The organism is Vibrio sp. J2-3(2022), assembly GCF_021725735.1.
In the GTDB taxonomy this organism is placed as follows: Bacteria; Pseudomonadota; Gammaproteobacteria; order Enterobacterales; family Vibrionaceae; genus Vibrio; species Vibrio diabolicus.
Map to the genome: position 1 here is coordinate 383645 of NZ_JAKKCK010000003.1, position 57240 is coordinate 440884.

Here is a 57240-nt window from a genome sequence, read left to right on the forward strand (position 1 = left end):
CAGTGTTAAAGCATCTAGACCGTTCGCAACGCCTATACAGTGTTTAACACCACAGTAGTCAGCAAATGCTTGTTCAAACTTTTCAGTTTCCTTGCCAAGAATATACCAGCCAGATTCAATCACGCGTGCACAGGCTTGTTTCAATTCGTCTTCGTACTCGGAATTTAAGCGCTTTAGCTCTAAAAAATTAACCATTATTTTTCTCTACATAACGTACTATCTTGGCTGGGCTTCCAACCACAACCGCATAGTCTGGCACTGAACGGGTGACCACACTGCCTGCACCAACCATCGCATTTTTTCCGATGGTTATGCCGGGCAAAATTGTGGCATTGGCGCCAATGGAGGCGCCTGACAGGATTTTTGTTTTTGGAAATGCCTCTGGCCATACTTTTGAACGTGGGAACTTGTCGTTCGTGAAAGCCGCTGCTGGACCAATGAACACATCATCTTCAATTTCAATGCCATCCCAGAGGTAAACGCCACACTTTACGGTGACTCTATCTCCTAGGACCACATCATTCTCGATGAAGGTATGCGCACAGATATTACAGTCACGACCAATTTTAGCCCCAGCAAGGACCACGGCAAATTGCCAAATAGATGTCCCCTCGCCAATCGCCGATGAAGCAACATCACTGAGTGCATGAATTCGCATGGGCTACCTCTTTAAGAAATGTGTCATAGTCACGGATATAGTCGGCTTCATCGTATAACTCACTGGCTACGACCATCAGTACACAATCTTCAGAAAAGTCGTGCATCTCACGCCATTTTAACCCTTTGATATGCAGTCCTACATCGGGAGAGGAAAGCGTCACTGTCTCTTTCGTGGTGCCATCATCAATGACGAAAGTCACGCTACCTTTCATACAGATAGCGACTTGCTCTAAGTCGTAGTGCGCATGAAAGCCTCTTGCTAAACCGCTTTGTGTATCAAAGATGTAGTAAATGCGTTTGATATCAAAAGGAATGTTTTTATGTTGCTCTAACGAGATTAATGAGCCTCGCTCATCACCCATTTTCTGAAAAGATATTAGCGGTATATTCGACATTTATTCTTCCAATAACTCTAGAAGATAGCGGCCATAATCGTTTTTAGATAAGGCTTTTCCTGCAGCTTGAATGTGCTCTCGTGTTAACCATCCTCGGCGATACGCAATCTCTTCTAAGCAAGCAACTTTGTAGCCCTGACGCTTCTCGATCGTTTCGACAAAATGCGCCGCTTCAAGCAAGCTGCCGTGTGTCCCCGTGTCTAACCACGCAAAGCCGCGCCCTAGTACGTCAACCGTCAACTTCCCTTGCTCTAGGTAAGCTTGGTTAATACTCGTAATTTCTAGCTCGCCACGATGGGACGGTTGGATGGTTTTGGCAATTTCCACGACGCGATTATCGTAAAAATACAGCCCTGTCACGGCGTAATTGGATTTTGGCTCGACTGGCTTCTCTTCAATCGATAGCGCTCTCATCTCTTCGTCAAATTCCACAACACCAAAGCGCTCTGGGTCTTTCACTTTATAACCAAAGACTGTCGCACCTTCCGTTAAGGCAGCAGCTTGCTGCAACTTCGGCGTGAACCCCTGCCCATAAAAGATGTTGTCACCCAGCACTAAACATACTGAATCATCGCCAATGAATTCTTCACCAATGATGAAGGCTTGAGCTAAGCCGTCTGGACTTGGTTGAATCGCGTATTGCAACTCAATGCCAAACTCTGAGCCATCACCTAATAGGCGCTGAAAACCCTCCAGGTCTTCTGGCGTGGTGATGATCAAGATTTCACGAATGCCAGCAAGCATGAGTACCGACAACGGGTAGTAAATCATTGGTTTGTCATAAACCGGCAGTAACTGCTTAGAGACACCGCGTGTAATAGGGTAAAGGCGAGTGCCCGAGCCGCCTGCTAAAATAATACCTTTCATTATTCGCCCGCTCCTAGTCGCTCAAGACTGTATGAGCCATCAAGCACACGCTGCCACCATTGCGGATTATTGAGGTACCATTCCACGGTTTTGCGAATACCGCTTTCAAACGTTTCTTCTGGCGTCCAGCCAAGCTCTTGAGCGATCTTGGTGGCATCAATTGCGTAACGCACATCATGACCAGGTCGATCTTTGACATAAGTGATCAAAGATTCATAAGACTCGACCCCGGCCGGCTTGTCTGGTCGCAACTCTTCAAGCAAAGCACAAATGGTTTTCACCACTTCGATGTTTGCTTTTTCGTTATGGCCACCAATGTTGTAGGTTTCACCGACTTCACCTTCGTTGACCACTTTGTACAGCGCGCGTGCATGATCTTCCACAAACAGCCAATCTCGGATTTGCATACCATCGCCATACACAGGCAACGGCTTGCCGTCGAGGGCATTTAAAATCATCAGAGGGATCAACTTCTCTGGGAAGTGGTACGGGCCATAGTTGTTTGAGCAATTGGTGACAAGTGTCGGTAAGCCATAAGTACGTTGCCAAGCGCGAACCAGATGATCGCTCGAGGCTTTTGACGCTGAATATGGGCTACTCGGCGCGTATGAAGTGGTTTCGGTGAACAAATCATCCGTCCCCTCTAAATCGCCGTACACTTCGTCCGTAGAAATATGATGAAAACGGAATGCCGATTGGCGCGCTTCATCTAGGCTCGACCAATATTGACGGGCCGCTTCGAGCAGATGGTAAGTGCCCATCACGTTGGTCTCAATAAAAGCAGCAGGACCATCAATAGAACGATCGACATGAGATTCGGCGGCCAAATGCATCACCCTATCGGGTTGATGCTCTGAAAAAACGCGGTCTAGTTCAGCTCGGTCACAGATATCCACTTGCTCGAAGTAGTAACGTTCACTATCTGAGAAATCAACCAGTGACTCTAGATTCCCTGCGTAGGTCAGTTTATCTAAATTGATAACGGTATCTTGGGTGTCACGAATGATATGTCGGACAACAGCTGACCCAATGAAGCCTGCTCCACCGGTTACTAATATTTTCATTACAAATGTTACCTACGTTAATTTGTGTGCCATCAGATACACATGAATACTTTATGATTATTGTAGTTTATAGACTCACTCGAGCATCGTTAGACTCAAGAGGGCTTACTTAGAGCAATTAATGCAAAATAATAAAAAACTCAATTAAGATTGAGAAGCATAACCGTCCTGCAAATGCTCAAAATCGGATTCTTGCCAAATAATCTGTCGCTTTAAACGCTCTTTATTAAATGAACGCAGGAGTCTACTTAGATTTTGATCTTTCCAATCACCAGAAGTTTCAAAACGACACTTATCAAAATCGATAATCCATACCTTATCTTTGTCGTCGATCAAGATATTATGGATATTCAAATCGGTATGGTTAACGCCAACCTGATGCATCTTGGCAATTTCTTGCCCTATTTTTTGATACATGTCTGCCGATAAAGACTGTTCTTGCAAGATACTAACCAGATCTCTGGCGTTTGGGATTCGCTCACTTAATAAATCAGCTTGATAGAAGAACCCTGACTTTACGGCTCTTGCTGCAATTGGACGAGGAACGTGCACCCCAGCCTCGATTAGCGCCAATAAAAGCTGAAACTCTTGCGCACTACGGGTGTTATCCCAGCCAGAGAACCAATAATGATCGTTAACCAACTTCCCAAACAAACCGCCACGACGGTAATGACGCAGTGCTGCTTGCATGTTCTCTAGTTGGATAAACCATGTCGTGCCTCGCCCCGTCGCACTGCCAACCACCTTGTCTAAGGACTGCCAGTATTCCGCATCAAATATCGGTTGGCTAGGGTCTGTAAGGATCTCGTCATCAAACCAGATCATTTGGTTGTTGTTTTGATACTGTTGAGTCACGCGCTTACCCCCTAGCCTAAATATCGGCTGGTTAATATATACAACCAAGTAAATCCGGCGAACGCCAATGCAACCATAACGGCAGCAGAGCCTATGTCTTTAGCTCGACCACTGAGTTCATGCCGCTCAATACCGATACGATCAACCACAGCCTCAATAGCTGAATTCACAAGCTCTACAATCAAGACTAACACCACGACCCCGATCATTAAGATACGCTCAACCATGCCGACATCCACTAGCCAAGCCAAAATCACAGCGAAACTCAACAGAGCCAACTCTTGTCGAATGGCGGCTTCATGCTTAAAAGCCGCTTTTAATCCTTGGATCGAATAACCCGTCGCTTTAACGATGCGCTTTAGCCCGGTATTACCCGGCTTGCCAGATTCTTGCGATTGATGCGGTGTTATCTTTGACATTGCAGAACACTTATCAGTACTTAGCTATATTCGAGCCGTGTATTTTACATTTATTGGGGATGTCTGCATAATTTACCTGCTTCTATTCATCGAATCAGACAATAATTATGTTCACTTCTGCCCCATCGTCATTATGCATCTTGCGTTTGTCCGCTATTGGAGACGTTTGCAATACCATCGCCACCGTTCAAGCTATTCAGAAACACTGGCCTTCGACCCAGATTACTTGGATAACGGGTAAACTTGAAGCCCAGTTATTAGCCGCCATTGATGGCGTAGAAGTGATTGTTTTTGATAAAAAAGCAGGACTCGATGGCTACAAATCGCTTTGGCGACAGCTGAAAGGCAGAGAGTTTGATGCGCTATTGCATATGCAGTACGCGATTCGAGCGAGTGTCGCGACGTTGGGCATTAAAGCAAAATACAAACTTGGTTTCTCTTCTGATAGAAGCCAAGATTTTCAGACGCTATTTACCAATGTCAAAGTGCCTTCCCCGCAATCTCTGCATGTCGCAGATGGCTTAATGGCCTTTGCCCATCAAATTGGGGTACCAAAGGCAGAACTGGACTGGGTACTTTCTTATACAGACCACGACCAAGCTTGGGCAGAGTCTCATATTTCTCGTAGTAAACCTAACCTGCTGATTGTGCCTGGTGCGAGCAAAGCTTATAAAAACTGGAACGCGGAAGGTTATGTGGATGTGATTCATCACGCCAGAGCAAAAGGCTGGAACGTGATTCTGGCAGGCAGCCCTGCTCAGGTAGAATTGGACCTGGCAGAGACCATTCAATCTCGCTTGGAAGAACCGTGTCTAAATTTAGTTGGACAAAGTTCAATTCTGCAAATGCTTGCGTTAATAGATAAGGTTGAAATGGTCATCGCCCCCGATACCGGACCAGCACACATGGCGAATGCAATGAAAACGCCAATCATCGGGCTCTATGCACACCATAATCCGCTGCGAGTAGGACCTTACCGTTATCTAAAATACGTTGTCTCAGTGTATGAAGAAACGATCTTTGCGGAAACAGGCAAAAACAGTCACGAGTTAAGCTGGCGAACTCGCGCTAAAGATGAAACGGCAATGAACCGCATTACTAACACTCAAGTAATGAGCATGTTCGATCAAGTCTTAGAAGATTTGTATCCTCAATACCAGTAAACTTACTGTCTTGATTTGTTAAGAAGGAAATGACCTTGTCCAAACCAACCTTAGCCGTTGCCTTAATTGTAAAAAATGAAGAGAAGCACTTACAAGCTTGTCTAGACACAGTAAAAGATTGGGTCGATGAGATTGTCCTTCTAGATTCGGGCAGCACTGATCGTACCGAAGAAATCGCCCGACAATACACAGATAAGTTTTACACCAACCTAGATTGGCCAGGATTCGGTAAACAGCGCCAACTTGCGCAGCAATACGTTACGGCAGACTACGTTTTATGGCTTGATGCAGACGAACAAGTCACTCCAGAGCTAAAAGAAAGTATCTTACACGCGGTATCAGCCAATAAGCCGAACGTTTTATACAAGCTTAACCGACTAAGCTCAGCGTTTGGTAAGTTCATCTACCATTCTGGTTGGTCTCCAGACTGGATTGTGCGCTTATATCGCACCGAATATACGCAATATAATGATTCGCTCGTTCATGAAAAAGTTGATGAGAAAAACTATCAAACTGAAAAACTGGATGGTCGACTGCATCACTACACTTACGAGCACCTTCATCATTACATCAATAAAACCACTGGCTACCTCAAGGCCTGGACGGATGAACGTGAAGGTAAAAAGAAATCCGGCTTAACCACTGCAATTGTTCACGCTCTTGCTAGCTTTTTGAAGATGTATGTTCTCAAACGAGGCTTCCTTGATGGCAAACATGGTTTCATTCTAGCTTGGCTAAGCATGCACTCTACTTTTGTAAAATATATCGATCTCTACTTACGTGAACAGGCAAAAAAATCATGAAAACGACTTTAATTATCACCACTTACAACTGGAAAGAAGCATTAAAAGCGGTGTTAGAAAGCGTGAAACGTCAAACCGTTTTGCCTGATGAAGTCATTGTTGCAGATGACGGTTCTCGAGACGATACCAAAGCAATGATCGACCAACTTCGTGACGGCTTTCCCGTGCCACTTATCCATAGCTGGCACGAAGATAATGGCTTTCAACTTTCGATGAGCCGCAACCGTGCTATCGCAAAAGCATCAGGTGACTACCTCATCATGATTGATGGCGACATGGTATTGTCTCAAACGTTTATTGAATCACATAAGCAAGTCGCAAAGCCAAATTGGTTTGTACAGGGTGGACGTGTGTTAACGGATGAAAACTGCAGCAAGGCCATCATGGAAAACGGCTTAGTACCTTCTATCTTCAGCAAAGGCATTCGCAATCGTAAAAACTGCATCACCAACGCTTTGCTATCGAAATGGTTCTCTTACGAGCGCAATAACGATAAAGCCACTCGCGGTTGCAACATGGCGTTTTGGCGACAAGATGTCATCGAGGTGAATGGCTTCAACCAAGATTTTGTTGGATGGGGACGCGAAGACAGCGAGTTTGTTCATCGCATGTTGAATGCGGGTAAGTCACGTCTTTACCTAAAATTCGCAGGTGTAGGCTACCACTTGTACCACGTAGAAAACTCTCGTGCGTCACTCGGACAAAATGACGAGATTTTAGAGAACACCATTAAAAACAAGCTTAAACGCTGTGAGAATGGTGTTGAACAATTTCTAGAAGCTTAAGATTATAAAAAAGGGGCGAAACGCCCCTTTTTTATTGTTGCTGAGATAAAGCGAAGTACTTATCGGCAACCATCAATGAGATCAAACGCTCTTTACGTTTATCTTTGAACTGCTCAACCCACTGGTGCGCATTTTCAATGATCGCTAATGCTTCTTGCTCATTCGCTAGATAATAGTCCATCTTTTCGGGCAAATCCGAATAGTCATCCTTCACTTCAACATAGTGGACACCAGCCTCTAACTTACCTTCCATAAACCAAGTCTCATATTTTGGCTTTGACATAATAACCAAGGAGTTAGACGACATAGCCCACTTAAGGTTGGTGGCCACATCATTGCCTTCTATACACAACAAGAACTTGTATTGAAGTTGCTCCTCAATGCTCATAAAGCCTTTTTCCCAAGGCTGCCCTTCTACCGGGCGGGTCTGGCCAATGTTGCATTGCGGATGGTTGTAGAACGCATGAATCACCTTTTGACGATGATGCTGAAAACCCACACCACGCCAAGCGACCATGTCCTTTTTATCTTGATAGCGAATAGGATCATCAACAAATTTAAAATGACGAACTTGGTTGAGTTTCAATACCACTGAATTTTGGTTGCTACCAAAAATAGGGCGGCTTTTTATAAAGCTCGGTACATTGGGAATGTGTGTAACATCACCGTTGATGTAGTTAAACGCAAAACTGGAAGGGAAATAGCGTACAACTTGGCGAAGATCGAAAAAATACGTCCAACCTTTCGTTTTTTTGAATGTATCGACAGTCGCGTAACTTTGTTCTCGGCTATCGACTGAAAACGGCGTTTCACACTTGTTGTAATAGTTCATCCGCTCAAGGCAGAGTTGCTTCTCGGCTTCAGTTAAATTCGAAAGTAAACGCTTTGCTTGTGCTCGATATACAAAACGAGGGATAAGTATCGAGAGAGCGTTTGAGAAATAATAAGGGAATTTACTGTCTTTCATTCAGTTTTTCCCCAATCGCGATGGCTACTGGCTTGGGAACGAACTGATCGATACTTCCGCCATGAATGGCCACTTCTCTCACGATAGTCGACGATAGAAATGCAAACTCTTCTTCAGGTGTCAAAAATACACTTTCGATACCTGGTAATAGCTTTCGGTACATGTTGGTCAGTCCAAACTCGTATTCAAAGTCTACCGTTGTTCGCAAACCACGAATAAGAACCTTAGCTTGCTCATCTCTCGCGAAATCCACTAATAACCCAGAGAACCCCTTTACCGTCACACCAGGTAAATGCGCTACAACGTCCTGCATCAGTGCAACGCGCTCTTCCAATGAAAACATGGTGTTCTTCGATGGGCTTGCGGCTACGCCAATCACAACCTCATCAAACATTTCGTGAGTACGTTCTATTAGATTGAGGTGACCATTAGTCACTGGATCAAAAGTGCCCGGATAAATGACTTTCATATAATTTACTAAGTTATTCGAAACTGATTGAATTATTGAGGCTCTAGCGCAAGATTACAACAACTTAAGCTCGATATTAGCTCGTCTTACTTCTGACACTCACCACAAAAGAAGGTATTACGCTGCCCTATTTTTAGCTCTTGAAGTCGTTCGCCGCATTCTGGGCATGGCTCTCCGGCTTTTCCGTAAACTAATAACTCTTGTGCAAAGTAACCCGGCTTTCCATCGGCTTGCGCAAAGTCTTTCAGCGTAGTCCCACCTTGCGTAATGGCAATCTCAAGTGTCATTTTGATATTTTCAACAAGTAACCCCCACTCTTGAGAAGTTAGCTTACCTGCAGGCCTTGAAGGGTGAATTAGAGATTTAAACAACGACTCATTCGCGTAGATGTTCCCGACACCAACCACGACTTTGTTGTCCATGATGAACTGCTTGACGGCGACACGCTTATTTTTAGCTTTCTCCGCTACATATTCCGCATTGAACTCTTCAGTTAAAGGCTCAGGCCCCATGTTTGCTAGTACAGCATGTGACTCGCCAGGAGCACACCACAGCCATGCCCCAAAACGACGCGGATCGTTATAACGCAGTATTTTTCCACTGCTTAGTTTGAGATCCACATGATCGTGCTTTGCTGGCGGAAAGTCGGCATCTAGGACACGTAAAGACCCAGACATGCCCAAGTGAACAATGGCTGTACCTGTGTTTGTCTCGATCAGTAAGTATTTCGCACGACGGCTAATCGCACGGATCACCTGCCCTTCCAATTTTTTAAGCTCTATAGGAATATCCCAGCGCAATTTAGGCGTTCGAAAAGTAAACGACTGGATCGTTTGTCCAACCATGTGGGGGCTAATTCCCATACGACTGACTTCAACTTCTGGCAACTCAGGCATTAGATTCTCCAATTCACCGGCTAATAGTTCTCGCTGCTAGCATACTCGAAAAGAAAAACGATAAATAGAGAAGCTTATTAGGGGTATAGACGCAAAAAGGCTTTACTCTGGCATAAGGTAGTTTTCATCGACGGAGATAGCGACCCATTTGTCTTGCCAAGTTTTAAATAGCCAAAAATCAGGTAAACGAAAGAAAGTCACCCGCTGCGGCTCTTCGAGATCCTGATACCAGACTTCTACCGTTTCAGGTATCGTCAGGTTAGGTTTTAAATGATCGAACTGTTCCGAGGTAAGCTCGGTCCCTTCCAATGATTGCCAGCGTGATACAAGTTCACTGATCGGTGCATCGACTTTGATGTTGGATTGCCATCGTCCATCATGCAGTTCGAATTCCCAGCCACTATAGTACAAAGACTCCACTGTATAGTCGGAGCGAAGTACATTTGGGTAAGGGTCTGCTTGATCTGTTAATAGGTAAGTTTTGATCCACATCGGCGCATTTAAGATCACTATAAACGCGATAATGCCCAGAATAAGAATATTGTTCCATCGGCGGCGACGAGCCGGACTCACACGCATAACCATCTCTACTCTCTTATAGTTATGAGTAAACTACCAAAGACTATTGATCTTGACTAGAACAACGGTGTGCAAGTGTGTAGAGAAGTGGTGACTAGGCGACAGAGAGCGAACAATCAAAAATTCAAGTATAGAGTCGGACCAGTAAAATGACTTCAGCAGTGCTTTATAATCCGATGACGTACTGAACACTTTTCTTCAGCACTTTTCTTTAGGTAATAAAAAACCCAACTCGAAAGCTGGGTTTTTCAATTCGTAAAAGAGTCAGAAACCAATTATTTGATTTTTGCTTCTTTGTACATAACGTGCTGGCGTACAACTGGATCAAATTTCTTGATCTCAAATTTGCCTGGCATGTTACGCTTGTTCTTATCAGTTGTGTAGAAGTGGCCAGTACCTGCAGAAGATACTAGACGGATTTTCTCACGAACGCCTTTCTTTGCCATTGCTTATTTCCTCTTAAACGTTTTCGCCACGTGCACGCATGTCTGCAAGAACAGTATCGATACCTTTCTTGTCGATGATGCGCATACCTTTAGCAGATAGACGTAGTTTAACAAAACGTTTTTCGCTCTCTACCCAGAAACGATGAGTTTGTAGGTTCGGCAGAAAACGACGCTTAGTAGCATTTCGTGCGTGTGAACGGTTGTTACCCGTTACTGGACGCTTACCAGTTACTTGGCATACTCGTGACATGAATGTCTTCTCCAAAATCGTTTCAGCTCGATATCAACCTTGGTGGCCGAACCTCTCTATCTCGCGAAAAGAAGTTAGAGGTTAAGAACCGCTATGGAAAATCCATACAAGGCTATCAAAGGTCGCGCATTATACTAACTTGATATGCATTGCTCAAGACCCGAACAGATCCTTTTTACAGGTTTTCGTGATCTTTTTTTAGACAGCAGGTTTTTTCTAGCAGTCCAAGCTGAATTCAGTTTAAAATTTAGTGGCGAGGATAATAGCAGATTTTTTGCAACTAACAACCTAAAAAACGCACAGTTATATCCACCCTCTTTCAGCAAAAGAAACACTTTCTCCATCGCCGATGACGAAATGGTCCAAAATACGAATATCCACCAACGCGAGCGCGTCGATTAAACGGCGAGTAATTCTTCTATCAGCCTGGCTCGGTTCAGCTACGCCGGAGGGATGATTGTGGGCTAATATCAAAGCGGCGGCGTTGTGATGTAGGGCTCGCTTCACCACTTCTCGCGGATAAACGGAGGCCGCATCCAGTGTCCCTTCAAATAAAACTTCATCTTTTATTACCCGATGCTGGTTATCGAGAAAAAGGATGTAAAAAGCTTCCCTTTGCCGATCTCTTAAAATAGAAGAAAGATACAGTTTGGTTAGCTCAGGGCTGGTTAAAGCATCACCCCGCTTTAACGTTTCAGCCAAATAACGTTGCGTCATTTCAAGTACCGCTTGCAACTGAACATACTTGGCTTGCCCCAATCCTTTGTGACGACAAAACTCTTGCTCTGATGCTGAAAATAGTTGTCTGAGCGAACCAAAGTCTTGAATAAGGAAGTCTGCAAGCTCAATCACGTTCATTCCGCGGGTGCCTGTGCGCAAGAAGATGGCCAGTAGCTCAGCATCGGTCAATGCTTGCGGTCCTCGTTGCAACAACTTCTCTCTGGGCATGGACTCAGTTGGCATAGCTTTCAGTATCATCTGATGTCTCTTTATATGGAAAGTGCCCCTATTCCACAAAATAAAAAGCGAAAGTCGAGTATGACTTTCGCTTTCTTCGTACCATCAGTGCTTTCAATGCAACTTAACAGTTCATCAGAGTTTAAAGTTGCCAACCAAGCCGTGAATTTCTGTTCCAGATTGTGATAGCTGCGTGCTGATTGACTCGGCATGCTGCAACGTCTCATTAATGTTGTTCACAATCTGTTGAATAGCCACTAAGTTTTGGTTGATGTCTTCTGCAACCGCACTTTGCTCTTCGGCAGCAGACGCGGTTTGAATACCCATATCTCGAATTGTTCCGATAGAATGATGAACACTAGAAAGAGATTGCTGAATGAGCGCCGATTCTTCCGCCGTTTTTACACCTCGTTTTTGGCTCACCGACATCGTACTGACCGCTCTTGATACACCATTTTGTAGCTGCTTAAGCATGTCACCAATTTCATGAGTACTATTTTGCGTACGACTGGCTAGCGAGCGAACTTCATCCGCAACGACGGCAAACCCTCGGCCTTGCTCACCGGCTCTAGCCGCTTCAATCGCCGCATTTAGGGCCAACAAATTCGTTTGCTCGGCTATCTCGCCAATCACATCCAGCACTTTGGTTATTTTTTCGGTTTGTAAACTCAACTCAGAAATTGCATCTGACGTACTGTCTATCTCCCTCACTAGCTCGGTAATGCCTTCAATTGCTTGTTCCACTTCACGCTGAGCTTCGGTAACTTGACTGTTGGCATCCTCAATCGCCTGCGCGGTCGCATTGGTATTGCTGGCTACTTCTTTGGCTGTCATACTCATTTGTGTCACTGCCGTCACGACTTTGTCCGTCTCTAAACAGTGATCCTGCATTTGACCGCTCGCTTGGCTGGTCTGAGTGTTCAGGCTTTGAGAAACGGTCTGTACTGTCGTCGCAGAGCGGTGGATATCCTGCATCAGTGGGTGCAGCTTATCCATAAACTCATTAAACGCGGCCGCCACTTCACCGACTTCATCCTGACTTTCGACTTTTAAACGAGCCGTTAAGTCACCGCCGCCTGCGGCTACATCTTTCAATGACGCCGCGACATGTTGTAATGGCTGAATGCCTTTCGACACCACGATACTGGTGAGAATACTGGTGATGATCAACCCAACAACGGAAATCAACACGGCAGATAACGTATGCTCTTTTAGCTCTTGAGTCTTTAACTCTCTGTGCATCGCAACTTGCTGGTCGATGTCATCAATATAAACACCAGTGCCTAAAACCCAGTCCCATTTCGATAAATATTCTGCATAGCCTAGCTTAGGCGCTTGTGCGTCAATGGTCGGTTTGTGCCACGAGAAATAGAGGAACCCATCCCCTTTTTGAGAAGCATCAATCAAGCCCGCGATAACTGCGACCCCATTTTCATCTTTTAAGTCGTAAAGGTTTTTACCCTCTAAAGAAGGTTTGATGGCATGTAACGTATTCACACCTTGAGAGTCGTAGGCAAAAAAGTAACCATCGCTTTCAAAGCGCATGGCTTTCAGAATTTCTTTTGCTGCCTCTTTATTACTTCCATTTACATCCGTGTCGTATAACGGTTTTATCGCCGTCACACCCATCATCATGTAGGCTTGTAACTCTTTCTTTTTCGTTTCGATGAGCTCTTGCCTGTCTCTTGCCAGCTCCGCTTCCAAACTTTTACTGCTGTTGATGTAATACACCACTGAGATCAACGTAGTGATCAACAACAACGGAATTAGGGTTATCAGCAGCAATTTGTTTCGACTTTTCAACACCATGGTTTCCAGTACCTCTTTTTCTTTTCAGACTTGCAAACTCCGCGCAACTTGTCTGTGAGGTAGGCGAGAATTTTCCCTTCCTCGGTCAGATTAATACTCTGGAGTTTGATGTGAATTATCTTCTCGTTATATATGCTCGGGCGGTCAGACTTTGAATTGTGTTAAAATCCGGTCATCAAATTGGAGATCTCACATGCAAACACTAGCAGGAAAGAAAATTCTACTCGGCATCAGTGGCGGTATTGCCGCGTATAAATGTGCGGAGCTAACCCGTCGCCTCATAGAGAGAGGAGCGCAAGTTCAAGTGGTAATGACGAAAGCAGCAAAAGAGTTCATTACCCCTTTAACCATGCAAGCCGTTTCGGGCCGTCCTGTCTCAGACAGTTTATTAGACCCAGCAGCGGAAGCCTCTATGGGCCATATTGAATTGGCCAAGTGGGCAGATTTAGTGCTATTAGCGCCAGCGACTGCGGACTTAATCGCGCGCATGTCTGCAGGTATGGGGAACGATTTGCTTACCACGCTCGTGCTCGCGACGGATTCCCCTGTTGCTGTTTCTCCTGCGATGAATCAACAGATGTATCGCAATATCGCAACCCAAGAGAACATCGCAACATTAGCGCGTCGCGGTATGCACATCTGGGGCCCAGCTGCAGGAGAGCAAGCCTGTGGCGATGTGGGCCCAGGTCGAATGCTGGAACCAATGCAGCTAGTACATCTATGTGAACAGTTCTTTCAGCCAAAATTGCTAGAAGGTAAGTCGATACTCATTACCGCCGGGCCAACTCGCGAAGCGATTGATCCAGTGCGTTACATTACGAACCATAGCTCCGGGAAAATGGGCTATGCATTGGCGAGCGCCGCAGCGCAGATGGGAGCAAAAGTCACCCTCGTGAGCGGTCCTGTCAGTTTAAATACGCCCGTAGGTGTTGAGCGCATTAATGTTTCCAGTGCACAAGAGATGCACGAAGCCGTTATGACACACGCAAACAAGCATGATGCGTTTATTAGCTGCGCTGCTGTTGCCGACTACCGCCCACAAACGATCGCGTCTCAAAAGTTGAAAAAGACGGAAGACAATGACGAAATGGTCATTAATATGGTCAAAAATCCTGATATTGTTGCTTCTGTAGCAGCAATGACGGAGAAGCGTCCGTTTACCGTCGGTTTTGCGGCTGAAACCAATGATGTAGAGACCTATGCTCGAGGCAAGTTAACAAAGAAAAACCTCGATATGATCTGTGCGAATGACGTTTCGGTTGCAGGGCAAGGATTTAACAGCAACGACAACGCGATTACCCTGTACTGGCCTGAGGGTGAACTTGCGCTCGCTTTAGAATCAAAAGAAGCATTGAGCTTTAAAATTCTCGAAAAAATGCATCACTTGATGTAACTAACGTTTGAAAACCCTGCCAACTTTTCACAAAAGCTGGCATAAATTTGGTACAAACATGACAACTAAGGGTGTTAAATCTCCCATTCCACCCTTAGTGGTCTAGTTTGAGGCGAAATAGCGTCTTATAATCCCCTCCGCTCAACTTTGTATTTTGAAAGGAAGTAACTAATGGCCGGCAGTAAAAAATCCAACCGTCGTGAAGAGATCTTACAAGCATTGGCAGAAATGCTTGAATCAACAGAAGGCGCTTCACGCATTACTACGGCAAAACTGGCCAAGCAAGTCGGCGTTTCAGAAGCCGCGCTGTATCGTCACTTCCCAAGTAAAGCGCGCATGTTCGAAGGGTTGATTGAGTTCATTGAAGAAGCCTTGATGACACGTATCAACCGTATTCTAGACGACGAAAAAGATACTCTAGAGCGTATTCGTATGGTGATGCACCTGATTTTGGCGTTCTCTGAACGTAACCCTGGTCTGACACGCATTTTGTCGGGCCATGCTCTAATGTTTGAAAATGAACGCCTACGTGAACGCATCAATCAACTCTTTGAGCGCATAGAAACACAATTGCGCCAGATCCTGCGTGAACGTAAGATTCGTGAAGGGAAGTCTTTCCCTGTCGAAGAGCGCATTCTAGCCGCGCAAATTCTGGGACAAGTTGAGGGTAGCCTAAACCGCTTTGTGCGTAGCGACTTTAAATACCAGCCGACTGCAAACTTTGACGAGTACTGGGCGCTTTTGAGTGCACAAATAAAGTAAAAGACTATGAGTAAAGACAAATACACGCAGCCCGAGTTTTCTCTTTCACTTCTTCACCCTCGTAACTGGGGCGTATGGCTTGGTTTTGGTCTGTTGGCCATCCTCGTCAATATTCTTCCTTATCGGCTGCTGCTTTCATTAGGTCGTTCACTCGGTAAACTTGGCATGCGCTACGGTAAAAAGCGTGTCCACGTTGCTCAACGTAACTTAGAATTGGCCTTTCCAGACAAAACACCTGAAGAGATTCAACATATTGTTGAAGAGAACTTCAAAAATACCGGTATGGCACTCATAGAAACCGGGATCACTTGGTTCTGGCCGACTTGGCGCTTTAAAAACCTGATCGTCGAGAAAGATCTCGGCGCACTGCGTGAAAAAGCCAAAGAAGGTAAAGGCGTCCTACTTTGTTGTGTTCATGCGCTTAATCTAGAGATCACTGCACGTGCTTTCGCCGTGCTCGGCGTGGCCGGGTACGGTGCGTTTCGTCCGCATAATAATCCTGCTTATAACTTTATCCAGTATTGGGGACGGACACATAACGGCAATAAATTGATTGATCGTAAAGATGTGAAAAAGATGATTCGTGTATTACGCAGTGGTGAGCGTCTGTTCTATCTGCCGGATCACGATTACGGTCGAAAAAAATCTGTATTTGTGCCCTTCTTTGCCGTAGACGATGCGTGTACGACAACTGGTACAAGCATTCTGGCGTATACCTCAAAATGTGCGATCATCCCAGGCTCAGGGTTTCGCAATGGTGAAGGGAAATACGACATCATCGCCGATAAGTGCATTGAAGCCGACTATCCACAAAAAGACGAAGTCGCCGCCGCCGCTTATATGAACAAGTATGTGGAAGAGGTCATTCTACGCGCTCCAGAGCAATGGATGTGGCTCCATAAACGCTATAAAACCATGCAAGATGAGCATGTCGAGAAAAGCATTCGCTATAAGTAAGTGGTCAAGGCGATGAATCCAAAAACAAAAAAGGGCAGATGGATATCCATCTGCCCTTTTTACTTTTTCAGAAAAAGTAACCAATTAAATGCCGTATTCTGCGCGGTACGCTTTGACTGCTTCTAGATGCTCTTTGTCTGTGCCTTTCTCTTCAAGGAAAGTCACAAGGTCAGTCAGGCTAACGATTGAGATGATTGCACAACCAAAGTCACGCTCTACTTCTTGGATCGCAGACAACTCACCTTTGCCTTTTTCTTGGCGGTCAATCGCAACCAACACACCAGCAAGGTCTGCACCATTTGCTTGAATGATTTCCATCGATTCACGGATTGCCGTACCCGCCGTAATCACGTCGTCCACCAGCATGATGCGACCTTCTAACGCAGAGCCTACAAGGTTACCGCCTTCGCCGTGATCTTTCGCTTCTTTACGGTTGAAGCAGTAAGGCGTGTCGATATCGTGGTGATCCGCCAGCGCGACTGCCGTTGTCGTTGCAATAGGAATACCTTTGTACGCAGGGCCAAACAGTACATCGAATTCAATGCCAGAATCAGCGAGCGCGGCTGCGTAAAAACGGCCTAGACGTGCGAGATCACGACCAGTATTGAAAAGACCAGCGTTAAAGAAGTACGGGCTTTTACGGCCAGATTTCAAAGTAAACTCACCAAACTTAAGAACTTCTTTCTCAAGTGCAAACTCAATAAACTCACGCTGGTATGCTTTCATTATTTTCTCTCTATGTCCTTGGTTTCTTGTGTCTCTTCTCGACAATCATTCATTTCTCTATTGTCGAGATAAAAAAATAGCCCCCATAATGGGAGCTATCTAAATCAATTGGCTAACGCCGCCTTCTGCGCTGCGACAATTTCCGTAATGCCGATTTTCGCCGACTCGAGCAATGCCATCAGCTGTTCGTGACTGAACGGTTCACCTTCTGCGGTGCCCTGAATTTCAATCATCTTACCTTCTTCGGTCATTACCACGTTCATGTCTGTGTCTGCCGCTGAATCTTCAACGTATTCAAGATCACACAATACTTCATCGCCTAGCAAACCAACTGAAACTGCCGCTACGTGGCCTTTCATTGGATTCGCTTTTAGCTTACCGCTATCCACTAGGTGTTGGAACGCATCGGCCATTGCAACACTTGCGCCGCTGATCGATGCAGTACGCGTACCACCGTCAGCTTGGATAACGTCACAGTCAACGGTGATCATGAACTCACCCATGGCTTTTAGATCGACAACGGCACGTAGGCTTCGCGCGATAAGACGCTGAATTTCCATCGTACGGCCGCCTTGTTTGCCACTTGCCGCTTCACGACGAGTACGAGAATGTGTTGCTCGAGGTAGCATGCCGTATTCAGCTGTAACCCAGCCTTTACCTTGGCCTTTTAGCCAACGTGGCACAGATTCTTCTACGGTCGCATTACACAACACTTTGGTGTTACCGAACTCAACTAGCACTGACCCTTCAGCGTAAGCTGTGTAGTTACGAGTAATTTTGATAGGGCGAACTTGATCCGCCTTGCGATCGTTTGGACGCATGGGCATCTACCTTAAATATGAGGAGAAGACGATTTGGTTGGGCGAAGATTATAACGGAATCGATTCCGGATTCATAGGTTACGCCGCTGGCACAACATAAACAATCCATACATCCCGCGCACCTATCGACGCAGCGTGATACACTCTTGAAGTAATTTTCAAAAAATGAAGACAGGAAAATTCGATGATTTACAGTATGACAGCGTATGCACGCAAAGAAGTAAAAGGCGACTGGGGTTCTGCGGTATGGGAAATCCGCAGCGTGAACCAGCGTTATTTAGAAACATACTTCCGCATGCCAGAACAATTTCGCGGATTAGAGCCCGTTTTACGCGAGCGTTTTCGTAAGCGCTTAGCGCGAGGCAAAGTGGAATGTAATCTGCGCTTTGAAGCAAACCCTGCCGCAAAAGGTGAGCTTAGCATCAACGAAGCGCTTGCTAGCCAGGTAATTAAGGCCGCTGAACAAGTCATGCACATGACTGGTGAACTGAGCCGAATCAATCCATTTCAAGTCATGCAATGGCCGGGGGTAATGGAAACTCCAGAGCAAGACATGGATGCGGTAAATAAAGTGCTACTAGAAGCGTTTGATGGCGCAATGGATGAGTTTATTGAAGCGCGCGCTCGTGAAGGCGAGAACATGAAAGCGCTGATTGAACAGCGTTTAGACGCCATCTCTGCAGAAGTCATAAAAGTGCGTGCCCGCATGCCAGAAATTTTAGAATGGCAACGTGAGCGACTATTCTCGAAGTTCGAAGACGCTAAAGTGGAACTGGATCCGTCTCGTATCGAGCAAGAGTTGATTTTGCTAGCGCAAAAATCGGATGTTGCTGAAGAGCTCGATCGCTTGGACTCTCACGTAAAAGAAACCACAAACATTCTGAAAAAAGGTGGCGCAGTGGGTCGTCGTCTGGACTTCATGATGCAAGAGTTCAACCGTGAATCGAACACGCTAGCATCGAAATCGATCAGCACCGACATCACCGCATCGGGCGTTGAACTGAAAGTTCTGATTGAACAGATGCGTGAGCAGATCCAAAACATTGAATGATCTAAAAGTCATCGAGTATTGAAACAAAAAAGCCCCGCTAGTGCGGGGCTTTCTTTTATTCATCTTTTTCCAAGGTTCTGTTATCAAGGTAGGGCCAATAATGATGCCCGACTCTGATGAGCAACGTTGCCGCAGCTAAGATAAACGCTGCCAGAGATAACCACACAACCAAAACCGCATCCAGCTCTTTCATTCCGAGTGTGATATAGCGGGCGATCGCCATCATCGCGATATAGATAGGATAGCGTACTGGAATTTTTCCGTTCATCACGAACTGCTGCACCATGGCGAGCACTTCCAGATAGATAAACATCAAAAGAATATCCGTGAGTAAGACACGCTTCTCGACAAATACGTGTACAAACTCTTGCATCATGGCGTACAACGTCGCCAAGGTAATAGAGACTAGTAATACCGCCTCCAAAATATGGAAGATTTTCAGGAACGGTCGACTAAAGGATTTCGGTAAATTCGACGGCATGGTCCATTATCCAGACAAATAAGATAGGCCTTGAGTTTAGCATGCAACGATCTTCAATCAATCATAATACTCAAGCGCCAATCGACACCAAGACCTAACATAGGCCTATAAAAACGCTCCGCTTATTTGGCGGAGCGTTTTTGTGTTATAGGACCTGTGGCATCACTTACGCCACTTGCTGCTTTTTTTCAGCCAGGCGCTTTTTCTTCCGATATTTAGGGTGGGTGATCGGAATCGCAGATAGGAGTTTCTTGGTGTACTCGTTTTGCGGGTTTGCATAAATTTCTTTCGCGCTGCCTGCTTCTACCACTTTACCAAAATACATCACGGCAACTTTGTCTGAAACGTGTTTCACCACAGAGAGATCGTGAGAGATAAAGATGATCGCCAAGTTCATCTCTTGTTGCAGTTGTAGTAATAGGTTCAGAATTTGTGCCTGTACCGATACATCTAGCGCAGATACCGATTCATCACAAATCAGTAATTTAGGCTTCAATGCAATCGCGCGAGCAATACCGATACGCTGACGTTGACCGCCTGAAAACTCATGTGGATAGCGGTTGACTGCCGTTTCTGGTAAGCCCACTTTGATTAAAAGCTCTTTTACCCACTGTTTGCGCTCGGCTGGCGTACCGATTTTATGAATAACAAACGGTTCTTCTAGAATCATACCGATGGTATGACGCTGATTGAGTGATTCCATTGGGTCTTGAAAGACGATTTGCATGTCTTTACGCAGCGATCGCATCTCTTTGACAGACAGTTTAGTGATGTCTTTACCTTCAAAGAAAATCTTACCTTCCGTTGGCTCGTATAACTTTAAGATCGTGCGCCCAAGGGTGCTTTTACCACAACCTGACTCACCAACTAGTCCCAGTGTTTCACCTTCAGAAACAGACAGTGAAACCCCGTCTACTGCTTTGATGGTGTAGCCTTTCTTGAACAGCCCTTTACCAGAAACAAAGTGCTGCTTAAGATTTTCAATTCTTAATACTTCTTTTGCCATAACATCCTCTTTTATGACTCGTTCACTTTGCCCAGTTAACTGGCAAACATACTGGCATCAATAGGCTTGATATCGATCATCTGCTTCGGCTCATTATCTAAGCTCGGCATCAACCCCATCAAACGCTCTGTATATGGGTGCTGCGGGTTATCAAACAACTCAAAAATTTCTGCTTTTTCGACAATACGCCCACCATACATCACGGCAACATCATCACACACTTCTGCCACAACCCCGAGGTCGTGAGTAATGAAGATCATCGCCATGCCCGTTTCTTCCTGAAGCTCGTTCATCAGTTCAAGGATAGACGCCTGAACCGTAACATCCAACGCCGTAGTCGGTTCATCACAAATCAGAATATCCGGCTTACAGGCCAACGCCATCGCGATCATTACACGCTGGCGCATACCGCCAGATAGGTTATGGGGATACTCATTCAATCGTTTCTCTGGCATTGGGATTTTGACTTTTGCCAGCATCTCGATCGAGAAAGCCTCCCGCTCCTTTTTGTCGAGCTCAGGTCGATGAAGTTCAAGCACTTCACATATTTGGCGACCAATGGTGTGTACTGGATTTAGCGCCGTCATCGGATCTTGGAAGATGATCGAAATGCGATCGCCACGCATGGCGTACATCTCTTCCGCAGGCAAATCAACTAGGTTGGTGCCGCGATAATTCACTTCACCTTTGATGATGTTGCCATATGGCTTAGGTAAAAGACCCATGATCGACATTGAGGTTACGCTCTTACCACTACCTGACTCTCCCACCAGACCGAGTGTACGTCCAGCTCTCACATCAAAGTTCACACCATGCAGCACCTTCACTGGTCCATCATCGGTGGTGAATTCAACTTCGAGATCTTTAACACTTAGGATTACATCGTTTTCCATAACCAATCCTCACAGCTTATAAGTGTCATCTACGACGACGACAGGTTCAAAAGCTTTGCCTGATTTCATCGCTTGTTTGGTTTCTTTCTTGATATCGCTATCAATCCAGTAAGTGCCATCCCCTATGATGCCACCACTGAACAACGCCTCTGTCATGCGATTCATTGGCTTATCAGGAAACTTTAGCCAGCGCCAGTGACCGTAGCGGACATAAGGAATCATGTAGCCTGTTACGATAACGTGCGCATCAATGATGTCACGCTGAATCTCATGACCTAGCTGGATCTTTTTATCCATATCCATGCTAAAACGATACTCGATGATCTTTTCATCCAGCTCTGGCGTGCTGTAGTTTGTGAAAGAGTTAGTTTGCGGCTTGTTCGCATTGACTGAATGGAAGTACTCCCAATACGTTGGGATCTCGGACGTACCCATATCTAAGAAAGCCAAATCGTGCTTTTTCTCACGGACGTATTTGAACATGGATGAGCCATCAACCAACTTGAGCTCAATATCCAACCCTGCTAGCTTGGCTTGCTCACGCAAAAAAGCAATACGAGGAGTATGAACAGGTGTTCCGTAGGTCAGCTCGAAGCTTAAACGCTCACCTTTGTCATTGACACGAATACCATCGGAACCAATTTTGTTAAAGCCTGCGGCTTCGAATGCCTCGGCCGCTTTTGCTGGGTCAAATTTCGGTGCTTTCGCGTCTGGTAGGGTATATTTACCATGGCCATAACCGGTCGGGTTTGGCTTACGGGAGTAGTCACCACGCATGATGTTCTCAATCATGCCATCAAAATCAATTGCGTAAGTAATGCCCTTGCGAACGTTTAAATCATCCAGTAAAGGCATCGCGGTGTTCATCCATACGCCGCCCGCACCGACTGGAAATTGGTTGTAACCCCAGAACTTTTGAATGTAGCCTTTTTGGTACGGTTCTGTGTTCGATTTATCGTGCCATAGACTTGGCAGAACCAGACCAAATGCATCCAACTTACCCTTTTCAAAATGCTTCATCGCAATATCGCTATCGCGGATCACCGTGATGCGAATCTTGTCGACATTGTAGCGATTTTGGTAGTACTTATTGCTGTAACCCCACCAATCTTCACCAACATGTTTGAAAGTCACACTTCTACCTTTTTTGATATCATCTAGGTAGTACGCACTGGTCGTTGGTTCACTTTTAAAGTTGTAGTAACGGACAAAATTATCGTGAATACCATCACCATTTTCGTCCTTTGAAGGATTGGCATAAAAGTGTGCGGGACGTGGGCGTAAAGCCCCCATTCTTAGCAATAATTCTTCCGGATTGAACTCTTTCGCGGCCTTAACAGCAAACGTATGAGCGTCGTACTTAATAACCTCCGCAATGGTTTTGTTGTAATAATCGTTGTACCAAGGTTCTAGGATATCCTTAGAACGATAAAACTTAAGCATGAATACAAAATCGTCGGCAGTCACAGGCTTGCCGTCCGACCATTTGGCTTCTGGATTGAGTTTGAAATAGACGGTTTTATTGTCGCCAGCTAACGCCCACTCATTAGCAAGTTCAGGGATGAACTCTAAAGTGTCTGGGTGGCGAACCACCAATCCAGGGGTTTCATCCAAGATAAAGGAACGCAACCCCGCATTGGCGTCTGGACCAACACTACGTAACGTCTGTGGAAAACTTGACATGAAGGTGCGATAGGTCCCTCCACGTTTCGCTTCAGGCGAACCATATTGAGGCTCATCCCAGTTTGTTTGCCAGTTTAAGTCAGTCGGAAGCGTTGCTGACATTGCACCAAAACTCAGGGCGCTCAGCGTGGACGCTAAAAATAATTTCTTCATAAAACTTCCCTTTTTTATGTTTTGCTCACAATGCTCGCTTAAACATAGCGTGTGAATTTTTTCGGGTCGAAGGCCGCTCGAATGGCTTCACCAATAAAGGTCACCATTACCAACACGAGTACAATTGACGTCACCACTGAAGCAACAATCCATGGCGAGTCTAAGTTTGACTTACCTTGTTGTAGCAGTTCCCCCCAACTTGGCGTTGGTGGCATCAGACCTAAACCTAGATAATCCAAAGCGGTCAGCGCAGTGATGTTTGCTGCAATAGTGAACGGCGCCAATGTCACAATCATTACCATCGTATTCGGTAGGATGTGATTAAACAAAATACGTCCCGTCGATGCCCCCAGAGCACGTGCCGCCATTACGTATTCTCGTGCCGCTTCTTTATAGGTCATGGTTCGCATGTACCATGTCATCCCCATCCAAGTGAAAAGCACGTTAATAGCGACAAAGAGAGCGAACGTCGGCTGAACGATTGAGACAAGAATCATAATGACGTACAAAAACGGCACCATTGACCAGATTTCGATAAGTCTCTGCACAAACAAGTCAAATTTACCGCCCCAAAAGCCCATAGCACAACCGACAGCCGTGCCGATCGCGTAGGAAATTGCCATGGTGAGCAAAGCAAATCCCATTGCTGTTCTGAATCCGTAGACAAGTCGCGCCAAAATATCGCGACCTATCACATCTGTACCTAAATAATGCTTATTTTCGGCACTAGGTGCTGTTGGCGGGAAATCACCACTAAAATCTTGTTCATATGGGTTCCATGGCACAAGCGGCAAAATAACAAAGTTGTCGCCCCCTTCGGCCTCAAACGCTTTTTGCAGCACGCGATAATCCGCTTCGCTGGATGACTCTTGGCCGAATTCACTGCCTAAACGGACATCACTGACAACAGGAAAATAGTAGCTACCATCGTACTTGACGACTAGCGCTTTACTATTAATCAGAAGTTCAGCAAAGAGCGACAGGATCAACATGATTGAGAGAATGACAAACGACCAATAACCTCGTTTGATCTCTTTAAAGTGGCGAATTTTCTTTTGAGTTAATGGACTAACTTTAATCATGTTACGCTCCAAACTTCACACGTGGGTCGACTAAAGCAACACAAATATCTGAAATAATGTTACCAATGAGCAGCAACAGCGCATTAATGGCGACAATACCCATAACAACAGGGTAATCACGCTCCATGATTGATTCGTAACCCAATAAACCAATGCCATCAATATTGAAGATAACTTCAATCAGGAAGGCACCAGTCATGAAGAACAACAAAGAGTTACCAAAGTGACTCGCGATTGGGATTAAGCTGTTACGCAACGCGTGCTTACGAACCGCCTTTTTGAAAGGTAAGCCCTTCGCGATAGCTGTACGGATATAGTCTGAAGAAAGGTTTTCCATCAGGTTGTTTTTCATCGTCATTGTCAGTGTTGCAAAGTCGCCAATGAGGTAACAGATTAAAGGCAACACCGCGTGCCACATGATGTCCTTGGCGCGTTCAAAGAAAGTTTCGTAATCGTCGAAGTCATCGCCGACAAAGCCTCCCATCGGAAACCATTCCAAGTGATAACTAAATAGCGTGATGAGCAATACACCCACCACATAGCCAGGCAAAGCATAGCCCACAAAGATGAGTATTGAAGAAGCGGAATCAAACACAGAGCCGTGCTTGAGCGCCTTGTAATAACCAAGAGGGATCGAGATAAAATAACTGATAAAAAAGGTCATGCCGCCATAAAATAACGACACAGGTAAGCGCTCTGCAATCATGTCAGAGACAGGTTCGTAGTAACGCGTTGACTCACCAAGGTCTAGCACGACCAAGCGACTTAGCCACTCCACATATGCTTCTGTCACTGGCTTATCCAGACCGTAAAACGCATTTAGCTCTGCGATTTGATCATCAGAAAGGGCGGTATTGCCACCAGCAGACGTCATTGATGCGGCACCATCCCCTTGAGACTGCATTTGTGACAACATGCGTTCAACAGGTCCGCCCGGCACGAAACGAGTGATAGCAAAGATAAGAATAGTTATCCCGAGAAACGTTGGTATCACCAACGCCAAACGGCGTAAAAAGTACGACAGCATATACAACTTGCTCCTTGTCTACTGTCCAGTTCAGGCGGAGTGAAAGAGGAAGTTCCCCGCCCAAAGTGGTGCATATTTATCTCGTAGTAACTAAAACTGTTGAAACACACTCCCTGCGTTTCAAGAACCAGACTTTTCTACTACTGCAATAATTTCAGCGTCATATTTATCTTGAATCCACATCAGCTTCAAGTGTTTGAAACCAAAACATGACAAACTTCCTCCGAAGTCGAAAAACAGAAATGTTTTTGTAAAAAATTATAAAAAACCACAAAAATAATTCACACAGAATATCAATCTAGGCTGTTTAGAGCCAAAACCCTACATAAAAATGCAAATACATGGAATAAATAGACATATCCACCACATGTATATTTGACCTAAAAATACGAGTGAGCCCTTTTACAGCAATGGGTATCATATTTTGATACCACCTTATAAGTTCGAGTCACCAAAGTATGGATTCGATATAAAACTCATCTCAGAACAATTCACTGGAAAAATATCTTTTTTCAGATTCAATTACCCACTAAAAAACCATAGGCAAGATAAGTCATTAAAGTTTATAAGAAACACAAAATACGGTGTTTTATTGAAATTTGATGTCGCCTTGGTAAGGCTATTTAGTTTTTTATTCCGCGTTTTAAACCAACCCTGGTTATTTACATCTTTTTTACATTTAAGCATCCCCGTTTACCACTGGTTTGACTTCCTTTTTTCATCTCGGTTATACATTGGCCGAACGTTAACGAAATATTAACGTCACAATTGGCCGCTATGCGGCCAGACATAGGAAATAATAATAATCGGAGCAACAAGGATGTATAAAAACACAACCGCTTTATCTGTTGCGATAAGCCTTGCGTTAGGGACAGCAGCAGTCGTAGCCCCAGCAACCGCACTGGCAGAAGAGCAACAAGTTGAAAAACTTCAAAAGATGAAAGTTACTGGTTCGCGTATCTCCACGACGGATATGGAAGGTCCTTCACCAGTTACTGTTATTAATAGTAAAGATATTGAATCTAAAGGTTTTAACAGCGCGCAAGACGTGTTGAACAGTTTGACTCAAAACACCGGTGGTGTAATGGCTCAAACGAACTCTTTCTCATTCACACCTGCAGCACAGTCAGTCAACTTACGTGGTCTTGGCGCTTCACGCACATTGATTCTTATCGATGGTCGTCGCCTTCCTCAATACCCACTGGCTCAAGATGGCACATCTAACTTCCAAGACATTGGTCAAATCCCTGTTGCCGCTATCGAGCGTGTTGAAGTAATGACTGATTCAGGTTCCGCTATCTACGGCTCCGACGCGATCGGCGGTGTCGTAAACTTCATTTTAAAGAAAGACTTTGATGGCGTTTCTGTAAAAGTACGTGCGGGTGACGCAACAGATGGTGGCTACCAAAATGGCCGTTTAGACGTTGTTGCCGGTAAAGATTTTGACGATAAACGTATTCTCTTCGTTGGCCAATTTGCGGGCAACGAAATGCTTAAGCAATCTGACCGAGATGATTGGGCTGGCGATGACGGTTCTAGCCGTTCTCAGCTAAGTGGTTACTCTAGCTACGGTGCAAACTTTGAAGGCGCAAACGGAACACTTCTAACACCAGCTGATGCTGGTTCTTCATGTAAAGAAGTCGTTGGTGATGCCGCTATTGAACGAGCGGATGGCAAGTGTGGTGTTAACCGCTCTGCATACCGAACGTTGAAACCAGAAAATAAACAAGTAGACCTGCTTTTACGTGGTGAAATGGACATTAACGACAATGTCACTGCCATGGCAGAAGCCCGTTTTGGCTACAAGTCTACAGAATCTGAATTCGAACCTAACCCTTACAGCGTAGAAGTTGATGCCACTCACTTCCGCGGCGAAGGTGAATACACTCGCCGTATGGTCGAATTTGGCCCACGCGAAAGTAACACTGAAGCCGATTCTTTTGGCTTAACCTTAGGCTTGAACGGCCTGCTTGCTGATGCGTATGATTGGGACCTATCAGCTGGTTACTCTGAGCAAAGCGTTGAAACAAGCAACCCAGCAATCTTCCTAACTCTTGATCAAGCCGTACAAAATGGCGATGTCGATCTTCTAGGGCCTATCTCTCAAGACGTCGTAAACAAATACAGCGGCACATCAAGCAAAGAAGCCTACTCAAAGCTTTACTCTGTTAACGGCTCACTGGCTGGTGATTTGGTTGAACTGCCTGCTGGTATGTCTGGCTTTGCTGTTTATGGTGAATGGAACCGTACTGACTACAACGAAACGATTGATGCGACAACAGCGGCTGGTGGTTTCTCTGGTCTAGGCGGAACATCAGGTGGCGGTGACCGTGATCAGATTGGTCTTGGTGTCGAAGCCCTAATTCCTATCATTGAAGATTTGGAAATGACTGTCGCTGGTCGTTATGACCACTACTTCGACGACTCGGCAACTGGCGGAGCCTTCACTCCTAAAGTAGCACTAGCATACCGTCCTACTGACACTCTATTGCTTCGTGGTAGCTACGGTCTAGGTTTCCGAGCTCCAGACTTGAAACGACTATTTGGCGATCAAACTCGAGGCTTTGGCTCTGGTTTTGACCCTGTGCTTTGTGCCAACGCTGGTGGTAGCGGCCCACAAGATAAAGATAAGTACCCAGAGTGTGATACTCAATACTTCGATACGCTTAACGGCCCTAACTCTGAGCTGAAAGAAGAAACAAGTACAAACATTAACTTGGGTCTAGCTTGGGAACCTGTGGATGACCTTGGCGTAACCGTTGACTGGTACCACATCAAGATGGAAGACGTCGTAACAGCACCAACTTACCAAGACGTAATTAACGATCCAGGTAAATACCCAGGCACAGAAGTAGTTCGTAATACAGACGGTACAATCAAGTCCGTATCTTACGGCCCAGTCAACCAGTCATATGAAGAGCGTTCTGGTGTTGACCTTGCTGTGAAATATGCTTACGACACTAATGAGTTCGGTTCATTCAATACGCGCGTAGCTGTAACTAAGATCTTGATTGCTGAATATCAAGAAAACGACAGTGAGCCAGTAACAGATGAAAGAGATTTCATGCCTGAATACACCGCAACGTTAAACCTTGGCTGGGCATACGAAGATGTCGCTATCAACCTATTTGGTAAATACCGCGACCGTATGTGTTCAAGCTATGCGAACCGTTACTACTTTGATGACTGTGACTCTGCTAAGAAAGCTGGTTACAAAGCAGAAATCGCGAGCATGACAACATGGAACCTAACGGCTTCTTACCAATTCAACGAGAGTGGTCGTGTAACTCTTGGTGCTATCAACATGTTTGACAAGGTACCGCCTGCCGATCCTCTAAATGATACCTCTCCATTCTATGCAACTGGATATGACGATCCAATCGGCCGTCAGCTTTACATCGAGGCATCATACGACTTCTAAAAAATATTTGGCGCGGGTTTTCCGCGCCCTTTTCGACTGACTAAAACACTGACAAGGATGCAACCATGAAATTCAAGGAATTTGGTCTCAGTGCCATAGCTGCAGCATTGCTTACTATCAGTAGTAGCTCTGTAGCGGCCAACTCTGGTGCTGTCGTTTCCACACAAGCAAAAGCAAATCAATCTTCAGAAGCTTCGCAACAAAAAATCGACAACTATGCCGAAAGCACTGAAGGCATGTTGGCAGAATACAAAGGCTTACTTCGTCAAATCGACAGTATGAAAGTCTACAACGAGCAAATTAACCGTATGGTTCAATCGCAGCAAGGCGAATTGGACTCATTAAATAACCAAATTGCTCAAATCGATCAAACGGCAACAGAAGTGGTGCCACTTACATTAAAAATGATCGATGCACTCGACGAATTTGTGACTCTCGATCTGCCTTTCCAGAAAAAAGAGCGTAATAAGCGAGTTCAAGAACTGCGTCGTCTCATGGATCGCGCCGACGTAACAACTTCAGAAAAATTCCGTAAAGTGATGGAAGCGTACCAAATTGAAGAAGGCTTCTCTCGCTCAATCGAATCTTACAAAGCGAGCCTAGACCGAAATGGTGAAACCGTGACTTACGATTTCCTACGTATTGGTCGCACAGCACTTCTATTCCAATCTCCAGACGGTGGTGAGACAGGTATGTGGAACCAACAAACACGTCAGTGGGAAACATTACCGGAAAGCTACCGTATCGCGGTACAGCAAGGCCTTCGTATCGCGAAGAAGCAAGCGCCACCAGCGCTAATCAAACTGCCTGTATTTGCTGGGGAGGAATAAGAGATGAAAGGATTCAAAACTCTAGCCGCTGGCCTACTAGCGAGCTTATTTATGGTTTCTGGCGTACAAGCAGAAGCGCCTAAAAACTTATCTGAACTACTTAAAAACGTAAAATCAGAAAGCATCGTTGAGTCGAAAGAGAACAAAGCCCGTGAAGCTGAGTTCAAGAACAATCGCGATAAGCAAGCGGCATTATTGCAACAAGCTCGCGAAGAGTTAGCTGCGCAGCAAGCACTGGGCGATCAACTTAAAGCAACATTTGATGAAAACGATAAGCAGCTAACTGAACTAACAGAAACCCTACGTGTTCGCTCTGGTACTTTGGGCGAAATGTTTGGTGTGGTCCGCCAGTATGCGGGCGAGTTTAAGGGCTTATTTGCAGCCTCTCAAAACGCTGTTCAGTTCCCAGAGCGTGACGCTCTACTAACGAAACTGGCTGAAAGTAAAGAACTACCGTCAACACAAGAGCTAGAAGCTTTCTGGCATACCATTCTTCAACAAGTGGTTGCTTCTGGCGAGACAGCAACAACCCAAGCAACGGTTGTTTATGGCGAAGGTAAAGAAGCGGTTCGCGATGTCACTCTTGTCGGTGAATTTAACGCGATTGCCGATGGTAAGTACGTCACTTATGTACCTCAAACAGGTAAGTTCGAAGAACTCTCTCGACAGCCTCGCACCAATATTACACGTCATGTTGCAGGCTTTGAATCAGCGTCAAACAGCTATGAACCACTGTTTATTGACCCATCCCGTGGTGTCATTTTGTCTCTACTTGTGCAAAGTCCTACCGTTCAAGAACGTATTGATCAAGGTGGCATCGTAGGCTACGTCATTCTAGGTATGGGTGCAGTTGGCGCTATCATTGCTCTAATTTGCTTCCTACGTCTTCAAGTGATTGGCGGCAAAATGCGTAAGCAAGCGAAATCAGAAACCGTGATTCCTGGTAACCCATTGGGTGAAGTTATCCAAGCTTACCAAGAGCACAAAGGTGACAACCTTGAAGATCTGGAAGCGAAGCTGGACGAAATCATTCTACGTAATGCTCCAAGCATTGAGCGCTTCATCAGCTCAATCAAGCTTTTTGCTTCTGTAGCTCCTCTACTTGGTCTACTGGGTACGGTAATGGGTATGATCGGCACATTCCAAGCCATTACTCTGTTCGGTACCGGCGATCCTAAACTGATGGCTGGCGGTATTTCTGAAGCTCTTGTTACCACTATGCTAGGTCTGGTTGTCGCAATTCCATTGCTGTTCCTTTACACCATCGTACACAGCAAAGGTCGTCGTTTGGTTCAAACTCTTGAAGAACAGAGTGCAGGCTTCATCGCTCGCTATCAGGAAAAACTGCATAAAGCCGAAAGCTAAGGAGGCGTTATGTGGTGGTTAGTTGGAGAACTTGAATCAATTAGGCGCTTCTTGGGAATGGGTGGCGATGTACTCGTCGCCATCTTCATCCTCAGCTTTATGCTGTGGGCAGTATTGTTAGAACGTTGGTTCTATTTTGCTGCCGTCGCTCCAAAAGCCATGAAAAAAGCCGTTGGCTCATGGCAAGGGCGCTCAGAGCATCAAAGTTGGAACGCTAAGATGATCCGACAAGAAATCGTTTCTCGTCAGGACATTGAGAATAAAAAGGGACTACCAATCGTGAAAGTATTGATTGCACTTTGTCCCCTACTGGGTCTACTCGGCACCGTTGTCGGCATGATCCAAGTATTCGACATCTTAGCGGTAACAGGAACAGGAAGCCCTCGAGCAATGGCCTCGGGGATCTCAAAGGCAACAATCCCAACTTTAGCCGGGATGGTGGCTTCTCTATCAGGACTGTTCTTTAGTTCACGTCTTGATCATTTAGCCAAAGTCACAACGCAAAAGCTGGAAGATAAGCTAAAGCATATTGCCTGAGTAAATGGAATTAGAGGTATAGGTCATGAAAAGACGCTATAGCAGTGATAGCAGTGATGAAACCGCTATCGATATGACACCGATGCTCGACATCGTATTTATCATGTTGATCTTCTTTATCGTAACAACATCGTTCGTAAAAGAAGCAGGTCTGGAAGTAAACCGTCCGACGGCAAGCTCAGCGCAAACCGTTAAGAAAGGTAACATCATGGTCGCAGTTGGTGCGGCGGGTGATGTTTGGGTTGATAAACGCCGCATCGAAGTGGACGCGGTTCGCGCGAATATTGAACGTCTTCGTGCAGAAAGTCCTGATGGCGCAGTTGTTATCCAAGCCGACACTGAAGCAAATGCTGGCGTAGTCGTGAAGGTTATGGACCAGATCAAAATGGCAGGTGTAGAAAGCATCTCCATTGCCGCAACCAATAAGGATTAAGCTTATGCGGTATCTGGCCTCAATTGCACTGGCGCTCATTGTCTCCCTCGGGTTGTTCTGGGGGATGGACAAGCTAGTAAACAAAGAGCGCCACGAGTTAGTGTCGAATGATGACCTACGTATGGTCGAGTTTATTCGCATTAAACCAGAAGAAAAAATACAGGAGAAAAAACGCGAACTTCCAAAACCACCACCACCTAAGCGTCCGCCGCCGCCGCCAGAAATGAAAGTGACAGCGACAGTAAAACCGGTGATGGAGCAGACCCCAATGGATATGCCAAAACTTGACCTACCCGTAAATGTTACAGGTGGCTCGGTGCTTGGACATTATAGCCAGGGTGGAGGTGCACAATTAGCGGGTAGCGGAGGTCCGACCCCTCTTGCAACATTCCAGCCTCAAATGCCTAGAAAGGCTGCGAAAGCAGGAATTGAAAAAGGGGTTGTCTTACTAGAGTTTACTGTAAATGCACGTGGTGCCGTAGAGGACATCAAAGTTCTTAAAGAGCAACCACGACGCTTAGGCCTCGGTCGAGCGGCAAGAAAAACAGTCTCTAAATGGACATTTAAACCAAAATTGGTTGACGGGAAACCTGTTAGCTCGCGCCTATCGCAAGAAATAGAGTTCTCAACCAATTAAGGAGTCACGATGAAAAGTTTATGGAAAAGCAAAGTGGCTTCTTTAATTCTCTTCGCAGGAGTGGCATTTGCCGCTCCTACGATGGCAAAAGAAGCTCCTCAGTTATCAGATCGGACATTTCGAACCGTCAACAAAGTGCAAGAGTTGATCGCAACTGAAAAATATTCAGCGGCGAAAGAAAAACTAGCAAGCGCTTTAGAAAGCACAAGTTCGAAAAAATACGACCGAGCAGTTTTACTTCAGCAAACGGGCTTTTTGTATTCGCTACAAGACAATTATGTGCAAGCCGCGAAATACTTTGCCGAAGCATTAAAGCTCGATGCGCTTCCCGTTCCAGTCGCTCAACAAGTTCGCTACAGCTTGGCTCAACTTTACCTAGCTGAAGAGAAGTACACGTTGTCTGTGAAAACGATGAAGGAATGGTTCAAAGTTGCAGAAACAACCAAAGAGAAGCCTCAAGCTCATGCTTATATCACGTTAGCAAGCGCTTATGTCCAGTTGGAAGATTACAGAAATGCAATCCCACCAACCAAAAAAGCAATTGCGATGAGCAAGAGCCCAAGTGAGTCTTGGTACTTAATTCTCGTTGCCTCTCACTACGAGTTAGGCCAGCTGAAAAGCGTTGCCAGTGTGCTTAAAACCCTTACTTCAAAGTACCCTCAGAAAAAGCGTTACTGGATGCAACTTTCTGGCGTTTATATGGAGTTGGGTCAAGAGCAAAACTCTTTAGCAACCTTAGAAATGGTTTACAAAATGGGGAAACTGGAAGGAGAGAAAGAGTACTTACGTTTTGTAAACTTCTTAGCTTACCAAGGTATTCCATATAAAGCGGCCAAAACTCTTGAGAAGGAGATGGCATCTGGAAACATTGAAAAGACGAAGGAAAACTATGATCGCTTGGCCAGCTTCTGGCAGCAAGCTAAAGAGCTAGATAAATCGATTCTCGCTTATAAAAAGTCATATAACATCGCTCCTTCTGCTAAAACGCAAATTCAGATTGCTCGCTTAATGGTACAAGACAAGCAGTATTCTGAAGCGACTCGCTTTGTAGAAAACGCAGCATCGAATGCCTCTAAAGAGCAAAAGGCAGAACTTGAATACATTCGCGGAATGGCCTATTTCGAGCTTAAGCAGCCACAAAAGGCCTTACAGGCAATGAAAGGCGCGGCTCAATCGCCAAAATTTAGATCTACCGTTAGCCCTTGGATAAATTTCCTAGAATCCCAAGGATAATTTGAAGATTAAGTGTGAGTCAGTCGCACGCCTGGGGAAGTGAAAGCTTCCCCTTTTTTCGTTTGTTTGTGCGCACGCGAGCTCTTTTCAACATTTAAGTAAGACGAAAAGATCAACTGGTAACAAAATAGAGATCATGATACTCTTCGCCTCCATTTTTCTGGCGGGATTATCACCAATATCCATCCCTTTGGTGGTTGATTTATCATTGCCAGTGCTATCGTTAAAAGAATGTCGGACTTTCCTTCGGCACTCAATCAATCCAATCAAAAGTGGAACAGTACAATGGGCAAAGGTACTCTCTATATCGTATCTGCACCTAGCGGCGCAGGTAAATCTAGCTTGATCTCAGCGATGTTGGAACGCAATCCAACCTACGCAATGAAAGTGTCTGTGTCTCATACCACGCGTAACATGCGACCTGGTGAAGAAAATGGTGTCCACTACCATTTTGTAGCGAAAGATGAGTTTGAAGCCCTGATCGCTAAAGGTGATTTCCTAGAATACGCTGAAGTGTTTGGTAATTATTACGGCACCTCTCGTGTGTGGATTGAAGAAACGCTAAATAAAGGTATCGACGTTTTTCTAGATATCGACTGGCAAGGCGCACGTCAAATCCGTGAGCAAATGCCTGAAGCCAAAAGCATCTTCATCCTGCCACCATCAAACGGTGAGCTAGAGCGTCGCTTGAACACTCGTGGTCAAGATAGCGATGAAGTGATCGCAAAACGTATGGCTGAAGCCAAGTCAGAAATCTCTCATTACAACGAATACGACTACGTGATCGTAAACGACGATTTTGATACCGCTTTGATGGACTTTAAAGCCATCTTGCGTGCAGAGAGATTGAAGGAAGAAAAGCAAGCTGCTAAATATAAAGGTATGCTTGACGCGTTGTTAGCAGAGTAACTTCAAAAAAGTCACGCTGTAAAACATAAAGAATTTCTCGTTTTTTGCTCAGTGCGAAAAACACAATAAACTACCTGAGAAAGTCCACAAACGGTGGCTTGTCTAATTGCTAGTAAATAAAGTAGTTAGGTTGTATACTTTCTCGTCATTCTAAAATTTTAGTTAACTATTTGGAGTCCTCATGGCACGCGTAACTGTTCAAGACGCTGTTGAAAAAGTTGGCAACCGTTTCGACCTAGTACTGATTGCGGCTCGCCGCGCTCGTCAAATGCAAACTGGCGGTAAAGATGCACTAGTGCCAGAAGAGAACGATAAGCCAACGGTTATCGCTCTACGCGAAATCGAAGAAGGTTTAATTACTAAAGAAGTTCTAGACGCTCGTGAACGTCAAGAACAGCAAGAGCAAGAAGCGGCAGAGCTAGCGGCAGTAAGCAGCATCGCTCACAACCGTTAATTCTGACTTTAGAATTCAACAACCTCCCGGGCCTATAATTTGTATCTATTCGATAGCCTCAAAGACGTTGCCCAAGAATACCTAACAGAGCCTCAGATTGAGGCTCTGCGTCAATCTTATGTGGTAGCGAGAGATGCCCATGAAGGGCAAACCCGCTCTAGCGGTGAACCATACATCATCCACCCTGTCGCTGTGGCTCGTATCTTGGCCGAAATGCGCCTTGATATCGAAACCCTCCAAGCTGCTTTGCTGCATGACGTCATTGAAGACTGTGATGTAACTAAAGAAGATCTCGAAGAGAAATTCGGCAACACTGTCGCAGAATTGGTTGATGGTGTATCTAAACTGGACAAACTCAAATTCCGCGATAGGAAAGAGGCTCAGGCTGAGAACTTTCGTAAGATGGTTCTGGCCATGGTGCAAGATATCCGCGTCATTCTGATCAAACTGGCTGACCGCACGCACAACATGCGTACGCTTGGCGCGCTTCGACCAGATAAAAAGCGTCGTATTGCTCGTGAAACGTTAGAGATTTACGCGCCACTCGCTCATCGTCTTGGTATTCACAATATCAAAACCGAACTCGAAGAGCTGGGCTTTGAAGCGCTATATCCCAACCGCTACCGCGTACTAAAAGAAGTGGTAAAAGCGGCACGCGGCAATCGTAAAGAGATGATCCAACGCATCCACAGCGAAATAGAAGGCCGTCTGCAAGATTTCGGCTTGAATGCTCGCGTCGTTGGTCGTGAGAAAAACCTGTTCTCTATCTATAACAAGATGAAAACCAAAGAACAGCGCTTTCACACCATCATGGATATCTATGCGTTCCGAGTCGTTGTTGATACCGCTGATACTTGTTATCGCGTTTTAGGCCAAGTACACAGCTTGTATAAGCCACGTCCTGGTCGCATGAAAGATTACATCGCGGTACCAAAGGCGAACGGCTACCAATCGCTACACACTTCCATGGTTGGCCCACATGGCGTACCTGTTGAAGTTCAGATCCGTACTGAAGATATGGATCAAATGGCGGACAAAGGTGTCGCGGCACACTGGTCTTACAAAGACAAAGGCGACAAGTCTGGCACCACTGCGCAAGTGAAAGCTCAGCGTTGGATGCAAAGCCTGTTAGAGCTACAACAAAGCGCGGGTAACTCATTCGAATTCATTGAAAACGTAAAATCCGATCTTTTCCCAGATGAGATTTACGTCTTCACACCAAAAGGTCGTATCGTTGAATTGCCTTTAGGCGCAACGGCTGTCGACTTTGCCTATGCCGTACATACCGATGTAGGCAACTCTTGTGTTGGTGCTCGTGTTGATCGTAACCCTTACCCATTGAGTAAGGCATTGAAAAACGGTCAGACGGTGGAAATTATCAGTGCCCCAGGTGCGCGTCCGAATGCGGCATGGCTAAACTATGTCGTGACTTCTCGTGCCCGCACTAAGATTCGTCAAGTACTGAAAACGATGCGTCGTGAAGAGTCGATTACTTTAGGTCGTCGCCTACTTAATCACGCACTTGGCCGCCACTCGATTGATTCAATCTATCCAGAAAATATCCAAGAAGTCTTGAATGATCTTCGCCTAGAAAGCATCGATGATTTATTGGCTGCTATTGGATTGGGTGAGTTGATGAGTATTGTGATTGCACGTCGTCTCCTTGGTGATACCGAAGAGCTCACGACAACAAGCTCAATCCCAACGGACTCGAAGAAGAAGCTTCCGATTCGTGGCGCAGAAGGCTTATTGCTGACGTTTGCAAATTGTTGTCATCCTATCCCAGATGATCACATTATTGCTCACGTATCGCCTGGTCGTGGTTTGGTTGTTCACCGAGAAACATGTCCGAACGTTCGTGGTTATCAGAAAGAGCCAGACCGTTATATGGCTGTCGCTTGGTCTGACGACTACGACAAAGAGTTTATTGCTGAACTTAAAGTCGACATGCTGAACAACCAAGGTGCTCTTGCAGAACTGACCAACGTGATCTCGAAAACAGGGTCAAACATTCATGGTCTTTCAACGGAAGAACGTGATGGTCGTTTGTACACTGTGACTGTGCTGTTGACGACGAAAGATCGCGTCCACCTTGCTGGTATCATGCGTAAGATTAAGGCAATGCCTCAAGCAACCCGAGTCAGACGCAGAAAGAACTAACCTCTATCGCCACCTACCCTGTTAGGTGGCGATTTTTTATACCTCAATAAATATGAACCTAGAACGTTACAACCGCATTCACCAAGTCCTAAAAACTCGCCAAACTGATCTGACACTTTGTCTCGAAGAAGTACATAAGCCAAACAACGTCTCTGCCGTGATCCGTACCGCTGACGCGACAGGTTTACACAAAGTTCATGCCATTTGGCCTGACAAAATGCGTACGCTGAGCCATACATCAGCTGGCGCGCGGAACTGGGTTGAAGTGGATACTCACGATTCGATTGAAACTGCGATTACCGAACTTAAAACGCAAGGTATGCAGGTTTTGGTGACCAACCTTTCGGACACCGCCGTCGACTTTCGCGAAATCGACTATACCAAACCAACGGCAATCATTTTAGGCAGCGAAAAAGTTGGCGCTTCAGAGCAAGCCAAACAACTTGCCGATCAAGACATAATTATCCCGATGGTAGGCATGGTGCAGTCACTAAACGTATCGGTTGCTAGTGCCGTAATTTTGTATGAAGCGCAACGTCAACGTGAAGCCGCAGGCATGTACGACCGAGAAGAAAGCGCTCTACCTAAAGAGGCAATCAACCGTATTCTCTTTGAACGTGGCCACCCGGTGCTGGCAAAAGTCGCGAAACGAAAAGGACTCGCTTACCCGCCACTCGATGACGAAGGCCAAATCATCGCCGATAACGCGTGGTGGCAAGAGATGCAAAGCAAGTAACAGACTTTCGTCATCCTGAACAGCGACGAAGGAGTGTGATTTAGGATCTAATTCCCGAAAGTGCTGATGCTGATAGTGTTAACTTCAACGACATACTTGTTGGAAATAGACTCCTGATGTCGCTAAAGCTCCTCGGAATGATAGGTTATCAGTCAAATCATGACACTAACTAAAGCATGACTATTTTTTCCTGTACAAAAACACAGCTCCATGGTTAACATACTGCTATGTTAACCATTTTCTTGAGCCCTCTATGTCCGCCCAAATGTTATCTGCCGTCCCGTTAACCTCCCTTTCTGGAGTTGGCGCGAAAGTCGCAGAAAAACTCGCCAAAGTTGGCTTACATAGCGTTCAAGATTTGCTGTTTCATCTTCCACTGCGCTACGAAGATCGTACTCGTATTTACCCTATTGCCAAACTGCATGCTGGCCTTTGGGCGGCCGTGCAAGGTAAGGTCATGGCAGTCGACACCATCTTCGGTAAGCGCAAAATGCTAACGGTAAAAATCAGCGACGGTAATGGCACTATCACGCTGCGCTTTTTCAACTTTACCGCGGCCATGAAGAACAATTTCACACAAGGTAAGTTAGTACATGCTTACGGTGAAATTAAGCGCGGTGGCATGGGCTTGGAAATTGTTCATCCTGACTACAAGTTTTACGTCAGCGATCAAAAGCCCGATGTAGAACAGAACTTAACCCCTGTTTATCCCACTACAGATGGTTTACGCCAAATCACATTGCGCAACCTTACCGAACAAGCTTTAGCCCTGCTTGATAAAACCGCAGTGCAGGAATTACTTCCAGCCGGGCTGTATAACCATCAAATCACGATGTCGCAAGCGCTGCACACCATTCACCGCCCACCACCAACCATTAATTTAGATGAGTTTGACGAAGGCAAACATCCTGCTCAAATCCGCTTGATCATGGAAGAGTTGCTCGCACAAAACTTATCGATGCTGGCGGTGCGTAGCAAAGGCCAGAAGGATTCAGCGTTACCTCTCGGTCCTTGCAATAAACTAAAAACGCAGCTTTTAGCCCAACTGCCTTTCTCTCCTACGAACGCTCAAACCCGAGTAGTACAAGAGATTGAAACCGATTTAGAAAAACCCCACCCAATGATGCGCCTAGTGCAAGGTGATGTGGGATCGGGGAAGACGTTGGTTGCCGCTCTGGCCGCCGTTCGTGCCATTGAGCACGGCTATCAGGTGGCACTCATGGCACCAACCGAACTATTGGCTGAGCAACACGCGATCAACTTCGCCAACTGGTTTGAAACAATGGACATTCAAGTCGGTTGGTTAGCGGGCAAACTCAAAGGTAAGGCAAAGGAAGCCGAGCTGGCTCGCATTGCCAGTGGTGAAGCACAAATGGTAGTGGGTACTCACGCGCTATTCCAAGAGCACGTTGAATTTCATCACCTTGCTTTGGTCATCATTGATGAACAGCACCGCTTCGGTGTCCATCAGCGATTAGAATTGCGTGAAAAAGGTGCAAAGCAAGGCGCTTATCCTCATCAGTTGATCATGACGGCAACGCCTATTCCTCGCACCTTAGCGATGACCGCTTACGCCGATCTGGAAACTTCCGTGATTGACGAACTGCCACCGGGTCGAACGCCGATTCAAACCGTTGCCATTCCTGACACAAAACGTGACGACATCGTCGAGCGTGTCCGAAATGCCTGCTTAAACGAAGGCAAGCAGGCATATTGGGTGTGTACTCTGATTGATGAGTCGGAAGTATTAGAAGCGCAAGCCGCGGCAGATATCGCTGAAGAGCTTCAACGTAAGCTACCGGACGTAAAAATTGGTCTAGTACACGGCCGAATGAAGCCGGCAGAGAAACAAGCGGTGATGCAAGATTTCAAAGACAATAAACTACATTTGCTGGTCGCAACGACGGTGATTGAAGTTGGCGTGGATGTGCCAAACTCTAGCTTGATGATCATCGAAAACCCCGAACGTCTTGGTTTGGCACAATTACACCAGCTAAGAGGTCGTGTGGGCCGAGGCTCCGTTGCTAGCCATTGTGTGCTGCTGTACCACTCTCCACTGTCGAAAACCGCGCAAAAACGTCTGGGAGTACTACGTGAAAGTAACGATGGCTTCGTCATCGCACAGAAAGACTTAGAAATTCGTGGCCCGGGCGAACTATTGGGTACAAAACAGACTGGTCTTGCTGATTTCAAAATCGCAGACTTAGTTCGAGATCAACGTCTGATTCCCGAAGTTCAGCGCATTGCGCGTCATATTCATGACAATTACCCGACTCACGCAACAGCAATTATTGATCGCTGGTTAGGTGAGCGGGATATTTACTCCAAAGCATAGTGATTAAAAGCGAGCCAAATGGCTCGTTTTTTAATACGCTAAAAAACAAAGCAATCGTTTGCTTTTTAGCTAAATCTCTCTATAATCGCGCACAAATTTTTTAAGTGTGTTGAATCACACTCCACCAACCTGAGTTGACTCTGATTAACAGCAATCACAGGTAACGACGTCAACTCCACCCTGCTCTCCCATTCAGCGAGATCTGGGAATATATTGCGACTAGCGAGACAAACAATGACAACTTCAAACCGATCTTCGGAACTGGTTTATCAACTCAATGATCGACCACCTTTGCCTCAAACCATTTTTGCCGCACTTCAGCACTTATTGGCGATGTTCGTCGCGGTTATCACTCCGTCACTGATCATCTGTCAGTCTTTGGGTGTACCAGCAGACCAAACGAATACCATCATCAGCATGTCTTTATTTGCGTCAGGCGTGTCTTCGTTTATTCAAATTCGCACCTTTGGCCCAATTGGCTCTGGTTTACTCTCTGTTCAAGGCACCAGCTTTAACTTTTTAGGCCCTATTATTGGTGCAGGCCTATCGCTGAAAGCTGGTGGTGCAGACATCAGCACCATGATGGCAGCCATTTTTGGTACGATTTTAGTCGCATCATTTGCAGAAATTTTCCTATCTCGCGTATTAGAGCATGCTCGTCGCATTATCACTCCGCTCGTTTCAGGCATTGTCGTCACTCTTATCGGTCTCACACTGATTCAGGTCGGCTTAGTATCAATGGGCGGTGGCTACGCAGCATTAAATGAAGGCACATTCGGCAGCTTAGACAAACTTGCGCTCGCAGGAACGGTACTTGGCTTAATTGTGATATTAAACCGCTCTAAAAACCCATACATCCGTGTGGCTTCGATTGTGATTGCGATGCTAGTAGGCTACATCATGGCGTATTTTATGGGGATGGTAGATACTTCTCAGCTAGGCACAACCGAGCTTGTAGCACTACCGGTACCAATGCAATATGGCTTATCGTTTGACTGGTCTCTGTTCATTCCGCTGGTGTTGATTTTCTTTATTACCGCACTAGAAGCCATCGGCGATATTACCGCCACATCCGAAGTGTCTGGCGAGCCAGTCAAAGGCCCAGTGTACATGAAACGCATTAAGGGGGGTGTACTAGCAGACGGCTTAAACTCTGCAATCGCAGCCGTGTTTAACAGTTTCCCGAACTCCACCTTTAGCCAGAATAACGGCATCATCATGCTAACAGGGGTTGCGAGCCGTTACGTGGGTTACTTTATTTCTGGCATGTTAGTGATTCTTGGCTTGTTTCCTGGTGTCGCTAGCTTTGTTCGGCTGATTCCTGAGCCAGTACTTGGCGGCGCAACGATTGTCATGTTTGGTACGATTGCTGCCGCTGGTGTGCGTATTATCTCTCGTGTTGAGCTCGATCGCCGCGCAATTCTGATCATGGCCTTATCCTTCTCAATGGGGCTTGGTATCGCGCAAAAACCAGAGATTCTGCAATTCATGCCAGAATTTATTAAGAGTATTTTCTCCACTGGCGTTGCTGCAGGTGGTATCACAGCGATCATTTTAAACCTACTTCTGCCAGAGAAACTGGAAGACGAAGATGAACTTCCTCAAGAAGTGAAAGAGTCTTAATAAGATTGTAGAGAAAAGCAAAGCCCAACCTGTTTAGGTTGGGCTTTTTGTTTTAAATGGTACAGTCACCGACTTACTTGGTAGGAAAGCTGATTTGAGCGATTAAACCGCCTTCACTGCGATTGCGCATCACCACAGAGCCTGAGTGCTGGCTGATTATGCGCTTCACTATCGCCAGCCCAAGCCCTGTACCTTCACTGCCGCGAGCTGTATCACCACGCGTAAAGGGTTCAAATAATTTTGCGATTTGAGAATGCTCGATACCCGGTCCGTTGTCTTCTACCGATATCCACACTAGCTGCTTATCTGCCGTCACACCGGTACTGATTTTGACCCAGCCATTGCCGTAACGCAGTGCATTGACAACTAAATTACTGATCGCCCGTTTAATCGCAATGGCGCTTCCTTTGGCTGGTGGCAGGTTAGGATTAAGATCCGTTTCAATTTCAGCCTCATAACCACCTTCCGAACTGGCGACATCACTGGCAATCGTACTGATATCCACAGGTTCAAACGATTCTTTGTTCACCGGTTTGAGGTAGTCCATAAACTGACTAATGATCTCATTACACTCTTCCGTATCGCTAATGATCCCTTCAGCAAGGTAGCTGTCCTCGGGAGACATCATTTCTGTCGCTAAGCGAATGCGCGTCAGCGGTGTTCGCAAGTCATGGCTAATCCCCGCCATTAATAGGGCGCGATCTTCTTCGAGCTCCTGAATGCCTTTGGACATTTGATTAAACGCTCGGGTTACAGAGCGAATCTCCGATGCGCCTTTTTCTGCCAACGGTGGCGGGATTTCACCCCGACCGACGTCTTTCGCGGCTCTCTCTAAAGCCAAAAGTGGGCGGTTTTGTAAGCGAATAAACAACCAACCACCAGCAATGATCAGCAGCGCCATAATCAAGCTGTTACGAAACAGCGGTGCAAAATCTTCTTCTTGCAGCTCAGATAAAGGAATACGAATGATGGAGTTCGGCAACTTTTCGATGTGCATCCACAAGATGTAACTTTCATCACCAAGCAATAAGCGCACTTCGGTCGGCGAACCTAGCTCTTGGCTCATTTCTTCAGACATCAAATCAATCGACATCGCGTGATGAAATTCAACCGCTTTATCGCTGTCAAGGCTGTGAACCGTCACCCCCAGCCTTTCTAATAATTGACGTCTCAGCGGTGCATCAGATTTTAATGGCCCTTCATCATCAAGCACCAAATTGAGCTCATGGGCGAGAATTTTATTGAACTGCTGCAAACTCGGCATCAACGCGTAGTTAAAAACGGCGTAGTAAGAGAAAACTTGGCTAGCGAGAAGCAAAGAGATGAACAGCAGAATAGATTGTGTCAGTGAACTTCGGATGCGCATGGAACGTTCCTGGTGGTCCTAATCGCGAAATTTCAGCCTTCGAAGGGAAGGACTTGAAGGCTGAAGTTGCTATAGCCAAGTGCTGGCTATGGAGTGAGGAGATTACACCTCTTTGCCGTCTGGGACGAAAACGTAACCTAACCCCCACACGGTTTGAATGTAGCGTGGCTTGCTTGGATCGTCTTCTAACATGCGACGCAAACGTGAGATTTGCACGTCAATAGAACGTTCCATCGCAGAATATTCACGGCCACGTGCCATGTTCATCAATTTGTCTCGTGACATCGGCTCTCGCGCATTCGTCACGAGCGCTTTCAGGACAGCAAACTCTCCTGAGGTCAGTGGCATTGCCTCGTCACCGCGGAACATCTCGCGAGTGCCTAGATTGAGTCGGAACTCACCAAACTCCACTACTTTTTCTTCGGTGCTTGGCGCGCCCGGCAACTCTACGGTTTGACGGCGTAGTACGGCTTTAATACGAGCGAGTAATTCACGTGGGTTAAATGGTTTTGGCAAATAATCATCCGCCCCCACTTCCAGACCCACAATGCGGTCCACTTCATCACCTTTCGCGGTGAGCATTAAGATTGGCAGCATGTTGTTTGCATGGCGTAGGCGACGACAAATCGACAAACCGTCTTCACCTGGCAACATTAGGTCCAGCACCATTAAGTGAAAGTTTTCGCGCGTTAGTAGGCGATCCATCTGTTCGCCATTGGCGACACTTCGGACCTGAAAACCTTGCTCAGAAAGGTAACGCTCCAATAGAGCACGTAAACGAGCATCGTCATCAACCACTAAAATTTTATGATTTTCTTGCATTGAAACATCCTTTCAGAAGCATCTATTGTCGAAAATGTATCACTGTTTTTCCTAACGTGCTCAAGCAAATTGTTACTCTTTTTATCTTAAGCGCTTTATTTTCTCTCTAGCAGGTATTTTCAGCACCTACTATTGGCCATAATTCCATTCCAGTTCACGTTTGGCCTCAAGTAATTCTTGTTGTGCTTCTGCCAATTTGTGACGTTTTTTCTCGATTTTGTCTGCTTTCCCTGAGCGCTGCGCTTCCGCTAGTTCTTGCTCACGCTCCTCAACGTCTCGCGCCTTTTCGTCCACTTCCGCTTGCAGTTCTTGACGCAGTTCACCTTCCGAACATTCATTCTGGATAGCGGTAAGTGCCTGTTCTAAGCCTTTAATTCGATGTTCATTACCTTGTGCTTTCGCATACTCAAGCTGCTGTTCTACCGCTAACTCTTTGGCGTCACAGCCTTTCACTTCATCTTGAGCAAAAACTGAGAGTGAGAATCCTATTGTTAGTGCAGCGCTACACATGACTGCTTTGTTCATTTTACTTCTCCGATAAAGGCACCATGCCTTTGTATCCAATAAACTGACGTTGAGACTCAAGTCACTTCCAGTGAACTTCAAGAGACTTGAATCAGTGATAAAGCCTCAGTCTTCCAAGGCTGGTTTGTTGTATTCAATCGAGTTAATGAACCACTCTTTTTCACCTTCTGGGGTGCGTACCGTGAATTCTTCATCCACTTGCTTTTTCAACATCGCTCGCGCCATAGGTGAATCGATAGAGATGTAGTCTTTCGCATCTCCATAAATCTCTTCAGGCCCAACTATGCGGAACTTCTTCACCTCTCCAGCCTCATTTTCTATTTCAACCCAAGCACCAAAAAAGACTTTGCCTTCTTGCTGCGGAGAATAGTCAACGATCGTGACTTCAGGCAGAAACTTGCGAAGAAATCGAACACGACGATCGATCTGACGAAGCAGACGTTTGTTGAAGGTGTAATCCGCATTTTCTGAGCGATCGCCCAGGCTCGCCGCCCAAGTGACAATTTTGGTGATTTCAGGACGCTTTTCATTCCAAAGGTAATCATGCTCTTGTTTGAGTTTGTTATAACCTTCACGGGTAATCAGCTTAGTTTTCAAGTTAACTCCTATCTCAACTAAAAAATGCCGCTCTTGAGCAGCATTAAGGAGATGATATACCCAAAGCACTGGCTTCGTTCGGGCTTTGGGTATCAAGATAATAAGGCGGCCAGAGTGCTACTTTTCGTAATCTGGTTTTTGCGTCACGATGTAATTCGTATCACTCGAAACAACCGCGCCATGTTTTAGGAAGTTTTTACCTAAAATCATGCTGTAATGGAAGCGACCTCGGTCTTGCAAATTGACTCGGATCTTCTTCTCTAACTCGCCAAGCTTAACGTGCATTTCTACTACAGGCCGTTCATTGGCCTTTTCTCCTTTTTTGGCCGTTATACGCATGACATCCACCACCTCACGGGTAAACGCCTTGGTCATGCCTAGATCGTTTTCATAAGTAAAACTCACCATATCTTTACCGTCTTTTTGAAAGCGCTTGATGTCCTTGGCATTAATCGAGCTCACGTCAGCACCAGTGTCCAATTTGACAGGGAAAGACATCCCTTCCACTTCAGCCACTTCGATATGACCAGCTTTGAAAAGCGGTCTTGCATCTAGTAAATGGTCGGCGCGAGTGTTCAGCAGCACACCGCCTTTGGCGATGTCATGACCAAAAACGAAAAATGGTTGCGTCTCGTCTTCATCTAGCACATCGAGTGCAAATTCCATTGATGTCTCTTTGCTACCGAAAAGGAAATCGCCATCAACAACGGGACGCACAGTGCTACCCACTTTGAGTTTTTTCACCACAGGCTTGGTAATTTTTTCTTCTTTGCCCTCATCGTTCATTAAATAAAACGTGACGGATTCATCCTTACCTTTTTCTGTTACTTCAAAGCCATTTACACGCAATAATGGCGTTTTCACCGTAAACGTGGGGTAAGCAGGAACGGTATAACCATCAATGGTGACTTGTTCTTCCGGTGAAATCACGAGGGGCTTTGACTTGAGTGCGCTCTTGAACGTTTTTTCAACACCGCCCAATAGGTTTTCTCTGTCGGTATCAATCACAAAGTGTTGGCTCGCGACATCCTGACCCAAGCGAATTTGTGAACTGAACTTACTGCGGTCACGCAAATAGACTAACCAACGTTGAGTTTCGTTTTCGTCGATTTTCACTGGTAAGTAGACCAACGGACGCTCGCTCTTGGTGGTTTTCAGCATGCGTACCAAAGGTAACGTCATTGGGTGGCGCTTGCCGTTTTCACCTTCTAGCGTGAAAGAAACTGCATTGTTCTTTTTATCAACCTTGATATCCAGTGCGTGAACGTTGGTGTAGCGGCTGGTGGTTGATATGCTGATCTTGTATGGCACGCCCTCGACTTCCACCGTCTCTTTTTTGCCGATCATTTTTGCGCTTGGTTGCTCTTGAAGATAGTCGTAGCCAGCGAATACCCACGCATTGTTATCGAGATAGGTTTTACCAATCAAGATAGGAGAAGAGAATTGCGTGCGCTTGGTCAGATTCACTTCTGTATCAACGGTATGGCCTGCAATCGTCATCGGCATTTTTATCGTCGGGCGTAAAATAGGCTTTTTGCTTGTTCGACTACGAATGGCGCTCACTCGCTCCAGATCATCGGTAATCTGTATTTCTTTTCCTGTGTAAGGATGAGGAACCGTAAAGCTCACCTTCACTTGATATGGTTTAAAAGTATCGGCATCCCACTTCGCCTTCGTCCCACCTAAATCATCGACAATCGCCCACAACAACTCGTTGTCTTTCAAGTTCTGGTAGTCAGGATGAGAGCTACTGACATGGATGTTCTCTGCATGCATAGACGTGGTGTCAGCACCAGTATCAATCTTGCCAATAAATGGTACCGCTTTTAGCTCTGGAATATCACTGTAGTAAACGCTCTCCACTCGTCCAAGCACCAACTTGTCATCAAGCTGATATACAGGGTCTTGTGTGGTTGCTGATATGGATTGTGCCCAACTAAGCGGGGCGACAAGTAAGGCACTCGTAAGCGCTAACGCCAAAGACATTTTTTTCATCATGATTATCCGTATAAGCCGAGGTACATTTAGTTATATCAATAACCGTGGATATAGGTTAGTCGATAGTTGCGGATATAAGTTCTCAATTTAATTACAGTTTTGACACAAATCTGACTGATGTCCACCAGCGCCCGGTAAATTTTTGTCTCGTTAATTTAAAACATTGCAAATTCTTCGAACGACCCCAATGTTCTATACAACCCAAACCGAATTGAAAGAGAAAACACGGATGAGCCAAGCTATCTGTCGTATGATTGCTCAAGAACTGAATGTTCGCCCTGAGCAAGTCAACGCCGCTGTCACCCTAATTGATGACGGTAACACCGTCCCTTTTATTGCACGTTACCGCAAAGAGGTGACGGGTGGCCTTGATGATACCCAACTGCGTACTCTGGACAGCCGTCTGTCTTACCTTCGTGAAATGGATGACCGCCGTCAAACCATTCTCAAATCGATCCAAGAGCAAGGCAAACTGACGCCTGAGCTTGAGCAAGAAATTATTCAAGCCGATAGCAAGACTCGTCTTGAAGACCTTTACTTACCTTACAAACCTAAACGCCGCACTAAAGGCCAAATCGCCATTGAAGCCGGCCTAGAACCGCTAGCTGACATGCTGTGGAATCATCCGCAAACCGAGCCAGAAAGCGAAGCAAGTAAATATCTTGATGCCGACAAAGGCATCACAGATACCAAAGCCGCCCTAGACGGTGCCCGTGCGATCATCATGGAACGCATTGCTGAAGACGCAAACTTACTGGAAAAAATCCGTAACCACTTAAATCGTAATGCGGAACTTGTCTCACGAGTCGTTGAAGAAAAAGAGCAAGAAGGTGAGAAGTTCAAAGATTACTTCAATCACAACGAACCGCTGAGCAAAGTCCCTTCTCACCGTGCACTTGCGATGTTGCGCGGCCGCAATGAAGGCTTCCTGACTTTAGCCATGAACGCTGACCCAGAGCAGGAAGAAGGTGCTCGCCAATCTTACTGTGAAACCATCATTGCCGACCATTATGGTGTGACGTTAAGTAGCGCACCAGCAGATGCATGGCGCAAACAAGTGATCAGCTGGGCATGGCGCATCAAAGTATCGATGCACATGGAAACCGAGCTAATGGGCACAATGAAAGAACGTGCTGAAATTGAAGCGATTGAAGTATTTGCGACCAACCTAAAAGATTTGTTGATGGCGGCGCCGGCAGGCCCTCGTGCAACACTTGGTCTCGATCCTGGTCTGCGTACCGGTTCAAAAATCGCGGTTGTCGATTCAACGGGTAAAGTTCTGGCTACGGAAACCATCTACCCTCACCCTCCGCAAAAACAATACGACAAATCAGCGCAAATCGTTGACCAGTTAGTGCGTCAGTACAACGTGGATTTAATTGCGATTGGTAACGGCACGGCTTCTCGTGAAACCGATAGCTTTGTCGCAGACGTAATCAAACGCGGCAACCTAAAAGTTCAGAAAATCATCGTCAGCGAAGCAGGCGCATCGGTGTACTCGGCCTCTGAACTCGCAGCGAAAGAGTTCCCGAATATGGACGTATCACTGCGTGGTGCAGTGTCGATTGCGCGTCGTTTGCAAGATCCATTGGCTGAGCTCGTGAAAATCGATCCGAAATCGATCGGTGTGGGTCAATACCAGCACGATGTAAGCCAATCTATGTTGGCAAAACGCCTAGATGCGATTGTGGAAGACTGTGTAAACGCGGTTGGCGTTGATGTGAACACGGCTTCTGCCGCACTATTAACGCGCGTAGCAGGCTTATCAAGCACCATCGCGCAGAACATTGTCGACTTCCGCGACGAAAATGGCCGCTTCGAAGCACGTACGACGTTGAAGAAAGTACCTCGCTTGGGTCCTAAAGCGTTCGAACAGTGTGCTGGCTTCCTACGTATTATGGACGGCAAGAACCCACTTGATGCTTCAGCAGTCCACCCGGAAGCATACCCAGTAGTCAAAGCAATTGCTGAGAAAAACAGCAAAGACATCAAGGCACTGATTGGTGACTCAGCATTCCTTAAAGGCTTACACGCTGTGGATTATACCGATGAACACTTTGGCGTCCCAACGGTTACCGATATCATCAAAGAACTGGATAAACCGGGTCGTGACCCACGTCCTGAATTCAAGACCGCTACGTTTGCAGAAGGCGTAAATTCAGTTTCTGATCTAGAACCGGGTATGATACTAGAAGGCGTGGTCTCGAACGTAGCCAACTTTGGTGCCTTCGTCGATATCGGTGTTCACCAAGATGGTCTGGTCCACATTTCTGCGCTGACTGACCGCTATGTTTCTGATCCACGTGAAGTCGTGAAAGCAGGTGACATCGTCAAGGTAAAAGTGATGGAAGTGGACGTACAGCGTAAGCGTATTGGTCTATCGATGCGTTTGAACGACGAGCCGGGTCAAGATAACCGTAGCCAACGCTCATCAGCCGCGCCACGTCGTAATGACCAAGCACAACGTCGTCAGCCTCGCCGCGATGAGTCTTCATCGAACAGTGCAATGGGCGGTGCTTTTGCGGCGGCGTTTGCTAAAGCGAAAAAGTAATCTCGCCTAGGCTCACCGCTAACGAGCTTTCATAGCTAAAAAGAAAACGCTCCAATCAGTCAATCTGCTTGGAGCGTTTTTGTTTGAGTAGGATATTGAGTCGTCATAATACTGCTATCACTTCTGACGGGGTATGGGGAGCGACTGCATGACCATAATGAAACTTGATCACCTTCCTGCGCTTTTCCATTAATCCTTCATTGATCGCAGCATCCAAAATGCGCTTTGGTAAGCGAAAACGAATTGCGTAGCCCTTACCTTGGTCTTCACTGTACGACTTGAGCGCAAGCAAACTAAAAAGCCGTTCTAGTGTATCTTCCGGCTCTTCTTGATAACGTGTGTCGACTTCTGTTTCCATGTCATAATCAGGATGCTCTGAAGGATCCCAAGAAGACTGACGTCGGCGCTTGTCATCACCTTTTACTTTTCGCTCTGCATTGGTTTTGGCCAATGCGACCGTTGGCGTCACAGGCTCTCGGACTTTATTGTCGCGAGCTGCTTGTTCCGTCTGCACATTCACGGATGGGGCGATCAGTGGCACACTTACGTTGGTCGGTGACACAATCATTGCGAACCCTCCTCAGAGTCGCCCAACTCGTCAATATGGCTTAGCTTTATTGGCTAATAAAACCTCACCAACCTTTATATCGACCACTTTTTAAACAGCTTGAGCTTTTTCCGCTCGTATTTGATTAATCGTGAGCAAACTCTCGAATCTGGGCACAGAACTCGTCATGTTCGGTCATAAAGGGCGCATGAGAGGACTGATTGAAAACAAACTGCTGAGTATGAGGTAACTGTTCACTTAAATCATTCGCCACTTTAATCGGCACCAATCCATCCAAACGACCATAAAGACGCAGCATTGGTACAGAAAGAGACGTCAATGCATCGCGCAGATCCACATCAGCAAGGATGTTTAGCCCAACCAACAGCGACTCAGGGTTTGGCTGAGGGCGCGACAGTACCGCTTGCTTGAGTTGTTTCACATCTTTGCGTGCAGATGGACTGCCCATCGCTTGTAACGCCATAAAGCGCTCAATGGTCAGTGAAAAATCTTCTAACAACTGAGAGGTGAATGCGCTCAGTACATTCGGTTGAATGCCGCGCCACGGTTTTTCTGCGGCAAATTTTGGTGAACTGGCGACGGTGATCAACTTAGTTACACGCTCGGGCATGTTTAATGCCACATGCGTCGCCACTAAACCTCCGAGGGACCAACCAAGCCAAATCGCTTTCTTTGGCGCACTTTGCACCACCAAGTTAGCAATATGGTCTAAATCTTCACCATGATGCTCGGCACTGTGTCCATAGCCCGGAAGGTCAACAACATGAACACGGAAATCGGTTTGAAGTGATTCGACGGTTTGCTGCCAAACCGCGCCATTCATACCCCAACCATGTAACAACACCAGATCAGGTCCTTCACCAAACGACTGCCAATGTAATTTCGTGCTCATGCTCTCAATCTCTCCCACTTATTTTATTCCCTACGCCATCAGCCAAGCGTTAGGCTGAGTAAAATATCACCATGAATAAGCGCTATGTTATCTCATCACTGGCAAAACATCATGCATCGCGTGTTGAGCAGTCAATGCGGTCTGTGTCGGTTCCCGATTCAAACACCAAACCACACGCATGCTCTGCGTTGGTGTGAGCACTGTTTACAACACCTAACTCCAATCAAGCGATGCCAACGTTGCGGTTTAACGTTACAGAAAGAAGAAATGAGTACGGATAGTATTTGTGGTGAATGCCTTTCAGAACCACCGCCATGGCAAAGGCTATATACGTTAGGCGATTACGACTTTCCCCTTTCACGGGAAGTACAACGCTTTAAAGATCACGGAGAGTCTTGGCATGTAAAAGCACTAACCCAGCAACTGGCGCAGCACATTAAAACACCAGCTCCAATCATTACCAGTGTACCATTGCACTGGCAGCGCTACCTGCGCCGGGGTTTTAATCAAAGTGATGTTTTAGCCCGACACCTCGCCCAGCAATTGCAAACCAATTTCGACGCGAAGGTCTTTCGCCGGGTCAGACTCGCCCAATCACAGCGCGGCAATACTAAAGCGAGCCGTGAACAAAACCTAAAAGGCGCGTTTGTTCTCAATAAGCGACCGCCATCTTCCCACGTTGCCATCGTCGATGATGTGGTCACCACAGGCAGTACCGTCCGACAATTATGTCATTTACTACTTGAAGTTGGCGTAGAAAGCATCGATATTTACTGCATCTGCAGAACACCTGCTCCTCGTTCTCTCTAGATCGCTTCGCCATGCCTTAGCATCAAAAAGACTAGACCCATACGTCAACAAGAGTAGAATAGCAGCAGTAACCTACAAATTTACTCGGGTATTCGTCGTGTCAAATATTACTATTACAGAAACTGCGCAAACGCATTTCGCTAACCTTTTAGGTCAACAGCCTGAAGGGACTAACATTCGTATTTTCGTTGTGAACCCAGGTACACAAAACGCTGAGTGTGGCGTGTCTTACTGCCCACCAGAAGCAGTAGAAGCGACCGACACTGAAATCCCTTACAGCGGTTTTTCAGCTTACGTGGATGAGCTAAGCCTGCCATTCCTTGAAGACGCTGAAATCGATTTTGTTACCGATAAAATGGGCTCTCAGCTAACGCTAAAAGCTCCGAACGCTAAAATGCGTAAAGTTGCGGACGACGCGCCACTGGTTGAGCGCGTTGAATACGTTATCCAAACTCAAGTCAACCCACAGCTTGCTGGCCACGGTGGTCACGTAAACTTGGTTGAGATCACTGAAGACGGCATTGCTATTGTTGCATTTGGTGGCGGCTGTAATGGCTGTTCTATGGTTGACGTAACACTAAAAGAAGGCATCGAGAAAGAACTGCTAAACCAATTCGTTGGTGAACTCACCGCTGTTCGTGATGCAACAGAACATGACCGTGGTGATCACTCTTACTACTAAGAGTAAATACGGTCAGAAAATGGGAGGCTTCGGTCTCCCATTTTTGTATCGATACTGAGGTAACCTTGAGATGCTTAGTTCTGCCCGTAAAATCCGCTAGAAACTCAGGCGGAGTTCTCATATATTAAGAATCTTACGCATCTCGTAAACGCCAACGACACCAAGGAGCCAGCGCCATGTCGAAACGGACCCCACCAGAGATACTCTCATGCCAAACGGTCGCAAAATCCAAACTGTTTGCCGTGGAAGCGCTCGACCTTCGTTTTTCCAATGGTGAACACCGTACTTATGAACGCATGAAGCCAAGTGGGCGCGATGCGGTGATGGTGGTTCCTGTGACTGAGCAAGGCGATTTATTACTGGTACGTGAATACGCCGCTGGGACTGAACGCTACGAGTTGGGCTTCCCGAAGGGGTTGATTGACCCAGGTGAAACCCCACACCAAGCTGCGGATCGAGAGTTAAAAGAAGAAATCGGCTTTGGCTGCAATCAGCTGACTCCGTTGAAACAAGTTATCCTCGCGCCGTCTTACTTTTCGAGCAAAATGACTCTATTTTTAGGACAGGCGCTTTATCCAGAGAAGCAAGAAGGCGATGAGCCTGAGCCACTGGAAATTGTGCGTTGGCCACTTGCGCAAGCCGAAGAGTTATTAACTCACATGGATTTCTGTGAAGCACGAAGCATCACCGCGCTAATGTTGGCACTGAAACACTTACCAAACACCACTCACAAACATAACCAATAACGGTCATGAGAACCGAATAATACTGTGAGTAAGGACTATCACTTATGCCAATGACAAAAGATCTATCTCACCTGCTTCCTCAAGTCATCGAAATTGCCCGTAGTGCCGGGCAAATGATCCTCGAAATATATGAAAAAAAACAGTACGAGGCCTACACAAAAAGTGACGAGACTCCGGTAACGAGCGCAGATATCGCGGCTCACAAGCTCATCACAGAACGCTTGAGTGAACTCACACCCGACATTCCCGTATTGTCAGAAGAAGACGCAGACATCAGCCTCGAGCAACGAGCTCAGTGGGAACGGTATTGGTTAGTCGACCCTCTCGATGGTACTCAAGAATTCATCGCTCGCAGCGGCGACTTTGCGACTATTATTGCACTGGTCGACAACAACAAACCAACCATGGGGGTCGTTTATGGCCCTGTCTCTGGCGTGACTTATTACGCTTATAGTGGCAAAGGTGCTTGGAAAATTCCCGATATGTCGGACAGCGTAAAAATCCATACGCACAAACACGAGCAGCCAGGGCAAAGCATCGCGATTGCCATTAGCCGCCGTCAAGATATCAATCGCATCACTAGCCGCATGAGCAGTGCTTGGAATTACGATTTAATTCCGCTCGGCTCTGCGGCATTAAAAGCGTGTCTTGTTGCAGAAGGCGCTGTGGATTGCTATCTCAGACTAGGCCCAACAGGTGAGTGGGACACCGCCGCAACACAGTGCATTGTTGAAGAAGCGGGCGGACGCATTCTCAGCACGCAATTGGAGCCGCTGTCATATAACGAGCGTGAAACGCTAGAAAACCCAAACTTTATTGTGCTTGGTGACGCGGATTTACCTTGGAATGAGATTTTACAACGCAAAGATTAAGCGCTCTATCCGTAAATTTTAGCGCCTAAATGCTAGCAATTGAAAGGCCACGAATATGTTCGTGGCCTTTCTTTTTGACCTGTTTGTACAGCGTTAGGAGCATTTGGCCTACTATGTTCCAATCGCTTAAAGTGCTGAACACAAGAAAACAGATCCCTTAAAAATCAGAATCTTAGAATTGCATTCTATTATCACCACGATCTTTGTACAGCGAATAGAGGGTTTCGCCTACTATGATCCAAAAGCAAAAAGAGCTGCACAATCGCAGCTCTTTTAGAATTTTGTTTTTTGTCACGATAGGTTAGAAGCGACCTTGGTAATTAAACTCGTATTGACCTTGAGGGTTCGGCTTGCCCAACCATTTCAATTGCTCACTCATGCTGGATGGGAACTCAGCTCCTGGCTTAAACCAGGCTTTGGTTGAGTATCGCTGATTAGGCATCAGCTCTGCCGAGAACGCCGCTGAGACTTGTTTACTGCTTTGCTCACCAGTCGCTGTCAACACACTGTCCTGACAGTTTAGATCGGCAATCACAGGACCGAGTTCAAGGCTACCAACAGGGCTTTGAATACCACTGGCATTCCATACCAAAGTGCCTTCACCATTCTTACACCAAGGCGCGGCATAAGTCGCATGACGAATATTTAACTCAAGTTGCCCATCAACGCCGACGGGCACAGGGAGACGTGCTTGCTCCACAACTTTTACTGCCGGGATCGAGGCAACTAAGTTTTTGGCATAAGGGCCATCACTCAAGCTATAGCCAACAAAACCGCGACCACGAACGTCCATTTCACTACCACGACCAAAGCGTACGGCAAACTCAGCTTTACCAGTTAGTAAACTCGACCATTGGAAATCCCAATTAACTTCTCCAAGGTTCTGGCGCTGCCAACGAACACTAGAAGCTTGACCTTGCCATACAGAGCCATTGGCACCCTGAATGTCTAGTCCTCTCACGGTTGGTGCTTGCTGTAACACCCAAGAAACGGGTAATCCCATTAAAAGACTGACTGAAAAAAAGACGATAAAGATAACAACGTAAAGTACTGCTCGCTTCACCTTAACCTCGCTTAAACTGAAGGCGGTTCACATCAATCATGCCCGCTTGATCCGTTCGGTCGATATCTAAAAATTCGACTTCAATACCCTGTTGCTCTTTCAAGTAACGTAACCAATCCACCAGCTGATTAAACGCGAGTGGTTTGATCCACACCTGAACACTCTCATTGCGAGGTTGTACTCGAATCAACTCAACTTTATAACGACGGGCTGAAGAAGAAACCAGTTGATTCAACGGTTGGCTAGAGTAGCTCACACCGCTGCTTTTGCGCAGTGCAGTAATGCCATCCGCTTTATCTTGTACCCAAGCCAGCAACTGTTTTTCACTTTGAATGCGTGATTGAGCTAGCTCCGCACGTTGGCTCATTGGCTGTAGCAATCCCCAATAAACAATGCCGATAACGGCAATAGCGCCACATCCCATGACCAAACGCTGCTCACGCTGAGAGATGCTGCTCCACCAAACCTGAGCTTGAGAAATTAAGTTTTTCATCATCACCTCACAAACGCTTCAAAACAAAGCTGCCAACCACAACGTTATCGCTACGGTTCAGCTGTCCTTGCTCAACATTAAACTTCTCTGCCAATTTCACACGAGCCTGCTCAAAAGGTTGGAAGTCTGAACTGCGAGCTTGAATTCGCACTTCGCCACGTTGACCATCATATTTAAAGCTGGTGATTTCCAAATCGCTGACCTGACCAAGTGTCGCGGGCAGTGCCGCCAACCAAGACAACATCGCCTGCTGACCGCCACCACCAGATAAGCGGCGCTCTTCATCATCCATTTGTCGTTTGAGATAACTAACGGTAGGAATTCGTCGTTTATTCGGGAACACCTGGCGGAAAATACGCTCACTCTCCTCACGATACGCTTGTGCTTGTGCTTCGTACTTGTGGACGACGAGCAACTGCTGCGCAACCATAACAACGATAAGCACGCCCGCAGCAATGGTGGCTTTTTGCCAGAGCTTCCAGTATTTACCCCAAGAAGATTTAGGCTTGAAGATCCCGGTCAGCAAATTGACTTTGCTTTCTGTCACCCCCTTCGCCAGTAACCCCATGGTCATTTCTTCTGGCTGCGGCTCCCATACTTCAGGTAACGCAGATTCAGGGACTGAGCTATAGCAATCGAGCTTCCAACCTTCATGATTTTGTAGATAAGAAGAGAGGTAAAGGTCTAACCAAGAAGCGTCGACAACCGCACCCTCTGTCGCTGAGTGACGAATCAACCATTGATCACCAAGCATCGCGGCACTGCTATGCTCTCCCTGAACAGGTAACGCAAGCACATCTGGCAAGATGCGTTTGATGGTGATGCCTTGGCTTGAAAAACGCTGCAATACGGTCTGAATCCAAGCGCGTTCAACAGCGCACACTTGCGCTTTATCCGCTTGTTTACCTAACACGGTAAAGTGAAGGCCATCAACGTCCTGCGCGACTTCATCTTCCACGAGGTACGGTAACATCGCGTCGAACTGACGTGTTGCGCCTGGCGGTATATCCACTTGCGTCAAGACCACATCATTACTCGCCAATAGCGCCACAACTTGGCGCTGACCTGCATAAGAGATCAACTCATCTAAGTGTTCCCATCCGGCGATTTCACCGCTGGCAATCACTTCCTGTTGATCTGTCGACCACACCACCCAAGGAATG

The 57240-nt window shown here is 46.2% G+C and carries 58 protein-coding genes (2 of these 58 only partly in view); 25 read left to right on the forward strand and 33 right to left on the reverse strand.

Going from position 1 to position 57240, the window contains the following annotated elements; all coding sequences use genetic code 11:
• From L3V27_RS14215 to L3V27_RS14245, 7 genes are all read right to left on the reverse strand, one after another.
• On the reverse strand, window positions 1–195 hold the 5' end (the start) of the coding sequence (locus tag L3V27_RS14215; protein WP_213904777.1) for a DegT/DnrJ/EryC1/StrS family aminotransferase. The gene continues 915 nt to the left of window position 1, outside the view; 195 of the gene's 1110 nt are visible here — the first part of the coding sequence; its start codon is at window positions 193–195; its stop codon lies off the left edge, out of view.
• Window positions 188–658 carry an acyltransferase gene (locus tag L3V27_RS14220; RefSeq protein WP_047009430.1) on the reverse strand — a complete coding sequence of 157 codons (471 nt, stop codon included), beginning with the start codon at window positions 656–658 and terminating at the stop codon, window positions 188–190. The genes L3V27_RS14215 and L3V27_RS14220 overlap by 8 nt, the downstream gene beginning before the upstream one ends.
• Window positions 636–1055 (reverse strand): FdtA/QdtA family cupin domain-containing protein, encoded by a 420-nt coding sequence (locus L3V27_RS14225; RefSeq protein ID WP_053306496.1) that lies wholly within the window; start codon window positions 1053–1055, stop codon window positions 636–638. Before L3V27_RS14225 ends, L3V27_RS14220 begins: the two co-directional genes overlap by 23 nt.
• Window positions 1056–1922: a glucose-1-phosphate thymidylyltransferase RfbA gene (gene rfbA / locus L3V27_RS14230; RefSeq protein ID WP_104974584.1), complete on the reverse strand. Its 867-nt coding sequence runs from the start codon at window positions 1920–1922 to the stop codon at window positions 1056–1058.
• Entirely contained in the window at window positions 1922–2986 is a 1065-nt protein-coding gene (rfbB, locus tag L3V27_RS14235; RefSeq protein ID WP_237312124.1) for a dTDP-glucose 4,6-dehydratase, read from the reverse strand. The genes rfbA and rfbB overlap by 1 nt, the downstream gene beginning before the upstream one ends.
• Before the next feature lie 144 nt (window positions 2987–3130).
• Window positions 3131–3841, reverse strand: coding sequence for a 3-deoxy-D-manno-octulosonic acid kinase (locus L3V27_RS14240; protein WP_237312125.1), 711 nt, complete (start codon window positions 3839–3841; stop codon window positions 3131–3133).
• Between the two features lie 11 nt (window positions 3842–3852).
• Window positions 3853–4260 (reverse strand): diacylglycerol kinase, encoded by a 408-nt coding sequence (locus L3V27_RS14245; RefSeq protein WP_074191922.1) that lies wholly within the window; start codon window positions 4258–4260, stop codon window positions 3853–3855.
• A 107-nt stretch (window positions 4261–4367) separates the two neighbouring features.
• On the opposite strand from L3V27_RS14245, the gene L3V27_RS14250 reads away from it, so the two are divergent.
• The 3 genes from L3V27_RS14250 to L3V27_RS14260 are packed head-to-tail and all read left to right on the forward strand — an operon-like array spanning window position 4368 to window position 7011.
• Window positions 4368–5423 carry a glycosyltransferase family 9 protein gene (locus L3V27_RS14250; protein WP_237312127.1) on the forward strand — a complete coding sequence of 352 codons (1056 nt, stop codon included), beginning with the start codon at window positions 4368–4370 and terminating at the stop codon, window positions 5421–5423.
• 35 nt (window positions 5424–5458) lie between these two features.
• A complete protein-coding gene (locus L3V27_RS14255) occupies window positions 5459–6226 on the forward strand; it encodes a glycosyltransferase family 2 protein (RefSeq protein ID WP_054867810.1) in 768 nt (255 codons plus the stop codon).
• Complete coding sequence (locus L3V27_RS14260) at window positions 6223–7011, forward strand: glycosyltransferase family 2 protein (RefSeq protein WP_150916117.1); 789 nt, start codon at window positions 6223–6225, stop codon at window positions 7009–7011. Before L3V27_RS14255 ends, L3V27_RS14260 begins: the two co-directional genes overlap by 4 nt.
• Window positions 7012–7042: 31 nt before the next feature.
• Here the strand turns inward: L3V27_RS14260 and L3V27_RS14265 are convergent, their stop codons facing one another.
• The 8 genes from L3V27_RS14265 to L3V27_RS14300 all read right to left on the reverse strand — a co-directional run bounded on the left by L3V27_RS14265 (window position 7043) and on the right by L3V27_RS14300 (window position 13384).
• Window positions 7043–7978, reverse strand: a complete 936-nt coding sequence (locus L3V27_RS14265; RefSeq protein WP_237312129.1) for a glycosyl transferase family 90 — start codon at window positions 7976–7978, stop codon at window positions 7043–7045.
• Window positions 7965–8447: a pantetheine-phosphate adenylyltransferase gene (gene coaD, locus L3V27_RS14270; RefSeq protein WP_005395788.1), complete on the reverse strand. Its 483-nt coding sequence runs from the start codon at window positions 8445–8447 to the stop codon at window positions 7965–7967. The genes L3V27_RS14265 and coaD overlap by 14 nt, the downstream gene beginning before the upstream one ends.
• Before the next feature lie 86 nt (window positions 8448–8533).
• Window positions 8534–9343 carry a bifunctional DNA-formamidopyrimidine glycosylase/DNA-(apurinic or apyrimidinic site) lyase gene (gene mutM / locus L3V27_RS14275; RefSeq protein ID WP_237312131.1) on the reverse strand — a complete coding sequence of 270 codons (810 nt, stop codon included), beginning with the start codon at window positions 9341–9343 and terminating at the stop codon, window positions 8534–8536.
• A gap of 102 nt (window positions 9344–9445) precedes the next feature.
• Window positions 9446–9922, reverse strand: coding sequence for a hypothetical protein (locus L3V27_RS14280; protein ID WP_192943668.1), 477 nt, complete (start codon window positions 9920–9922; stop codon window positions 9446–9448).
• Between the two features lie 275 nt (window positions 9923–10197).
• Complete coding sequence (rpmG, locus tag L3V27_RS14285) at window positions 10198–10368, reverse strand: 50S ribosomal protein L33 (RefSeq protein WP_004410866.1); 171 nt, start codon at window positions 10366–10368, stop codon at window positions 10198–10200.
• Window positions 10369–10381: 13 nt separating this feature from the next.
• Window positions 10382–10618, reverse strand: a complete 237-nt coding sequence (rpmB, locus tag L3V27_RS14290; protein WP_005384783.1) for a 50S ribosomal protein L28 — start codon at window positions 10616–10618, stop codon at window positions 10382–10384.
• 303 nt (window positions 10619–10921) lie between these two features.
• A complete protein-coding gene (radC, locus tag L3V27_RS14295) occupies window positions 10922–11596 on the reverse strand; it encodes a DNA repair protein RadC (RefSeq protein ID WP_237312133.1) in 675 nt (224 codons plus the stop codon).
• A gap of 114 nt (window positions 11597–11710) precedes the next feature.
• Complete coding sequence (locus L3V27_RS14300) at window positions 11711–13384, reverse strand: methyl-accepting chemotaxis protein (protein ID WP_237312135.1); 1674 nt, start codon at window positions 13382–13384, stop codon at window positions 11711–11713.
• 193 nt (window positions 13385–13577) lie between these two features.
• Here L3V27_RS14300 and coaBC point away from each other — a divergent pair, with 193 nt between their 5' ends.
• The 3 genes from coaBC to L3V27_RS14315 all read left to right on the forward strand — a co-directional run bounded on the left by coaBC (window position 13578) and on the right by L3V27_RS14315 (window position 16496).
• Window positions 13578–14777 carry a bifunctional phosphopantothenoylcysteine decarboxylase/phosphopantothenate--cysteine ligase CoaBC gene (gene coaBC / locus L3V27_RS14305; protein WP_065646539.1) on the forward strand — a complete coding sequence of 400 codons (1200 nt, stop codon included), beginning with the start codon at window positions 13578–13580 and terminating at the stop codon, window positions 14775–14777.
• A gap of 171 nt (window positions 14778–14948) precedes the next feature.
• A complete protein-coding gene (slmA, locus tag L3V27_RS14310; protein ID WP_005395778.1) occupies window positions 14949–15539 on the forward strand; it encodes a nucleoid occlusion factor SlmA in 591 nt (196 codons plus the stop codon).
• A gap of 6 nt (window positions 15540–15545) precedes the next feature.
• Complete coding sequence (locus L3V27_RS14315; protein WP_237312136.1) at window positions 15546–16496, forward strand: Kdo(2)-lipid IV(A) acyltransferase; 951 nt, start codon at window positions 15546–15548, stop codon at window positions 16494–16496.
• An 84-nt stretch (window positions 16497–16580) separates the two neighbouring features.
• On the opposite strand, the gene pyrE is transcribed toward L3V27_RS14315, so the two are convergent.
• Both pyrE and rph read right to left on the reverse strand, forming a co-directional pair.
• On the reverse strand, window positions 16581–17222 hold the full coding sequence (gene pyrE, locus L3V27_RS14320) for an orotate phosphoribosyltransferase (protein WP_005379384.1): 642 nt from the start codon (window positions 17220–17222) through the stop codon (window positions 16581–16583).
• A 104-nt stretch (window positions 17223–17326) separates the two neighbouring features.
• Window positions 17327–18043 carry a ribonuclease PH gene (rph, locus tag L3V27_RS14325; RefSeq protein WP_104971148.1) on the reverse strand — a complete coding sequence of 239 codons (717 nt, stop codon included), beginning with the start codon at window positions 18041–18043 and terminating at the stop codon, window positions 17327–17329.
• A 184-nt stretch (window positions 18044–18227) separates the two neighbouring features.
• Between rph and L3V27_RS14330 the strand changes: the two genes are divergently transcribed.
• Window positions 18228–19094, forward strand: coding sequence for a YicC/YloC family endoribonuclease (locus L3V27_RS14330; protein WP_167427018.1), 867 nt, complete (start codon window positions 18228–18230; stop codon window positions 19092–19094).
• Between the two features lie 55 nt (window positions 19095–19149).
• Here the strand turns inward: L3V27_RS14330 and L3V27_RS14335 are convergent, their stop codons facing one another.
• From L3V27_RS14335 to L3V27_RS14360, 6 genes are all read right to left on the reverse strand, one after another.
• On the reverse strand, window positions 19150–19575 hold the full coding sequence (locus L3V27_RS14335) for a phosphate-starvation-inducible PsiE family protein (RefSeq protein ID WP_237312137.1): 426 nt from the start codon (window positions 19573–19575) through the stop codon (window positions 19150–19152).
• Between the two features lie 166 nt (window positions 19576–19741).
• Entirely contained in the window at window positions 19742–20581 is an 840-nt protein-coding gene (locus L3V27_RS14340; protein ID WP_005394930.1) for an ABC transporter ATP-binding protein, read from the reverse strand.
• A 35-nt stretch (window positions 20582–20616) separates the two neighbouring features.
• Window positions 20617–21474 (reverse strand): ABC transporter ATP-binding protein, encoded by an 858-nt coding sequence (locus L3V27_RS14345; protein ID WP_005394932.1) that lies wholly within the window; start codon window positions 21472–21474, stop codon window positions 20617–20619.
• A gap of 9 nt (window positions 21475–21483) precedes the next feature.
• Window positions 21484–23310 (reverse strand): extracellular solute-binding protein, encoded by a 1827-nt coding sequence (locus L3V27_RS14350; RefSeq protein ID WP_053808672.1) that lies wholly within the window; start codon window positions 23308–23310, stop codon window positions 21484–21486.
• Window positions 23311–23348: 38 nt separating this feature from the next.
• Window positions 23349–24392: an ABC transporter permease subunit gene (locus L3V27_RS14355; protein ID WP_006741815.1), complete on the reverse strand. Its 1044-nt coding sequence runs from the start codon at window positions 24390–24392 to the stop codon at window positions 23349–23351.
• A gap of 1 nt (window position 24393) precedes the next feature.
• Window positions 24394–25419: an ABC transporter permease subunit gene (locus L3V27_RS14360; RefSeq protein WP_005394935.1), complete on the reverse strand. Its 1026-nt coding sequence runs from the start codon at window positions 25417–25419 to the stop codon at window positions 24394–24396.
• Window positions 25420–26239: 820 nt separating this feature from the next.
• Between L3V27_RS14360 and L3V27_RS14365 the strand changes: the two genes are divergently transcribed.
• The 13 genes from L3V27_RS14365 to L3V27_RS14425 all read left to right on the forward strand — a co-directional run bounded on the left by L3V27_RS14365 (window position 26240) and on the right by L3V27_RS14425 (window position 42092).
• Window positions 26240–28840: a TonB-dependent receptor gene (locus tag L3V27_RS14365; RefSeq protein WP_048624621.1), complete on the forward strand. Its 2601-nt coding sequence runs from the start codon at window positions 26240–26242 to the stop codon at window positions 28838–28840.
• A gap of 65 nt (window positions 28841–28905) precedes the next feature.
• Window positions 28906–29670, forward strand: coding sequence for a DUF3450 domain-containing protein (locus L3V27_RS14370; RefSeq protein WP_104971145.1), 765 nt, complete (start codon window positions 28906–28908; stop codon window positions 29668–29670).
• 3 nt (window positions 29671–29673) lie between these two features.
• Window positions 29674–31035 carry a MotA/TolQ/ExbB proton channel family protein gene (locus tag L3V27_RS14375; RefSeq protein ID WP_005394940.1) on the forward strand — a complete coding sequence of 454 codons (1362 nt, stop codon included), beginning with the start codon at window positions 29674–29676 and terminating at the stop codon, window positions 31033–31035.
• A 9-nt stretch (window positions 31036–31044) separates the two neighbouring features.
• Window positions 31045–31572 (forward strand): MotA/TolQ/ExbB proton channel family protein, encoded by a 528-nt coding sequence (locus L3V27_RS14380; RefSeq protein WP_005379363.1) that lies wholly within the window; start codon window positions 31045–31047, stop codon window positions 31570–31572.
• A gap of 25 nt (window positions 31573–31597) precedes the next feature.
• Window positions 31598–32005 carry a biopolymer transporter ExbD gene (locus tag L3V27_RS14385; RefSeq protein WP_005379359.1) on the forward strand — a complete coding sequence of 136 codons (408 nt, stop codon included), beginning with the start codon at window positions 31598–31600 and terminating at the stop codon, window positions 32003–32005.
• A gap of 4 nt (window positions 32006–32009) precedes the next feature.
• Window positions 32010–32642 carry an energy transducer TonB gene (locus tag L3V27_RS14390; protein ID WP_006741809.1) on the forward strand — a complete coding sequence of 211 codons (633 nt, stop codon included), beginning with the start codon at window positions 32010–32012 and terminating at the stop codon, window positions 32640–32642.
• A 9-nt stretch (window positions 32643–32651) separates the two neighbouring features.
• A complete protein-coding gene (locus tag L3V27_RS14395; protein WP_047009404.1) occupies window positions 32652–33875 on the forward strand; it encodes a hypothetical protein in 1224 nt (407 codons plus the stop codon).
• Between the two features lie 285 nt (window positions 33876–34160).
• Complete coding sequence (gmk, locus tag L3V27_RS14400; RefSeq protein WP_005379347.1) at window positions 34161–34784, forward strand: guanylate kinase; 624 nt, start codon at window positions 34161–34163, stop codon at window positions 34782–34784.
• Between the two features lie 181 nt (window positions 34785–34965).
• Window positions 34966–35238, forward strand: a complete 273-nt coding sequence (rpoZ, locus tag L3V27_RS14405; protein WP_005379346.1) for a DNA-directed RNA polymerase subunit omega — start codon at window positions 34966–34968, stop codon at window positions 35236–35238.
• A gap of 39 nt (window positions 35239–35277) precedes the next feature.
• Complete coding sequence (spoT, locus tag L3V27_RS14410) at window positions 35278–37398, forward strand: bifunctional GTP diphosphokinase/guanosine-3',5'-bis pyrophosphate 3'-pyrophosphohydrolase (protein WP_005394948.1); 2121 nt, start codon at window positions 35278–35280, stop codon at window positions 37396–37398.
• Window positions 37399–37450: 52 nt separating this feature from the next.
• On the forward strand, window positions 37451–38134 hold the full coding sequence (trmH, locus tag L3V27_RS14415) for a tRNA (guanosine(18)-2'-O)-methyltransferase TrmH (RefSeq protein ID WP_237312138.1): 684 nt from the start codon (window positions 37451–37453) through the stop codon (window positions 38132–38134).
• A 253-nt stretch (window positions 38135–38387) separates the two neighbouring features.
• Window positions 38388–40469: an ATP-dependent DNA helicase RecG gene (gene recG / locus L3V27_RS14420; protein ID WP_237312139.1), complete on the forward strand. Its 2082-nt coding sequence runs from the start codon at window positions 38388–38390 to the stop codon at window positions 40467–40469.
• A 234-nt stretch (window positions 40470–40703) separates the two neighbouring features.
• Window positions 40704–42092 carry a nucleobase:cation symporter-2 family protein gene (locus L3V27_RS14425; RefSeq protein ID WP_237312140.1) on the forward strand — a complete coding sequence of 463 codons (1389 nt, stop codon included), beginning with the start codon at window positions 40704–40706 and terminating at the stop codon, window positions 42090–42092.
• 73 nt (window positions 42093–42165) lie between these two features.
• On the opposite strand, the gene envZ is transcribed toward L3V27_RS14425, so the two are convergent.
• The 5 genes from envZ to L3V27_RS14450 form a co-directional block, all read right to left on the reverse strand.
• Window positions 42166–43458, reverse strand: coding sequence for a two-component system sensor histidine kinase EnvZ (envZ, locus tag L3V27_RS14430; RefSeq protein ID WP_047009400.1), 1293 nt, complete (start codon window positions 43456–43458; stop codon window positions 42166–42168).
• A 102-nt stretch (window positions 43459–43560) separates the two neighbouring features.
• Window positions 43561–44280: a two-component system response regulator OmpR gene (gene ompR / locus L3V27_RS14435; protein WP_005394960.1), complete on the reverse strand. Its 720-nt coding sequence runs from the start codon at window positions 44278–44280 to the stop codon at window positions 43561–43563.
• Between the two features lie 129 nt (window positions 44281–44409).
• The gene (locus tag L3V27_RS14440; RefSeq protein ID WP_005394961.1) at window positions 44410–44805 is read right to left on the reverse strand and encodes a DUF1090 domain-containing protein; all 396 of its coding nucleotides are present in this window, start codon (window positions 44803–44805) and stop codon (window positions 44410–44412) included.
• 105 nt (window positions 44806–44910) lie between these two features.
• A complete protein-coding gene (gene greB / locus L3V27_RS14445) occupies window positions 44911–45402 on the reverse strand; it encodes a transcription elongation factor GreB (protein WP_005394962.1) in 492 nt (163 codons plus the stop codon).
• A gap of 117 nt (window positions 45403–45519) precedes the next feature.
• Window positions 45520–47400, reverse strand: a complete 1881-nt coding sequence (locus L3V27_RS14450) for a RimK/LysX family protein (protein WP_104971142.1) — start codon at window positions 47398–47400, stop codon at window positions 45520–45522.
• Between the two features lie 229 nt (window positions 47401–47629).
• Between L3V27_RS14450 and L3V27_RS14455 the strand changes: the two genes are divergently transcribed.
• A complete protein-coding gene (locus L3V27_RS14455; RefSeq protein WP_237312141.1) occupies window positions 47630–49951 on the forward strand; it encodes a Tex family protein in 2322 nt (773 codons plus the stop codon).
• Between the two features lie 103 nt (window positions 49952–50054).
• Here the strand turns inward: L3V27_RS14455 and L3V27_RS14460 are convergent, their stop codons facing one another.
• Both L3V27_RS14460 and bioH read right to left on the reverse strand, forming a co-directional pair.
• Window positions 50055–50519 (reverse strand): hypothetical protein, encoded by a 465-nt coding sequence (locus L3V27_RS14460; protein ID WP_005379316.1) that lies wholly within the window; start codon window positions 50517–50519, stop codon window positions 50055–50057.
• Between the two features lie 124 nt (window positions 50520–50643).
• Window positions 50644–51411 carry a pimeloyl-ACP methyl ester esterase BioH gene (gene bioH, locus L3V27_RS14465; RefSeq protein ID WP_237312143.1) on the reverse strand — a complete coding sequence of 256 codons (768 nt, stop codon included), beginning with the start codon at window positions 51409–51411 and terminating at the stop codon, window positions 50644–50646.
• A gap of 84 nt (window positions 51412–51495) precedes the next feature.
• On the opposite strand from bioH, the gene L3V27_RS14470 reads away from it, so the two are divergent.
• The 4 genes from L3V27_RS14470 to cysQ all read left to right on the forward strand — a co-directional run bounded on the left by L3V27_RS14470 (window position 51496) and on the right by cysQ (window position 54521).
• Entirely contained in the window at window positions 51496–52221 is a 726-nt protein-coding gene (locus L3V27_RS14470; RefSeq protein WP_237312145.1) for a phosphoribosyltransferase family protein, read from the forward strand.
• A 97-nt stretch (window positions 52222–52318) separates the two neighbouring features.
• Window positions 52319–52903, forward strand: coding sequence for a Fe-S biogenesis protein NfuA (gene nfuA, locus L3V27_RS14475; protein ID WP_005394968.1), 585 nt, complete (start codon window positions 52319–52321; stop codon window positions 52901–52903).
• 176 nt (window positions 52904–53079) lie between these two features.
• Window positions 53080–53649, forward strand: a complete 570-nt coding sequence (gene nudE / locus L3V27_RS14480) for an ADP compounds hydrolase NudE (protein ID WP_005394971.1) — start codon at window positions 53080–53082, stop codon at window positions 53647–53649.
• A gap of 44 nt (window positions 53650–53693) precedes the next feature.
• A complete protein-coding gene (gene cysQ / locus L3V27_RS14485) occupies window positions 53694–54521 on the forward strand; it encodes a 3'(2'),5'-bisphosphate nucleotidase CysQ (protein ID WP_005394972.1) in 828 nt (275 codons plus the stop codon).
• A gap of 301 nt (window positions 54522–54822) precedes the next feature.
• Here the strand turns inward: cysQ and L3V27_RS14490 are convergent, their stop codons facing one another.
• The 3 genes in view from L3V27_RS14490 to gspL are tightly spaced (at most 7 nt apart) and all read right to left on the reverse strand, a layout consistent with a single transcriptional unit that may run on beyond the window.
• Window positions 54823–55584: a type II secretion system protein N gene (locus L3V27_RS14490; RefSeq protein WP_006741793.1), complete on the reverse strand. Its 762-nt coding sequence runs from the start codon at window positions 55582–55584 to the stop codon at window positions 54823–54825.
• Between the two features lies 1 nt (window position 55585).
• A complete protein-coding gene (locus L3V27_RS14495; RefSeq protein ID WP_237312147.1) occupies window positions 55586–56077 on the reverse strand; it encodes a type II secretion system protein M in 492 nt (163 codons plus the stop codon).
• A 7-nt stretch (window positions 56078–56084) separates the two neighbouring features.
• On the reverse strand, window positions 56085–57240 hold the 3' portion of the coding sequence (gene gspL, locus L3V27_RS14500) for a type II secretion system protein GspL (protein ID WP_005394975.1). Its footprint extends 47 nt past the window's final position; 1156 of the gene's 1203 nt are visible here — the last part of the coding sequence; its start codon lies off the right edge, out of view; it ends in the stop codon at window positions 56085–56087.

Bases quoted from the DNA above. Each gene is read 5' to 3' on its own strand.
- L3V27_RS14220 (WP_047009430.1), bottom strand. From the start codon at position 658: ATGCGAATTCATGCACTCAGTGATGTTGCTTCATCGGCGATTGGCGAG.
- L3V27_RS14225 (WP_053306496.1), bottom strand. From the start codon at position 1,055: ATGTCGAATATACCGCTAATATCTTTTCAGAAAATGGGTGATGAGCGA.
- rfbA (WP_104974584.1), bottom strand. From the start codon at position 1,922: ATGAAAGGTATTATTTTAGCAGGCGGCTCGGGCACTCGCCTTTACCCT.
- rfbB (WP_237312124.1), bottom strand. From the start codon at position 2,986: ATGAAAATATTAGTAACCGGTGGAGCAGGCTTCATTGGGTCAGCTGTT.
- L3V27_RS14245 (WP_074191922.1), bottom strand. From the start codon at position 4,260: ATGTCAAAGATAACACCGCATCAATCGCAAGAATCTGGCAAGCCGGGT.
- L3V27_RS14250 (WP_237312127.1), top strand. From the start codon at position 4,368: ATGTTCACTTCTGCCCCATCGTCATTATGCATCTTGCGTTTGTCCGCT.
- L3V27_RS14260 (WP_150916117.1), top strand. From the start codon at position 6,223: ATGAAAACGACTTTAATTATCACCACTTACAACTGGAAAGAAGCATTA.
- L3V27_RS14265 (WP_237312129.1), bottom strand. From the start codon at position 7,978: ATGAAAGACAGTAAATTCCCTTATTATTTCTCAAACGCTCTCTCGATA.
- coaD (WP_005395788.1), bottom strand. From the start codon at position 8,447: ATGAAAGTCATTTATCCGGGCACTTTTGATCCAGTGACTAATGGTCAC.
- mutM (WP_237312131.1), bottom strand. From the start codon at position 9,343: ATGCCTGAGTTGCCAGAAGTTGAAGTCAGTCGTATGGGAATTAGCCCC.
- L3V27_RS14280 (WP_192943668.1), bottom strand. From the start codon at position 9,922: ATGCGTGTGAGTCCGGCTCGTCGCCGCCGATGGAACAATATTCTTATT.
- rpmG (WP_004410866.1), bottom strand. From the start codon at position 10,368: ATGGCAAAGAAAGGCGTTCGTGAGAAAATCCGTCTAGTATCTTCTGCA.
- rpmB (WP_005384783.1), bottom strand. From the start codon at position 10,618: ATGTCACGAGTATGCCAAGTAACTGGTAAGCGTCCAGTAACGGGTAAC.
- radC (WP_237312133.1), bottom strand. From the start codon at position 11,596: ATGATACTGAAAGCTATGCCAACTGAGTCCATGCCCAGAGAGAAGTTG.
- L3V27_RS14300 (WP_237312135.1), bottom strand. From the start codon at position 13,384: ATGGTGTTGAAAAGTCGAAACAAATTGCTGCTGATAACCCTAATTCCG.
- coaBC (WP_065646539.1), top strand. From the start codon at position 13,578: ATGCAAACACTAGCAGGAAAGAAAATTCTACTCGGCATCAGTGGCGGT.
- slmA (WP_005395778.1), top strand. From the start codon at position 14,949: ATGGCCGGCAGTAAAAAATCCAACCGTCGTGAAGAGATCTTACAAGCA.
- L3V27_RS14315 (WP_237312136.1), top strand. From the start codon at position 15,546: ATGAGTAAAGACAAATACACGCAGCCCGAGTTTTCTCTTTCACTTCTT.
- pyrE (WP_005379384.1), bottom strand. From the start codon at position 17,222: ATGAAAGCATACCAGCGTGAGTTTATTGAGTTTGCACTTGAGAAAGAA.
- rph (WP_104971148.1), bottom strand. From the start codon at position 18,043: ATGCGTCCAAACGATCGCAAGGCGGATCAAGTTCGCCCTATCAAAATT.
- L3V27_RS14330 (WP_167427018.1), top strand. From the start codon at position 18,228: ATGATTTACAGTATGACAGCGTATGCACGCAAAGAAGTAAAAGGCGAC.
- L3V27_RS14335 (WP_237312137.1), bottom strand. From the start codon at position 19,575: ATGCCGTCGAATTTACCGAAATCCTTTAGTCGACCGTTCCTGAAAATC.
- L3V27_RS14340 (WP_005394930.1), bottom strand. From the start codon at position 20,581: ATGGCAAAAGAAGTATTAAGAATTGAAAATCTTAAGCAGCACTTTGTT.
- L3V27_RS14345 (WP_005394932.1), bottom strand. From the start codon at position 21,474: ATGGAAAACGATGTAATCCTAAGTGTTAAAGATCTCGAAGTTGAATTC.
- L3V27_RS14350 (WP_053808672.1), bottom strand. From the start codon at position 23,310: ATGAAGAAATTATTTTTAGCGTCCACGCTGAGCGCCCTGAGTTTTGGT.
- L3V27_RS14355 (WP_006741815.1), bottom strand. From the start codon at position 24,392: ATGATTAAAGTTAGTCCATTAACTCAAAAGAAAATTCGCCACTTTAAA.
- L3V27_RS14360 (WP_005394935.1), bottom strand. From the start codon at position 25,419: ATGCTGTCGTACTTTTTACGCCGTTTGGCGTTGGTGATACCAACGTTT.
- L3V27_RS14365 (WP_048624621.1), top strand. From the start codon at position 26,240: ATGTATAAAAACACAACCGCTTTATCTGTTGCGATAAGCCTTGCGTTA.
- L3V27_RS14370 (WP_104971145.1), top strand. From the start codon at position 28,906: ATGAAATTCAAGGAATTTGGTCTCAGTGCCATAGCTGCAGCATTGCTT.
- L3V27_RS14375 (WP_005394940.1), top strand. From the start codon at position 29,674: ATGAAAGGATTCAAAACTCTAGCCGCTGGCCTACTAGCGAGCTTATTT.
- L3V27_RS14380 (WP_005379363.1), top strand. From the start codon at position 31,045: ATGTGGTGGTTAGTTGGAGAACTTGAATCAATTAGGCGCTTCTTGGGA.
- L3V27_RS14385 (WP_005379359.1), top strand. From the start codon at position 31,598: ATGAAAAGACGCTATAGCAGTGATAGCAGTGATGAAACCGCTATCGAT.
- L3V27_RS14390 (WP_006741809.1), top strand. From the start codon at position 32,010: ATGCGGTATCTGGCCTCAATTGCACTGGCGCTCATTGTCTCCCTCGGG.
- L3V27_RS14395 (WP_047009404.1), top strand. From the start codon at position 32,652: ATGAAAAGTTTATGGAAAAGCAAAGTGGCTTCTTTAATTCTCTTCGCA.
- gmk (WP_005379347.1), top strand. From the start codon at position 34,161: ATGGGCAAAGGTACTCTCTATATCGTATCTGCACCTAGCGGCGCAGGT.
- rpoZ (WP_005379346.1), top strand. From the start codon at position 34,966: ATGGCACGCGTAACTGTTCAAGACGCTGTTGAAAAAGTTGGCAACCGT.
- trmH (WP_237312138.1), top strand. From the start codon at position 37,451: ATGAACCTAGAACGTTACAACCGCATTCACCAAGTCCTAAAAACTCGC.
- recG (WP_237312139.1), top strand. From the start codon at position 38,388: ATGTCCGCCCAAATGTTATCTGCCGTCCCGTTAACCTCCCTTTCTGGA.
- L3V27_RS14425 (WP_237312140.1), top strand. From the start codon at position 40,704: ATGACAACTTCAAACCGATCTTCGGAACTGGTTTATCAACTCAATGAT.
- envZ (WP_047009400.1), bottom strand. From the start codon at position 43,458: ATGCGCATCCGAAGTTCACTGACACAATCTATTCTGCTGTTCATCTCT.
- ompR (WP_005394960.1), bottom strand. From the start codon at position 44,280: ATGCAAGAAAATCATAAAATTTTAGTGGTTGATGACGATGCTCGTTTA.
- L3V27_RS14440 (WP_005394961.1), bottom strand. From the start codon at position 44,805: ATGAACAAAGCAGTCATGTGTAGCGCTGCACTAACAATAGGATTCTCA.
- L3V27_RS14450 (WP_104971142.1), bottom strand. From the start codon at position 47,400: ATGATGAAAAAAATGTCTTTGGCGTTAGCGCTTACGAGTGCCTTACTT.
- L3V27_RS14455 (WP_237312141.1), top strand. From the start codon at position 47,630: ATGAGCCAAGCTATCTGTCGTATGATTGCTCAAGAACTGAATGTTCGC.
- L3V27_RS14460 (WP_005379316.1), bottom strand. From the start codon at position 50,519: ATGATTGTGTCACCGACCAACGTAAGTGTGCCACTGATCGCCCCATCC.
- bioH (WP_237312143.1), bottom strand. From the start codon at position 51,411: ATGAGCACGAAATTACATTGGCAGTCGTTTGGTGAAGGACCTGATCTG.
- L3V27_RS14470 (WP_237312145.1), top strand. From the start codon at position 51,496: ATGTTATCTCATCACTGGCAAAACATCATGCATCGCGTGTTGAGCAGT.
- nudE (WP_005394971.1), top strand. From the start codon at position 53,080: ATGTCGAAACGGACCCCACCAGAGATACTCTCATGCCAAACGGTCGCA.
- cysQ (WP_005394972.1), top strand. From the start codon at position 53,694: ATGCCAATGACAAAAGATCTATCTCACCTGCTTCCTCAAGTCATCGAA.
- L3V27_RS14495 (WP_237312147.1), bottom strand. From the start codon at position 56,077: ATGAAAAACTTAATTTCTCAAGCTCAGGTTTGGTGGAGCAGCATCTCT.